The organism is Myxosarcina sp. GI1, assembly GCF_000756305.1.
In the GTDB taxonomy this organism is placed as follows: domain Bacteria; phylum Cyanobacteriota; class Cyanobacteriia; order Cyanobacteriales; family Xenococcaceae; genus Myxosarcina.
Genome location: NZ_JRFE01000016.1, coordinates 230686 through 281131, shown reverse-complemented (window position 1 = coordinate 281131; position 50446 = coordinate 230686). Strand labels below are relative to the sequence as shown.

The following is a 50446-nucleotide window of genomic DNA, read 5'->3' as shown; positions in this document are numbered from 1 at the left end:
AGCGATGAAAAGAATCAAATAGACACTCTTGTTCTTCTGCTGGAATACCAATCCCCGTATCTCGAATGCAGAATACGGTTCGTTTGGTTTCGCAGGTGACATCTAAATACACTTTGTCACTATCAGGTGAATACTTAATGGCATTAGAAAGCAAATTAGTAAGAATATGACGTAGTAATTTTTCATCCATACAAACAAACGCTGAAGTTTCAGCAGCAGGTACTGAAACTTCATTATCAACAGCCAACTGCTTTTCATTACTTAAACAACCATCCTGACTAAAGATAATTTGATGAGTTGGGGAAATTAATGCTATTTCTTCTATCAATTCTTGACAAAATTGATGTAAATCGAACTTGGCAGGATTTAGCACTAATTTACCCGCATCAGCTTTACCAAGTAGCAAGACATCGTTTAATAAACCAGTCATGTGTTTGACTGAGGTTTGAATGCGATGTAAATGGTTTAATTTCTTGTTATCAGTCCACTTATGACCGTAGTGTTCGAGTAACTCAGAAGAAGACAAAATTGAAGCTAGGGGAGTGCGAAACTCATGAGAGGTGGTAGTCACAAAACGTGTTTTGAGTTCGTTGAGTTTCTTTTCTCGCTCTAGTGAGGTAAGAATATTTTTTTCTACCTGTTTGCGTTGGGTAATATCACGCACGATTGCCATCACTTCCTGGCAACCGCTAACAGCAATGCGAGCTTCATAATCTTTAATTTTAGTTTTTCTTTTTAATTGATATTCACAAACTTGAACTTTGTTGCTACCCAATGCTGTTTTAATTCCATTCATCAATACTGTGGCTACTTCTTTAGGCAATACTTCATCCAATTTCTTGCCCGTAATTTTTTTATAAAATGAGGGAATACGAGTATTTCTAGGAGCTTGAAAATTAATTAATGTACCTGCGTTGTTCAAGCGAAACATCCAATCGGGAATGGCATTTAATAAAGCTCGATTGGTTGCCATGCTAGAACGTAAAGCATCTTCAGTCTTTTGACGCTCGACAATTTCTAATTTAAGGGACTGATTGGCAGTTTCTAGTTCGCTAGTCCGTTGTTTGACTCTAGCTTCTAGCTCTTCGTTAAGTTGCACAATTTCTGTTTCAGCTTGTACGCGTTCGGTAATATCCTGCATTTGACCGACGAAATATTTAGGTCTATTTATCTCGTCTCTTACTAAAGAAACACCAAGAGAAACCCAAACTATACGACCAGATTTATGAACATAACGTTTTTCGATTTGATAGGAATCGAGCTTATTTGCTAATAACTCTTGGTTGTAATTTGAATTAATACTAAAATCTTCAAGGTAAGTAATATCCTGAATTGATAGTTGTAATAATTCGGATTCGTTATAACCAAGTAATTTGCAAAAAGCGGGATTGACTTTAATAAATCTTCCATCTATTGATGCTAATGCTTTGCCAATTACGGCGCGATCGAAAGCCAAACGCAATTGCTGTTCGTTTTCTTTGAGTTCTCGATCTAACTTATGTCTCTGGCGATCGATTTGATTTAATTTATTAGCAGTCCAAAGAACTATGCCATCTAGAATTATAATTTCTACTATAGTTCTCAGGGCAATTCTGGTTTCAAAGGCAATGTTATTTTCGATAAATTTCGACCAAAAAAACCAGCCAAAAAATAGTGGCACGGCAGTCACCAATGGAAGCAACCATCGCGCCATCAGACCCCCTGCTTCATCAATAGTAATAACTCTCATTAATTTCTTGTCTGCATGAGTTGCCAACAAAGCAACACCAAGTAGCATAAAACTAATGGCGGTATGAATAGCCATTCCCGTTCCAGAGTTCAACCCATAAAACCAGGAAAGATCGTAAACATGACCGACTATCGATGTTAGTGCGATCGCTATAACAGTAACTGCTAATAACTGTAGAGCAAGATAATATCTGTTTATTAAGAGCAAAATCGCGCCATTAATCCAGAAAAAACACAAAGCCGTATTAGGAGACATTCTGCCACGAACGACTGCATCTACGGCATTAGAATTCTCGGGAAAAGAAAGCCAATCAGTATTTAAATCTACCTGAAAACCATATTCAAATAAGGTTAAAAGCGTAAATACAATTAATAAACATGGCAACAAATACAGGTAAACAGAAACTGAAGAATTTTTATTGTTTTTAGTCTGGTGCGAGGGATTAGTTTGTTGCCAATGCCAAAGCAAAATAGAAATGCTACTTATAATAAAGCCTAGCGCGGTGCTAACTTTCATAGTTACCCGACCTGACAAAACACTTTTTAGATTAGGCAGATCGAAGCTCCAACCGACAATAACAATTAAGCCTATAAAAATTACTAAAATAGGTAGAGTTACTGAGGCAAAACGGAGTTTATTAGCTAAATTTGGCGTTGACTTTTTATTTTGCAATAAACTGATGAGATTCATCATAATATTTTTTTTGAGAGCAGCATGTTTTTCGACTGAAGTATTTTAAAGCAGTATGCACTAGTCTCACTTTTATTAATATATACAGTTAAATTGCTATTCATAAAAAATGTATTTAAATCTTCGACCGCCACAATTTCGTTGGAGTAAATGTATTATTTCGTTATTTATTTAAGTCTTTTAATAAGAGCAAAAGTTTGTATTGTAATAGAGTGTTGCCATTCGATCTAATGAGATACTAATGTCTGACTTTGTGTAAAGACATTTGATGCCAGCTTTAAGTGTTAATTTAGTAACTTGGTATTTTAGAGGACACTTGAGAAGTTATTTTTTTTGACATTCTAATACTTGGCTTGCTCCCATAACCTTCCAATTCGCGCGTTCCTTCGCTGACGAAAAATCAGCAGGGTCGCTTGTCTTGTGGAGGCATGGGAGACGAACCTGCGTCGCCTCATTAAGTGCCGTGGATTTAGGGGACATTAATGTAATCGATCGAACTTTTCAGAAAACCTCTCAGACAACCAAGTAAACTACTTATAATTCATAAAAATTAGTTAATGATATTATGCCGCTTTATTTTATTTGTAGAGTCTTTAATTTACAATGTTTGAGATCACACAATGTTAGGTGTGAATAAACTTTGTTAAACATCAGAGAATATACTTATTCAACGGCAAACACCAAAATCGAAAATTGAAGCTGAATTAAAATATCTTTGTATTATATTTTGTAAAGCAGATCGACTAAAAACATCAATTTTTGATTTAGAGTTGATACTTTTTTACTTGATTTCTAATAAAAACTATTGTTTATTTATAATTTTAATTATTATTTTCAACTTCACTTTTGGCAGATGTTTTTTTCAAAATCTTCAAACCCGCCTGCTGCATTTCTTTGGCTCGCTGGCGATCTCCTTCAATTTGATAGATTTGGCTTAAATCTAAATAAGCATTTGCATACAGTGGCTCTAAATAAATGACTTTCTTTAATAGCATTTTAGCTGCTACTATATTTCCTTTTTCTTCTTCAATTTGAGCGAGCAGATAATGAGGAAAAACTGCTAAAGGCTCTATTTGTAAAATTTTCTGACAATATTCTATGGCTTTAGTATGCTCGCGAAGCTCGACGCTAATTTTTGCTATTTGGTTATAGGCTTCTATATTGTTTGGCTCTAGAGCAATAACTTTTTCTAATTCAGTAAGAGCCAGCTCGTATTTTTTTTGTTGGATCGAACAATTGGTTTTTTGAAGTATAGCTTTAATATCGGTCGTTTTAGAAGCGAGATTAGTTGTCGAACAATTATGATTTCCGCTATTTATTTTAGGTTTTGAATTTAGAGATTGTCTCGTAAACAAATTATTGTTTCGATCGCTATTTATTTTTGTTAGTTCAAAGTTGGCTTTTTTTGTAGATTCGGCACTATTAGAATGCACGCTTGCTTTGGTTTCAGTTTGAGGACGTTGATAGACAATTGATTCTTTAAATACTCGAATATGAAATTTACTAACGTTTTGAATAGCAATTTCTGTATGTCCAGTAACTAAATATCCCAGAGGTTCTAGACTATCATAAAATTTGTTTATTACCTTGGCGATTGCATCGTTATTAAAGTAAATAAATACGTTACGACAGATTAATAGATCGATGTTTCTTAAATTAAGCCTGGGTTGACTAAAATTGTCTTCCACCAGATTTACTTGAGAAAAATCAACCATATTTTTAAACTCGGAATTGAGGTAATAACTCTGATTATTTTTATGAAAATATTTTTGCTTTATCTCTCTTTCTACCCCTCTAAAAGACCATTCAGGATATATGCCCGATCTAGCTTTTTGCAATGCTAGTTCGTCAATATCTATACCTAAAATTTTACAATTCCATTGCTTATGGTTAGGTAGCAATTCTTTTAAAACAATTGCTAAGGTATAAGGTTCTTCACCAGTAGAGCATCCTGCGCTACAAATTCGCAGCTTTTTATCTTTTTGATTGCGGCTGATTATTTCTGGTAAAACAATAGTTTTTAAAAGCTCTATTTGAGAACGATCGCGAAAAAAATAGCTTTCGTTATTAGTTATAAAACTAATTATTTGATGCCATTCAAAATTATTTTTAAAAGACTTGGGGACTAAATACTGATAGTATGCTTCTGGAGTTTTGAAGTTTAACATTACGACCCTTTGTAAAAGACCTCTAGCTACCTTATGGCGATCTTCGGGTTTTACAACCAATCCCGTATATTGACATATCGAAGTCACAAAGAGATCGAACAAATTAGTTAACGCAAATTCTGTACTAGAAATCATTGGTAAGCTAGAGTGTAAAAGAGATATTTATTAACTATTTTTTAAAACCTTGTCTAATAAAAAAGGCGCAATTTTTGGGAGAGGCAAAACATATTGTGCCGCATTTAAAGCGATCGCTTCTTTGGGCATGCCAAAAACAATACAGGTTTTTTCATCTTGGGCGATAGTTGTACCTCCTGCCTGACTTATTGCCTGCATTCCTGCTGCACCATCTCGACCCATGCCAGTTAGTAAAATGCCTACCGCATGTTTGCCATAATATTGGGCTACAGATTTAAAATTAGCGGTAACAGAAGGGCAGTGACCGTCAACTTTGCTTCGATCGGAACAAACAAATTTACCACCAGAATTTAGCTCTAAATGATTGCCTTCTGGTGCGAAGTAGACAGTTCCAGGGTTGGGATATTGCCCCGCTACAGCAATTTTTAGCGGTAGCTGACATTTGACTGCCAACCAGTCAACAAGTCCTTTTAAGAAACCAGGACTAATGTGCTGGGTACAAAACACTGGAACAAATAGATTTTTAGGTAGTAAAGCCAAGATTTTTTGTAAAGCTTGAGGTCCACCAGTAGAAGCACCAATGGCGATCGCTTTAATTCGTGTAGTGCTTTGATATTCAGTTTTAGCAGAAGTTGTTTCTCTAACGAGTATAGATGGCAGCGTTGGCGCACTAATAAGCATCGATCGCTTGGTAAAAACTTTGACCCCGGCAATGAGCTTCAGTTTATTAACTAGCTTAGTTCCAATTTTTTCGTAGTCAGAAATTAAACCTGTAGTTGGCTTGGGAAACACATCGATCGCGCCTGCCTGTAAAAGTTGGAAAACGTTATCGCTATCTTGTTCCGCTACAGCATTGCTAATTACTAAAATTGGACGGGGATGTTTTGACATTACCTGCTTGGTAAATTCCAAACCATCCATTTTTTTCATATACAGGTCGGTACAAATGACTCTAGGCTGAAGTTGGGGAATCAATTCCAATGCTTTCTCGCCATTAGTTGCAGTACCGACAACCTCTATATCTGAAGAAGATTTAAGTATTTTTTGCAATATACTTAGAGCTACTGGAGAATCTTCAACCAATAAAACTTTAATTGGTAATTCGATCATTAATTATTTGTATCTAACTACAGGAAATGACAACTTAATTAGTTTGTAGCTGCCATCATCCATTTTTTCTGGCTGGCAAACTTAGCGATCGTTGCAATTAATTATGAAAGCGGTTTGGCAGATACTTTTTTAGTAGCTAGTACTCTAATTTTGGTAATCAACTCTTTTTGAACAGCTTCGGAGTCATTATTACCTGCGGGTTTAGCCATTATATCTACTGCCCCTGCCTTCATAGCTGCATAAATATTATCAACATCAGTTTTTTGGACGGCGTTGCTTAAAACTAGAATAGGTACGGGATATGCTGCCATTACCTGTTTGATAAATTCATAACCATCCATTTGGGGCATTTGTAAGTCAGTACAAATTACATCGGGCTTAACTTGAGGAATTAAAGCCATTCCTTCTTTACCATTTGCTGCTTTGCCTACCACCTCAATATGGGGAGAAGAAGCGAGCATGTTTTCGTAAATGCTCATGGCAACAGCAGAATCTTCAACTAATAAAACTTTAATTTGAGACATAGTTAATCCTTTTTAGTAAATTAAGATAGCGAATAAGTGAAACGAGTAATAAGCTTAGTTGTTATAGCTTAGGGGTTTGCCACCAGCCGAGGTTAGAATTAAGTCGTAATACATAGCGTTAAAAAATAGTAATTGTTATTTATGCGAGTCTTTGAAGAGTTTCGAGCAACAGCTTTTGGTCAAAATCACCTTTAGTTAAATAAGCATTTGCCCCTGCTTCAGCACCACGTCGCTTGTCTTCTGCCGATGCTAGAGTAGTCACCAAAATAATTGGCAGTTCGTTATATGCTTCTAATTGGCGAATTCGAGTCGTAAGTTCAAAACCATTCATGTTAGGCATTTCAACGTCAGAAACCACAGCATCAAAATTTCCCTGTTGCAGTTTTTGGAACCCTTCTGCTCCATCTACAGCAATAGCTACTTCATAATTAGCACCTTGTAACAGACGTTTCATTTGAGTGCGAATAATAATCGAATCTTCGACGAGCAAAAGCTGTTTTTTGCTCTTTTGTTCGATACGTTTGGGAGCGACAGACGTATTTTTTAGCCCTTCGATCAAACCTGGAGGAGAAAGAACCATACAAACGTTGCCATTGTCCAAAATAGTTGCCCCTAAAATACCTCTAATGTTGCGGACTAGTTTACTTTGAGGCTTGAGAACAATATCTAGACGTTCGACAACAAGATCGACAACCAAAGCTAAGTAGTTGCTTCCTACCTGCACGATGACACAAGCAAAATCATCACTAGATATACCAGTCGTTGGAATTTCTTCGACAGTGGATAGCTGCAAAATGTCGGCTAACCAAAAAATAGATATCGGTTGACCTTCAAAAGAAACCGCTTGACTACCTTCGATGGTGAAAATATCTTGTCGCGATACCATTCGCATGGTACGGACATATTCTATCGGTATGGCGTATGCCGTTTGGGCAACTTCGACGATGATGACGCTGGTAGTAGCAAGGCTATTGTTGAGACTAATGCGAAACTGACAGCCGCGATCGCGTGTAGAATTAACTTCAATCGCCCCTTTGAGCTTTTCGATATTGGCACGGACTACATCTAAGCCAACACCCCGTCCAGAAAGTTCGCTAACTTTAGTGCGCGTAGAAAACCCAGAGGCAAAAATTAGCGATCGCACCCGTTCCTCGCTCATGGCTGCTAACTCGGCTTCGGTATGTATACCTTTACGCAGAGCGGTTTTTTTGATGCTGTCGAGATCTAACCCCCGCCCGTCATCGCTAACTTCGATAACAATACTGTTACCAGTACGCTTGCCCTGAAGACGTAAAGTTGCAGTGGGTGCTTTTCCTTTTCGCTCTCTTTCTTGAGGAGTTTCAATACCGTGATCGATCGCGTTACGGATTAAATGCAGCAAAGGATCTTTGATGGCTTCTAAAATTTGTTTGTCAGCTTTAGTGTCGGCACCTTCGACGATAAAATCAATTTGTTTTTGTTGCTGTTTGGCTAAATCTCTAACCATGCGGTTAAAGATATTAAATACAGTCGATAATGGTAACAGACGTAAATTTTGAATCCCCGCTTCTAGCTGTTCGGCAATGATACTCAAACTAGCGACATCTTCGTCGGCTCTAAGTTTCAGGCTTTCAATCAGGTTACCGAAATACTCAAAACGTTCTTGAGTCTTTTGAAAAAGATGCTGTATCGGTAACAACTGCTCTCTAGTTAAGGATTTCTCGATACGAGCCAACTTCTGGCGATCTCTACGAGCATTTTGTTCCCATTCTTCCCAAAGAGTGAAAATTTTTTCAATTTCAAAGGTTTGGCGAGATACACGCAGTTTGGCAACAGCTAATTCGCTTGCCTGAGTCATTAAGATATCCAGCTTGCGAGGTTCGACTCGAATAGAATCAATTTGTAATTCTCGATCGGCTACTGCTGCAATAGTAGGTTCGGCAGTTGATGTCGAGACGAGTGAAGTTTTTTCAACAGAACTTAGCTCTAAAATGGGGCTGTCATCGGACGATTCTAAGCCACAATCAGCTTCGTTAAATAACTCCTCATCATCTGCAAACAAGTTGCTATCGTCGAACAAAGCATCCTTGGTATTACTGTCACCGCCAAAGTCTGGTTCGCTACTTACTAACTCGTCCGAATTAGCAGCATAGGATTCTGCTTCAATTAGGGCAGCTAAAACCTCAAAAGTATTGACATTAGCCGCTTTTCCAGTAACCGCTTCGGTAGCCAGTTTATCGATCGCATCTAGCCCCTGATACAGGCGATCGCATAATTGACTATCGATCGCTCTTGCACCCTGCTTGACTTGAGTTAGGCAATCTTCTAATTGATGAACGAGCATTTCAATGTCATTCAAGCCCAACATTCGCGAATCGCCCTTTAAAGTATGCGCTTCCCGCAAGAATTCTTCTAAAGCCGCAGTATCTTGAGGATTTTTTTCTAACTGCATTAGTTCTGCTTCTAGCTTTTGCAAATGTTCGCTGCTGGAAGTTTTGTATAAATCTCTAAGTTCGTCGTCTTCAATAATCATGGCTAAAAAGAATTGATTTGCTGTTAAAGGAGCCTATTTGGTCAGTAGGAGTAGTTATACTAATGTTTTTAAGTAATTTGCTGAGTTTTGTAGACGGTCTGCCGAAGCTTTAACCTGTTGAATTCCTACTTCCGAATCTTGCGCACCTAGATTGAGAGCATTAATTGCTGCCAGAATTTCTTGAACTCCTACCGCCTGCTGTTTGACATTCAGTGAGATTTGTTGGCTGTTGATAAAAACGTTTTCGATGGCATTTTTAACATTGATAAATGTCTGTGCCGTATCTTGTGCGAGTTGAATACTAGCTTCAGTGGTTTTACTCCCTTCATCTGTTACCATTACTGCGCTATTCATTGCCGTTTGAATATCCCCTACCAAGCCGTTAATTTTGTCAGCCGATTTACGACTTTCATCAGCTAACTTACGAATTTCAGTAGCTACTACTCCAAAACCTTTACCATGTTCACCTGCCCGTGCTGCTTCTACCGCAGCGTTTAACGCCAGTAAATTAGTTTGGTCGGCAAGTTCGGCGACTAAATCAGAAATGCTAGCAATTTGCTTGGTCTGTTGACTGAGATGAATAATCTGCTCGGCAATTGCACCCACTCTTTCTCTAAGATTTTCCATTCCTGCCATAGTTTGTCGTACGATTTGCGCTCCTTCTTCAGCTAGTGAAAGAGCTTCATTAGCACCAGCACTAGAGGCTTCGGCTTGTTCGGCAGATTGTCTGGAAGAGGCTCCCAACTCATCTACAGTTGCGGTAGTTTGATTGACAGAACTTGCCTGACTGGCAATGTTGCGTTCTTGTTGGTCTAAAGTTGTGGCAATTTCGGTAGAAGTTTGAGCGATCGTGGTTCCCACATCCTCAATTGCTAAAATATAGCGGTTCATCATACGCAAAACTATCAGCCAAGAAAACAGCAAGACAACTAAAGCAATCGCTATTGCTATAATTGTCGAACGGACTCCTTGAGATTTTAGAGCGATATTCGTTTCCACATAGTTTTTAAGAGCCGCAGTAGTTTCTGCCAAACCTTCGGCGTAAATTGCTTTTTGCTTTTCGTATTCTGGACTGAGAAGCAAAGCTTCTGCTGCTTGGGCATTTCCCTGTCCGATTAACTCAAAGGCTCTGTCTTCCATAGCAATCAGCTTATTATTGGCTTCATTGGTTTTAGACATCCCTTCAGTTTCAAACACATTAGGCAATAATTCTTGTGCCTCAGCCAGTGCTGCATCGAGATTTGGAACTTGCTCTAAATAACGTTTTTCCCAGCGTTCGTTGCCTGTGGTAGCTGCCAGACGCGCGCTAGAAGTCAAAACCTCATCTAAATAAACAATTCGGTTGCTGAGATTAATGATGTTTAGGTCTTGTGTTTGGAGTTTGGCAAAAGCTTTGTATAAATCTAAGATGTACCAACCCATACCCCCACATAAAGATACAGTTAAAAAGATCGGAATAATTAAAATTTTGAGATGGCGATAATTTTTAAGGGATATTTTGTTATTCATAGTATTTAGTTGAAGATATATTCGGAAACAAAAGTACTATAGGCAGAGTAAAAATAACTCTAAAAACTGCTCAGACAATTTCTTGAAGATCTTTAGCAGAATCTCTTAAGTTAGCAGTAGAAACTTTGACTTGATTAATGCCAGCAGCAGTGTCCTGTGCACCTAGGTTGAGAGCATTTATTGCCGAGAGAATTTCTTGAATTCCCACCGCCTGTTGTTTGGTGTTAAGAGAAATTTGCTGCGTATTGATAAATACATCGTCGATCGCATTTTTGACGCTGACAAAAGTTTCTGCCGTTCCCCTGGCTAACTGAATGCTAGATTCGGCAGTTTTGTTGCCTTCATCTGTTACCATTACTGCGCTGTTCATCGCTGCTTGAAGGTCTACGACCAAGTTATTGATTTTTTCGGCAGATTTGCGGCTTTCGTCAGCCAGCTTGCGAATTTCGTCGGCGACAACGCCAAATCCTTTGCCATGTTCTCCAGCGCGAGATGCCTCAACTGCGGCGTTGAGTGCCAGCATGTTGGTTTGATTGGCGACATTGGCTACCAGATCGGAGACGATGGCAATTTGACCTGTTTGTTGGCTGAGGTTAATAATTTGCTCTGCAATTTCTCCGACTCGGACTTTAAGATTTTCAATACCTGCCATCGTTTGCTCTACGGTTCTCGCTCCTTCCTGGGCTAGAGAGAGAGCTTGACTTGCTCCTGCTGTAGAAGCTTCAGCTTGTTCGGCAGATTGTCTCGAAGAAGCACCCAACTCGTCTACGGTAGCGGTAGTTTGGTTGACAGAACTGGCTTGGCTGGCAACTGTTCGTTCTTGTTGGTCTATGGTGGCAGCAATTTCTGTAGAAGAAGAAGCGATCGCACTAGTTAGGCTTTTTAAAGTAGCCGTAATCCTGCGAGTTAAAGTAATAATAATGCCAATAATAATTAAGTTAATCCCAAAGATAACCAACTGTATTATTCTCAATCTTCTAAGTTTTGCTGCTGCGGCATCCTCGGCAGCAAATACGCCATTGTTAATCAATTCAAAAAATTCTTCGCTGTTCTCGTAGAGAATAGCTTCGCTGGCTTCATTGGTTCTAGCAGCTACAATATTCTCTTTCAACTGATTCCAAGCAGATTCTACTTCCAGCATGATGCTGAAATATTCTGGATCGGTTGCTCTTGGCAGATTTAATTCTTCGTCTCCATTTATCAAACCGTTGACAATTTGGTCTAATTTAGCAATCAGTTTGTCGTTAGACTGTCCTGTTAGTTCTTGTTTGACCAATCTTTGAGTTGCTCCGCGCACAATACCGCTATAGTTAACTACGCGGCTATCACCAGATGATGCTCCCAAAAATACCGAGCCAATACTACCTACAGCAACCACGACAATCCCTGCTGCTGTAAGAGATAGTTGAGTACTAATTTTCATAATATTTTTTCCGCATAAATTTATTTAAATACTTACCGCCAACGCTTATTGGGACAGCATCTTTGATATGTCAATAATGCCGATTGGTTTGCCTGAATAGTTTGTCGTACCTTTAAAGTACTTAGAGCTATTAGAATCTAAAGCCAGAGGAAGAGCTATAGTTTCAGCAGGGCAATTAGTTACGTCCACAACGCGATCGACTAGAATGCCAGCGATCTCGTCATCTACATTGACCGCCACTGCTTTAGCTGCCTGATTGTGGCGATTGGCAAAGCCAGCTTGCAGAGCGCGATCGCTCTGTAAATTTAAAACCTGCCGTAAATCGATTAAAGTTAGAATTTCGCCCCTTAAGTTCATATTGCCAACAATATGACTCGGACATTGCGGAATTGAGGTTATCTTGCCAATTTTGGTAAATTCTCTAACGATGTCTAAATCTATACCAAAATATTCGCCATCAATATCCACCACTGCTAGAGACGTTAGTTCGGAATCTTCCGTCTGTTCTGCAACTATGCGCAAATTTTCGGCTCTTTGCCTCATAATTGCGCTTTCTTTAGCAGTAGCCTGGGGAAAATAGAGATCGTAAAAGTTTCCTGCTGGCTTTGGTTCGATAGATTCTGCCGCTTCAGTCTCACTAGCATCTTCGATTAGAGCTACTACTCGATCGCGATGGCGAACTAAATTATCTACGTCAAGCAAGAAAACTACTTCATCTGCTATTTCCGCCACGCCAGCTACAAAAGCAGCATTAATATCGCGATCGCGTCCGTAAGATAAATCTGTTTTAATTAATTGAGGCTCGATGTATTTAGCTTCTCTTACGTCATGAATGACAATACCAATTTGTAATCCTTGAGACTCTACTACAATGACGCAATCATTAGAATGGCAGCCTTCAAAACGATGTCCAAAGCGCAAATCCAGGTGCATTATCGGCGTAATCTGAGAGCGCAGATTGAGCAGACCAATAATGTCATTAGGAGCTTCAATGGCAGGTATTAGCTCTGGTAACAAAAATATCTCTCTAACGCAATTAGCATCAATGGCATAAGGCAAACCATGCAGGCTAAAAATCAGATATGGTCTACTTTCCATGTAAGAATAAAAATTTAATTTAACTTCATCGAAGATTTACAATTAAGTATTCCCAAGTCGAGAGTTTTTATTTAAAGAACATTGGCATTGACATATTTATTTACAACTTGTCTTAACTGTTCTGGCTCAAATGGTTTTGTGATGTATTTATCCGTTCCTGCCAAATGACCTTTCATTTTGTCTAACAACCCATCTCTGGCTGTAACCATAACAATAGGTAAATCGTGAAATTTGGGAATTTTTTTAATCGTTTTGCAAAACTGTAGACCATCTACATCTGGCATGGTCAGATCGAGTAATACTAGTCGAATTGGTTCTCGATTGAGAATTGCCAAGGCATCTTTAGCATTACCTGCCAAAACTACTCGATAAACTTCTTTTAAAGCTCGTTCGATACTTTTTTGCACGATGGGACTATCATCTACAGAAAGAATCATTGGCAAGTCCGAATTTTCTGGTGTCTGCTGAGTACGATCGCTACTACCAGAAGTCGAACCATCTCTGGTTGTATTTTGTTCAAAATCTATCCAGTTGAGCTTTACCCACTTATAGTAAGTTTGAGCCACTGCTAGAGGATCTCGATCTATTTTTTCGGCAATAGCTAACAGACTGCGTCTGCCATTGACATATTTTTGTAAATGTTCTTTTACTGTTGAATTATTAATCCTGTCGAGATTTTCTACTTTATAGGGAATTGCATTCATTGAAGGAACCAAATCTTCTATTGCCTTCCATTTTTGTTGCCGTTTATTTAATTCTTGTTGCAGAGTCTTCCACTTCAAACCATGTCGATCTTCCCCATAACTAAGATCGAACTCTGTTGTAGTTTGCCACTTAGCAACTCCTGGAAACTGCCACAAGCGGTCTAGATGTTGCACGATTTTTTTGAATACACAGTTTTCAACTTGTTCCCAGGTCAAAATCTTAATTTTGACAAATAACTCTAAAATTTCGCGAAAAGATGTAGAGTCATCGACTCTCTCTTTAGCAGTTTGTATAGCAACATTAATAAAATCTGGTTTAAACTTTTTAACCAGCATCTCGGCAAATTTTAAATTACTAGGAATTGTTAATCCTCCAAATACGAGTTCGCCATTGCGCCAGATTAAAACGCAAGTATTGCAAGTGTTTACAAAATTGCCCTGAGTTTCTATATGAAAAGTGCCTGAAAAATTCTGGCTACTTAAAATTTCTAGTACAGAACTTAATTCTTGCGACTTATATTGTTTTGATTGCATGGTTTGTCAACCCAACAAGAAGAGTAACTAAAATAACATCGAGCAATTACAAAGGGTAATTATTATTTATAGTTCCCTCAAAACCGTTCAAACTAACATGGCAAAAAATGACAAAAATGTGTATTCGTTACTAGCTATAGCTTTCCTACTCGATTTTCGATCCACAAAGGAACGCACCAAGACGGGAACAGGTAATAAGCAATAGATATTCTCTGATTTTGTTTGAGATTGCTGTATTACTTTGAATTATTAAAATTTATCTACAAAAGTTTGAAAACCGCTATAAATTAAAAACACGTCTCAAGAATGCTGAATTTTCGTGCCAACATCTATAAAATTAAGATAAATTGAGAAACAGATATTAAGACCAATATGCTAGGAAATTTTCAGCAAAGTCATTTGCGAATTGAGATCGAGGCACAGGCAGAAGCTATTCGCGATAGTCTGCTAGAAGGCGAACAGCTCAAACAGTGGATGTGGCCCCAGCGTTTTACCTCATTACCATCGCGACTCAAAACAGGAGCGAGTTTTAGTAGTTTCTTAGGAATAATCGAAATTAAACATCAGGTAGACTTAGTAGAAGATAATTGTCTGCGTCTGTTGCTCGGTAAAGGTATTGATGGCTATCATGAATGGTATTGGGGTGAAGGCTGGCTACAATCGCGGCTTGAAGGAATATCAATCTTACCGCTAAGTTTAGGTCAAAGCCTTAGTCTGCTTCGCTTGCGTCAGCATTTAGCTACTCGCTGAGTTGTTCGAGTGAAGGCAACTGCCAAAACTAAAATTTAGATTTGGAACAACAATATTTCTAGAGCTAGATAGCAAAACATCGTACTAATTATTAAAATTGCGGTAGTCGAAAAAGCCGATTGAGCTTCTGAAAGATTCAAAATTTGAGCGCAGCCTGCATAGAGAATAAAAATGGTGTAACAACATCCAGAAATCGATAGTAGTACGATTAAAGGAGCGATAAAAGAATAAATCAGGCTAATAAAAACCGAGGCAAAAGCTATTGGCATTAAAGCCGTACCCGCTATGAAAAAGTCGCTGGAAATGCTACCAGAATTGCGATAAAAAGAACGAATAATGCTATTTGACAATAGGAGACTAAAAAAAGGAATTAGCCCGAGAAAAAACCTTAGCCAAATAGATATTTCGGATTCTTGCCAAATAGAATAGCTAATAACAAAACAGACAGAGGATAACACGCCATAAATTACTCCGACTTGAATTGCCTGTTTCCTTCTCATGCGAGAATAAGCAGGTAGCAATCCACCTACAGGATTGACCAGATATACGGGCAACGCTAGCAAAGCATTGGCGATCGCATTATTAGAGCTATTTGACATTCGGTCGATCTTTCTTTTTTTCACGGTTAGGTCGCGAATCACTTTTTGACTTCGATAGTAAGCGCGGTTATCATTTTGCTTTCTGAACAGTCTAGCTGCCTGTCGCAAATCTTCAACTGCTGCTAAATTTTGATTACTCTCCTGATAGGCGAGACCGCGATAGTAATATGCTTGAGCGTAGTTTTTCTCACGGGCAATAGCAGTGGTATAAGACTCGATCGCCGATTGAACATATCCCAGGCTAAAACGCGCTCTTCCTTGATAATAGTAGGCTTTGGCAACTTGCGGATCGATTTCTAAGACTTGATAACAATCGTCTAAAACCCCACGATAGTCGCTTAATTTATAATGCATTTCGCATCTTTTGAGATAGGCATCGATCAAGGTTGGCTCTAGGGTTATGGCTTGTGTATAGTCCTCAATTGCCTGTCTGTATTCTTTGGCTTGCGATCGCTGCATACCTCGAAAATAAAAATCTCTAGCTGTTTCTAGCTGAATTTTTGGTTGTGTTTTATGAAAAGGGAAGTCACGATCGTAACGACGACGTTTGGTAGCATCGGAAAGAACGTCGTATGCTTGAGAAATTTGTTTGAATTTTTCGGCTGCCTCATCATTGTTAGGATTTAGATCGGGATGATACTGACGAGCTAAACGGCGAAAAGCCGCTTTAATTTCTTTTAATTTGGCATCTGGACTTACTTCCAGAATTAAATAATAATTTTCAACCCTTGCCATTTACTTATATATTTTTAGAGATACCGCTCGATCTTGTTATATAGACTGCCCCATCGCCGTGACCAACACGGGAAAAAAATTCTTTAGCATCAGCATAATAAAATAATAATAATTAGTTATTAAAAAGCAATTAGTTTATAGTTTACGTCTCATTTGCTAACAAGCGCTATTTTCGATTTATATAGATAGAATAGTTTATATTGAATAGGGCATAAAAATTGACCATAATAGCTATGATATTGGCAATTTATGCGTAAAACACGTCTATAATGTAAATTTTTGCCAATTTTACTGAATTTTATTTTTTTTCTCTTGCGCGAACTAAAGATAGAGGTGTAAATTTATCTAGTCTCATAACATAACTCGTTCGGGTTTAATTGTCGATTGAGCGATTGCCATCAAGATGTACTAATATTTTTTCGTGCTTTATGCGCACTTTTTTAATTATTTGGATCGGACAAGTTGTTTCTTTGTTAGGTTCCAAACTAACCGAATTTGCTCTAGGCTTTTGGATTTTGGAACAAACTTATCACGGTACGGGAACTATAAGTCAATTTGCTCTGACGATACTGCTGATATATTTACCAAAGGTGATTATTTCTCCTCTGGCAGGAGTGTTAATAGATCGCTGGAATCGCCGCAACGCAATGATGCTCAGCGATTTAGGTACGGGCGTAATTACCACTATCGTCTTGCTGTTAGTAACGTCCAACCACTTACAGGTTTGGCATATCTATATAGCCGTTACCGTTACCTCAAGCTTTAATAGTTTTCAACAGCCAGCATACATTGCTGCTATTGCCCAACTCGTTGCCCCACAAAATTTAAGTCGCGCTAACGGCATGGTTCAGGCTTCTTCTGCCATTGCCAAAATTGCCGCTCCTGTCATTGCGGGGATGTTAATGAAATTTACTGGTTTAGAAACAATTTTAACGATCGATTTAATTACTTTTGCGATCGCTATTATGACTCTCGTCTTTGTCAAATTTCCCAATCTTCGTAGAACTCGTAAAACCAAACAGCAAGTTATCGAACGATTACTAAAAGATACGGTTTCTGGCTGGAACTATATTGCTTTAAGACCTGGATTATTGCGTCTGATTGGGTTTATTGCGGTCAGTTACTTTACGATGGGAATGCTGGAAATAGTTTTGTGGCCCTTGCTATACGAACCCAATTCTACAGAACAGTTGGGAATAGTTTTGTCTATTGGTGGTTGTGGAATGCTTTTAGGTAGTATTCTCATGAGTTTTTGGTCTGGTCCACAAAATCGCGTCCTGGCAATTATTGGCTTTGTTGGTTTTCAAGGCGCGATCGTCTTATTTGGCGGTACGAGAATATCAGTTTTCGCTTTGGCAGTCGGTATTTTTGGCTATTTATTTTCCCAGCCAATTATTGTCAGCCTCAATCAAGCTATTTGGCAGAGCAAAGTTCCCACTCATTTGCAAGGACGTGTATTTGCTTTACAGCAGACTTTAGAAAGATCTTTGGCAATTTGCGCCTATATGCTAGCAGGACCTCTGGTAGATAATTTTTTAAATCCTTTAATGGCTCGTAATGGATTTGTTGCCGAGTTGGTCGGTAGATTTATAAATACGGGCATGGGACAAGGTGTTTCTTTACTATTGGTGCTGCTAGGAATAGTTAACTTAATAACTGTAGCGATCGCTTTCCGAGAACCGCGCTTGCGAAATTTAGAGACAGAACTACCAGACAAAAATCAGTTTTTGGGCAAAAAAGAACATCATCAGTTGACTTAACCATCTATTAGGCGATGAATATATAGTTATTCTAAAAAGAAACTATAGGTATGAGTAATCGAGATTGAATTAGCTCTAACTCTACTAATGACTTACTAGCAACCACCAACAAAAAGCTAGTTGATTTATTCATGAGAAAATTGATTGAAATGACTACATCTAAAAAAGTGGTTGAATTAATTGTGCAAATAAAAACTCCGTCACCTATTTGGAACGGAGAAAAATCAAGAAAAACAAAATTATCTAGTTTTAAACTGAAATCTAAAACCCAATCTATTGAGCCTGAATAGTTTCTAGTTTTGCTTCTACTTTTTGCACCACATTATCGGGTAAAGGTACATAACCCAACTCTTCAGAATAATCTTGCCCTTCTTCTAACGACCAAGTAAGAACATCTTTTAAAGCTTGCAGCTTTTCAGGATCGTTATAGTTTTCGTATGCTAAAACCCAAGTATAAGTAACAATAGGATAAGATTCATCGCCTTCAGGATCGGTAATAAAGGCGCGTAGGTTATCTGGCAAGGTAACAGCTTCGAGAGTTTTGCTAGCAGACTCTACTGAAGGAGCGATATAGTTCCCTGCTTGATTTTCTAAGCTAGCTGTAGGAATGTCTTGCTGTTTGGCGTAGCCGTACTCTATATAGCCAATCGAACCTTCGGTTTGTAAAATTTGAGCGGTAACACCTTCATTTCCTTTAGCACCAATACCCACAGGCCATTCTACTGTTTTACCGCTACCTACTTGTTGTTCCCATTCAGGACTAATTGCGCTGAGGTGTTGGGTAAAAACTCCAGTAGTACCACTACCGTCAGAACGATGCACTACGTTAATTTTAGTATCGGGTAAGTTGGCATCGGGATTAATTTCAGCAATAGCTGGATCGTTCCAGTTAGTAATGTTACCTAACAAAATATTTGTATATACATCTCGCGATAGCTGGAGATTTTCAACATCAGGAAGGTTGTATCCCAAGACGATACTGCCAGCCGTCATCGGTAACAGGGCTACTCCACGTTCGACCTGTTGCATTTCTTCATCCGTCATTGCTACATCGCTAGCACCAAAGTCTACAGTATTTTGAATAAACTGTTCTACTCCCGCACCACTACCAACAGATTGATAGGTTACTTGTACATTGGGATTTACTTTGTTGTATTCAGAAAACCAGCGTTGATATAAAGGTGCGGGAAAACTAGCACCAGCACCTGTTAGAGATGCAGAAACATCACTTCCTCCCGAAGAAGTTCCACCTTCTGATGAAGGCTCAGTAGGAGATTGACCGCCGCCACAGGAAGTAAGACTGACAGTAACGGCAATTAGAGGGGCAAACCATAGCTGTCGTTTGGAAAAAATTGCGGAAACCATATATTTTTGTCTTTCGTTCGTTATGTTTGTAATTTGAATTAAATTTTCGCGATTGACTAAAAAATGCTAATTCCTTCGCTGGGATAACCTTTTTGGTCGGTAGTCTTACTAATTTTTGAAGATCTTTACCAAAATAACTTTCGCTAGTTATCCACAAGTAAAAATTAGGTAAACAAAAGATTAACAACCTGCTAAAAAACTGTTTAGGGTGGACATTGTCCACCCTAATTTTTGTCTGTATGATATTTAGCTGAAATAAACCAGTAACGGCACTACTTTTAGAAGGAGAAAGTAGTACGAATTACGCCTACGTAAACTTCGTCAGCATCTTCATCGTGGTTGGGATTGAAGACTACATAAGCACCAGGAGTGATTAAGATATTGTCGTTAAGAGGGAATTTATAAAGTGCCTCAACGATGTAGGAAGTATCTATGTCTTCTGCAATGCCTGCTTCATCGGTAGTGAATTTGGGAGGTTGACCGCCAGCAAATGCTAACACGGCACCTTCTCTACCAAAGTCAAGAATAGAAACGTTAGCACCCCAAGTCCAGATATCTCCACTTGCGTCACCGCCTTCTAACTGTTCGGCATCGGCATAGCCACCAAAACCAGCAATGACAAAACGTTCGCCCAAACTATAGGTAACAGAACCACCAAACTTGTTAGCAGCAGTAGCTACCTCGCCAAATGGTTCGGCGGCAGCTCCGTTAACTGTACCTCCAGAGAGATCCACGCTATCACCAGTTTCGTAACTACGAATATAGGTCAAAGCTAAATCTAGATTCTCGATGGGAGAAAATTCAACTTGTCCACCTGCACTGAAAGAACCATTGTATAGACCTTCACCATCTGCAGGATCGTTGCCATTATCAGTTAGATACAAACCAGTTACGGTAATTCTATCGTCTAACAAACTAGCGCTAACGCCAGCACCAGCACCTTCAGTACCTCTAAGTACGAGAGGATTGCGGCGGTTAAAGCGAGACAAAGCACCAGTACCGCTACTTTCTAGAATGGGGTTGCCGACAGCAAGAATGTCATATAGATCGAGACTGTTAGCTCCAACCCAAACGTTCAGCCTTTCGCCTACCGGGAAGCGATAGTACAAATCGTCGAGGGCAATATTGTTACCACCACCAGCATCAAAACCAAGACGAGTTGAATCGGTACCAGTAACGTCGCTACGCAAAATATCGTCGAAGTTACCTGCTTCTAATCTAGTCCGCAAACGGTCTTCACCAAAGAAACTGGTATCGAAGTTCAAGCGGACGCGATCGCCGAAGGTAGTCTGCGAGTCAACCTCTTCACCAAAGGCTTGCTGAACAGAGAAAATTGCTTCTCCACTCAGTTTAGTAGTAGTAGAAAACTGATTGTCTTCTAAGAAAGCGGTACGGCTTTCGATATTATCAATACGACCGCCAAGAGTAGCTAGTTCTGCTTCAAACTCCTGAGCGAGACGATTCATCGTGTCTAAATCTTCTCTGGTAACGGCTTCAGAAGAAGCAATCAAACGCTCGATTTGATTTAAGCAGGAGTTTAAACCAGCAGCAAATTCATAACGGGTTAGAGCCTGACTGCCGCGATAGGTTTGATTGGGATAACCAGCAATACAGCCATAGCGGTCTACTAAGCTACGGAGAGCTTCATAAGCCCAGTCGGTAGGTGATACGTCGCGAAGCTGGTTGACGTTAGTTACCTGAGACTGGGAAGAAGTAGAGTTATTTTGGTAGCGATCGATCCGTTCTAAAGTTTCGTTTACCGAACTGTCGTTACCATTTTCGGGCAGTGCTTGAGCATTTGCCCCATTAGCAGTCAAAAGAGAAGCGGCAAATATTGCAGGAGCAACTTTCAAAGTTTGCCAAAATAATTTACTCATCTGTAATCCTCACACCTAAATTGGATTTCTATTTACAAAACAGTAGTTTTAGTTACCACGTAAATATATTGTCTATGCTTGACAATATATTCAATAATTTGCCTACTAAAATCGACCGATGGTCAGATTATTTTTTGGCATAAGTGGCTTGAAAAACAACTTTGTTTCGATCTCTAACCATAAGCGGTTAAATTACTATTTTCTGTGATTTAGATCGTCTTGACGTAAATTATCACAGAAGTTAAACCAGATAAATTGCCTTGCAGTTATCTGTATTCATCATCGATTTTAATTTAAAAAGCTAAACTGGCGGTAATGTCAAGTTTAAGCAAAGCTTAAACGTTGGTTAAACAGTTGCGATCGGCTTTGCCGCTGGCTGCGCTAACCGCGTTCTGTCGGTCAGATACCGCTCAATTTCTCTGGCCCGTAACTATATATGAAACTCGTTGACCGATATTGGTAGCATGGTCTGCCATTCGTTCCAAATGGCGTGCGATTAACGCTAAAAGTAAGAACGGCTCTACTACTCCTTGAATATCTTTTTGATATGCCAGAACTTCGTACAGGTTTTCATAGGCATCATCTACCGTATCGTCCAAATCTTTGACTCTTTTGCCTGCTGTAGCGTCGAGATCGGCAAGAGCCACCAAGCTAGTAGCTAGCATAAACTGAACGTGTTCGGACATTAGTTCGATTTCTTTTAAAGAATCGTGAGGCGGATACTTGACTAATTTTAAAGTCATTTCGCTGATGTCTTGAGCATAATCGCCAATTCTTTCTAGATCGCGCACCAACTGCATAAAGGCACTTAACAACCGCAGATCTTGAGCGACGGGTGCTTGTAGAGTCATTAAAGCAGCACAATCTAGCTCGATTTGACGATAGTAAGCATCTATGCGCTTTTCTAAATAAGTAATCTTTTTAGCAGCTTCTAAATGACGCTGAAACAGGCATTGGTGACTCAAGCGCAAGGACTCTTCTACTAAAGCTCCCATACGTAAAACGTCTTGCTGAACTCTTTTAAGAGAACGCTCTAGTTGATTGGAATCCGAACGATTAGCTTGAGGTAATGACACGGGTTGTTAAAATCCTACTATATAACATGATAGTTCTCCTCTGTTGATAACAAAAAAAGTTTAAGATTTTATTAGAAATAGTATTGTAAATTACTAAACCAACTAAATTTTTGCGGGTTTTTCAGTAGGCAGAGTAACTTGTAGCCAGGCACCTCCAATTTTAGGGTCATTTTTAGCACAGATTGAGCCGCCATGAGAACGAATAATTTGTTGAGCGATCGCTAGCCCCAAACCACTACCGTCTCCATTTGACTGAGTTTCGGGCAATCTGATTCTCAAGCGAGATTTGTCTCCTCGATAGAGTCGCTCAAAAATATAAGGTAGATCGGATTCTGAAAAACCTCTGCCAGAGTCAATTACGTCAATAGTTATTTGCTCTATGTCAGTTTTGGTAGCTGGTTGCAGAGTAACTCTAACAATAATTTCTGTTTGAGGAGGGGTGTGTTTGATAGCGTTATCTAATAGATTTAGCAAAACCTGAATCAGGCGCGAGCGATCGGCGGCAAGAGATATATTGGTAGTACCAAAATAAGTTAGAGCTACCTGTTTTTTGTTGGCAATCGGTTCTAAAATCTGCCAAACTGACAAAATTAGCTGATGTAAATCGAGGGTTTCGTATTTAAGAATGCGATGGGGTGCTGCTTCTAATTGAGTTAAGTCGAGCCATTGGCGAACTAGTTCGCTCAGACGATTAGTTTCGCGCAGCATTTGTTCTACCCAGCGTCGTTCGGGATTTTGTAATCTAGTCAGTAGATTTTCTGCTACTAGAGAAATTGAGGTTAGAGGCGTTCTAAGTTCGTGAGTCAGATCGGAAAAAGTGCGATCGCGCGACTGAGACAATTCTACTAACGGCTGGCGGTCGAGGAGAAAAACGCCTACCTGTTCGTTAGGTAAGGGAAAGCCAAAGCCCTGAAGGGCAATTGATTCGACAATTTTAGTTGAGGCAGCAGAGTCAGATGTTGCTTGAGTTTCTTCGTCGTTAGCACAACGGGTAAAGTAATAAGTCCATTTTTTTTCTTGAACTTGCTGTAGTTGACGAGTCTGTTCGATCAGGCGATCGAGATCGTACGAACGTACTAGCTCTAGCAACAGACGGATTCGGTCGGCTCGCCGATAGTCTATTTTTAGCAATTGTCGTGCCTGTAGATTGCAGCCTAAAAGTTGATTCTCGGCATCTACCTGGAGATAACCAACAGGTGCCCGTTCGATTAACTGCTGCCAGACTTCTCGTTCGCTTTCTAACTCTCTGCGTCGTAAATCCAGTTCGTTCAACCTGCGCCGCACCTGAGAAATTATCGGTAGGGCAACTGTAGGCTCATCATTTAAGGCAAAAGTAGCTAACAGCTTGCGCAGCTTCTGTTTGAATTTGTATTGCTGCCAAGTACAAAATGCAACTCCTAGTAATAGTCCCAAGCAAAACTCTACGGCAGCCATTAGTTTTTTTTAGTCCTTGTGTAACTTCGATTTGCTCTACGTTACTAATCATATTGACAACTAGACTAAAATTCTACTGAATAGCTTTTTATGATTGCCGCCTATACTAAATATTTATTTTAATTAAATATTAGATATTAACCAAAACGATATCCAAAACCGCGTACGGTTATAAGATATTCTGGCTGGCTCGGTTCTAATTCCAGCTTTTCGCGCAGCCAGCGAATATGAACGTCTACTGTTTTAGTATCTCCCAAAAAATCAGGTCCCCAAACCTGCTCGATTAACTGCTCTCGCGACCATACTCGGCGCGGATAACTCATAAATAGCTCCAATAGCCGAAATTCTTTAGGTGATAAATTGACTTCGGTGCCTCGAACTAATACCCGACACTCCTGGGGAAAGAGACTGATATCTCGATATTTTTGGACTGGAGTTGAGGATAAATTGCTGTATCTCTGGCGACGCAATAGCGCGCGACAACGAGCAACTAGTTCGCGCATACTAAAAGGTTTAGTTAAATAGTCATCTGCTCCTACTTCTAAACCTAAAACGCGGTCTGTTTCACTGCTTTTGGCACTGATTACCAAAATCGGGGTAATATCTCCTTGATAACGCAATAAACGGCAGATATCCAATCCGTTAACCTCGGGCAACATTAAATCGAGAATAATTAAATCGGTAGCTAGCTTAGTTTCAGAAGAGTCGGGATTTTGCAGCAAATTCAAAGCAGCACGTCCATCCCTAACCTTTTTAACTTCATAACCTTCTGCCTGTAGCGCGACCTCGATCATTTCTCCGATTAATTCTTCATCTTCTACTAATAAGATGCGGTTTTTCTGAGCTAATTCGGATTCAGAAGCAGCGCGTTCGAGTTCTAGAGATAGCATAAATAGATATTTTTAATTGTCCCTATGATTACATATACACTAAGATTGTCGATTGTAGATTAACTAAGCTGAAAAATTACTTATAATATACATACTCGACTCACCTCAATTATTTACTCGAACTTCGTCTTAGCAGACAAAAGAACATTCTAAAATTAGTAAAAGTTACAGTAGCTTGATATTTTGAATATAAATTTTTTGTACAGCTACTTTCTTGGTATTTATTTACTTTGTCAGACAACAAAGTTAGAACGATCGAATCGCGATCGCTTTTTAGATCGCGAGTTAATTTACTTCTCAATGTTTACAAATCGCTGAATTGATGCAAATTTATCTCGATCGCAGCGCGACTACCAAACCCCGTCCAGAGGCGATCGCGCTAGCGCAACAAGTTATGAGCCAACAATGGGGCAATCCTTCGAGTTTGCATGGGTGGGGGCAACAGGCAGCAACACGATTAGAAGCTGCTAGAATTCAGGTAGCTAGCTCGATCCACGCTGCACCCGAATCAATTGTTTTTACTTCTGGCGGAACCGAAGCAGACAATCTAGCCATTTTGGGGATAGTACGAAAATATCAAACACCCCAACACATTATTATTTCTAGCGTCGAACATTCGGCGATCGCCAAACCAGTAGAAATCTTAGAGCGGCAAGGTTGGCAGATAACCAGACTGCCCGTCAATTGTCAAGGTAGAGTAGAACCGTTAGATTTACAAGCCGCCATCCGTTCTAATACAGTTCTGGTTTCCATAATTTACGGACAGAGTGAAGTGGGAACGCTACAGCCAATCGATCGTTTAGCTCGAATTGCTCGCGCCAGGGGAATTCCTTTTCATACCGATGCGGTACAGGTAGCAGGCTGTTTGCCCATAAATGTAGAGCAGTTGGGAGTCGATTTGTTGTCTCTGTCGGGACATAAAATATATGGCATTAAAGGTGCGGGTGCGCTGTACGTTCGTTCTGGGATCGAGCTAGTACCGCTTTTAAGTGGAGGCGGTCAAGAATTAGAACTGCGGTCGGGAACTCAGGCAGTACCCGCGATCGCCGCTCTGGGCATCGCTGCCGAACTGGCTGCTGCGGAAATGAGTGCAGAAGTACCCAGATTGATGGCGTTACGCGATCGCCTATTCGATCGCCTAGCCGATTGTACTTGTTTGATACCTACGGGAGATCGCCTGTATCGTCTTCCCCATCACGTCAGTTTTGTTTTGAGCGATCGCTTGGCAGCTAGTGATGTAACTGGTAAAACTATAGTGCGACAGCTAAATCTGGCAGGAATTGGCATCAGTGCTGGTGCTGCCTGTCATAGCGGAAAATTAAATCCCAGTCCCATTTTGTTGGCAATGGGCTATAGCGAAGCAACCGCCAAACGAGGAATTCGTTTGACAATCGATCGCGAAACTACTACAGCCGATATTGACTGGACAGCAATGGTACTCAAGCAGATCTTGAGTCGTTTAATGCCATTAGTATGTTGTTAAACTCACACTTAAAAGGAGTTTTTCTTTTCATCTCTGACCTACTCTCTACTAGAATAAAGAAAAGTAAAGAGATATCATACAAATCGAACACCATCGGCTAAGGAGTAAGAGATAAAAATTGTTTGTTCTCAATGGTTATGAATATTTTTTAGTTTTTTTGCTGCTGTGTAGTGCGGTGCCAGCTTTGGCTCTAACTGCGTCGGCAGTTCTAAGACCAAAAGGCGGTGGTCCCGAAAGACGCACTACCTATGAATCTGGTATGGAACCTGTAGGGGGTGCCTGGATACAGTTTAATATCCGCTACTATATGTTTGCCTTAGTTTTTGTAGTTTTTGATGTAGAAACAGTATTTTTATACCCTTGGGCAGTGGCTTTTAGCCGTTTGGGATTATTAGCATTTGTCGAAGCCTTAATTTTTATTGCTATTTTAGTTGTGGCTTTGGTGTATGCGTGGAGAAAAGGAGCTTTGGAGTGGTCATGACTTCCAATTTATTCGAGCAAGAACAAAAAGAAAAAATTATTAATCCCGTTAGTCCGACTAAAGTTACGCAAGACTTATCGGAAAACATTATTCTCACTACAGTAGATGACCTATATAACTGGGCAAAACTTTCGAGTTTGTGGCCCATGATGTATGGTACTGCTTGCTGCTTTATCGAATTTGCGGCTCTTATCGGTTCGAGATTTGATTTTGATCGCTTTGGTTTGATACCTCGTGCTAGTCCCCGTCAAGCCGATTTAATTATTACTGCGGGTACGATTACCATGAAAATGGCACCTGCGGTAGTACGACTTTATGAAGAAATGGCAGATCCCAAGTACGTTATTGCTATGGGTGCCTGCACTATTACTGGAGGTATGTTTAGTAGCGACTCTACTACAGCAGTAAGAGGAGTAGACAAACTAATTCCCGTTGACGTTTACATTCCTGGTTGTCCACCTCGCCCCGAAGCTATATTTGATGCCATTATTAAGCTACGAAGAAAAGTTTCTAATGAGTCTCTTCAAGAGAGGGCAGCCGCTCTAGAGCAAACTCATCGCTATTACAGTACCGCTCACAACATGAAATTGGTTAGATCGGATTACGACGGTAAGTATTTGCAATCACAAACGCGCCAAGCACCGCCTAAAGAGCTGGCAGAAGCAATGGGAATGCCATTACCAGATACCTTAGAAGAAGCTAAAGAGGAGATAGAGCGTGGCTGAAGAAGAAAAAAACAATAACTCTGAAGAAAATAATTCTGAAGAAAATGCCGAAGCTACTGACATAGTTGAAGCTGGTGAAACTTCTAAGTGGTTGAGCGAAAACGGTTTTGATAACAAACCATTACCTGTAGATGTTAGCGGTGTAGAGTTAATCGAAGTAGAAGCTGAGTTTTTACTTCCCATTGCTACCGCACTATATGCCTACGGCTTTAACTATCTTCAGTGTCAGGGAGCATACGATCTCGGTCCAGGGAAAGAACTGGTTAGCTTTTATCATTTGATTGAAGTTAGCGATGATGCCGAACGCCCGAAAGAAGTAAGACTTAAAGTACTTTTGCCTAGAGATAATCCTAAAGTTCCTTCGGTATATTGGATTTGGAAAGCGGCTGACTGGCAGGAGCGAGAAAGCTACGATATGTATGGGATTGTTTACGAAGGGCATCCCAATCTCAAGCGTATATTAATGAATGAAGATTGGGAAGGTTGGCCCTTACGGAAAGACTATATCTCTCCTGATTTTTACGAATTACAAGACGCTTATTAAAGTCGAATTTTGTTCTTTAACGATTAAATCCTCCCAAATTCGGGAGGATTTTTATTTTAGGCAGCTTTAGAGCAAATAGCCTATATTAATTCTTACTGTTGCCTTTTTATTTAGTAACTTTTTCTTCCTGAAATATTTCTCTCACAGACTGCCATAGTTCTTTTAATAGCTGCTTGAGCTGCCGTTCTTTGCGCGCCGCTGCACCGCCTGTTTCTCCTAATTTTTGCTCGAACTTATCTCTGCGCTGCTTGACTTTGTCGGTAAATAATTCGGGATCTTCTTTAGCTTTTTCGTACCAGGTTTTTGCTTCTTCCAGGTATTTATTGACTTCTTCATAACGCTCCCCATAACGGCTCGATAGGTTAGCCTGTAAAACTGCTAATTGAGCTTTTAGTTGAGCATAGCGTTTTTGTAGTAAAGAAAATTCTTCGCTATCTCTAACGGTGACAACGGCTTCAGCGATCGCCTGAGTAACTTTATCGGATGTAGTATCGTTTTGAGTTTCGACTTCTGTTAGCGCGCCATCAATTTCCTGTTGCAGTTCGTCTTCTTCAGTTGTGACTTGCGCCTGTAAAGTTTGAATTTCTTCTTGAGTTTCAACAATTGCCTTGCGTCTGGCTTCGCTGGCACCGTCAATGGCACCTTCAATTGATGCGGCTAATTCTTCTTTAATTTCGCCAGCTTTTTCCTGGAAAGTTTCCGTAACCGCCGCGATCGCTTCACGAATTAAAGTGGCAATTTCCACTCTACCTTCTTTTACTTCGGTTACGGCTTCAGAAACTGCTTCTCTGACAATTTCGCGAATTCTTTCTGTTTTTAATTCTCCTGTTTGACGAGCCTGTTTGAGCTTGGTAACGATCTGTTCTTTTTTTGATTCAGACATAATTGTTAAATTTGATTGTTAGGGTTAGTTTGAAGACTTCACATGATTGAATGTTGCCTGAAAAAATATTTGGAAGTAAGTAAAAACTAAAAACTAAGTTGAAAAACATACCCAACTATAAAACTCATTCTTAACAGGGCAACATCGTTATATATCTAAACTATCTTTACTGGTTTTAAATTGACATCGCTCTGGAGGTTGAATATTACTTTTATAAGTTTCAATCGCCTATTATCTAATTAAAAAATATCTAATTCTCAACTTCAAACTCATTAGGTTTAATAGAATAAATATGTTTGTAAAAATATTTTATTGATAATGCCAGAAGGTCCAGAAGTAAAGCTAGAGGCAGATAAAATTAGCGACGCGATCGCCTCAGTTCCTGTAGAAACGATTTTTTTTGCATTTGAACATCTCAAACCTTATGAAGCTAAGTTTGCAGGCTGTTTGGTAATAAAAGTAGCAGCTAAAGGCAAAGCTTTGTTAATTCACTTCGACAATCAACTAGCAATTTACAGTCACAATCAGCTTTATGGTAAATGGATGATTCGTCAGGCACATGATTATCCCCAAACCAATCGTCAATTGCGTTTGGCAATTCACAATTTGAAAAAATCGGCTCTACTTTACAGCGCGTCGGATATTGAAGTATTAGATAAAAAAGCGATCGCCACCCATCCGTTTCTCAGTCGCCTCGGATTAGATGTATTAAATGACAGGACAACTTCAGCAGCAGTTGTAGCCAGATTACAAGATAAACGCTTTCTAAAACGTCGTCTTACCGCTTTACTTCTCGACCAGCATTTTTTAGCAGGTGTGGGAAATTATCTCCGCAGCGAAATTTTGTTTGTGGCGCGCGTCCATCCTACTCTGCGACCAATTGACTGTAGCGAACGGCAACTACAGCAGTTGAGCCTAGCGGCGATCGCTATTCCCCAGCAGTCTTATCAAACTAAAGGAATTACCAATGATATCGAACTAGCTGCCAAACTAAAAGCTAAGGGTTATAAACGCCAAGCATACCGCCATTGGGTATTTAATCGCGAAGAAGAACCCTGTTTTGTCTGCGGCACCGCTATTGTCAAAGAAACTTCTGGCGGACGTAGATACTATTATTGTCCGCAATGCCAAGCTAAATCGCAGCCAGTTTGAAACTATATTACTCGATTCAAAAACTATAGTTTTCTAAGTTGACGAGGTTTAAATAAATTGACTCAAGCACGATAAAATTTGAAAGGCGATCGCATTAATTGAATTATTTAAATAAATTTTATGGCTAAATATCAGGCTCGCGTTTATGTTACCTTGCGTCCTTCGGTTCTCGATCCTGCGGGAGCGGCGGTGGAGAATGGAATCAAACAGCTTGGTTATGAAACAGTTGAGAACGTTAGAATTGGAAAATACATCGAACTCAGTTTGTCTGCGACGGATGAAGCAGAAGCCAGACAGCACTTAGATCGAATGTGCGATCGCCTGTTGGCAAATACCGTCATCGAAAATTACTGTTTTGAAGTGACCGAACTCGCTACAGTTTAAAAGTTTAGTAGAAAGAATAAGATCGATGAAATTTGGCATTATCGTTTTTCCTGGCTCCAATTGCGATCGCGACGTAGCTACTGTAACTCAAGGATTGTTAGATCTTCCTACTCGTATGGTGTGGCATCAAGAGCGAGATATTGAAGATTTAGATGTGGTAGTCGTTCCAGGGGGATTTAGCTATGGTGACTATTTACGGTGTGGAGCGATCGCGCAATTTTCTCCCGTAATGTCTAGCGTTGTCGAACACGCCAAACAGAATAAATATGTAATTGGTATCTGTAATGGCTTTCAGGTATTAACCGAAGTCGGATTACTGCCTGGAGCTTTAATTCGCAATCGCGATCTGCATTTTATTTGCGATCGCGTACCAATTAGAGTCGAGCGGCAAAATACTCCCTGGACTCGAAACTACGAACCCCATCAGGTTATTACCCTACCAATCGCTCATGGTGAAGGTCGCTATTACGCCGATAAAAATACAATTCAAGAATTAGAAGACAGCGAACGGGTTTTATTTCGCTACTGTAGTCCATCGGGAGAAATTGACGCAGAGGGCAATTGCAACGGTTCGCTTAATAACATTGCAGGCATTATCAACGAACGGGGTAATGTCTTAGGCATGATGCCCCATCCAGAACGAGCGTCCGATATTGCCCTGGGGGATACTGATGGTCTATCTATTTTCAAAAGCTTGTTGGGTCAGTTAGTGCGATGAAGCTAATTATTCAAATTCCCTGCTATAACGAAGAAGCTACTTTAGGATTGACTCTCTCAGAACTACCCCGCAGCTTACCAGGCGTTGACGAGATAGAATTTCTCATAATCAACGATGGAAGTCGCGATCGCACTTTGGAAGTAGCTAAAGCTTGTGGAGTCCACCATATCATCAACCTCGAACACAATCAGGGGTTGGCAAAAGGCTTTATGGCGGGGATTGAAGCTTCACTTAAAGCGGGTGCAGACATTATTGTCAATACCGATGCCGACAACCAGTATTGTGCTGCCGACATACCCAAACTAATCGCACCCATCTTGGAAAATAGAGCCGAAATCGTCATTGGTGCCAGACCAATTCAGGAGATCGCGCATTTTTCGCCAGTTAAAAAGTTTCTGCAAAAACTAGGCAGTACGGTAGTGCGCCTTGCCAGTAAAACCAATATTCGCGATGCTCCTAGCGGTTTTCGCGCCATTAGCCGCGAAGCAGCTTTAAAACTAAATGTTTTTAATGAGTATACCTATACTCTAGAAACTATTATTCAGGCAGGACAAAAAGGCATGGCGATAACTTCGGTGCCGATAAGAACCAATAGTTATTTACGTCCCTCTAGATTAGTCAAAAGCATACCTGCATATATTCAGCGGTCTATTTTGACTATCGTTCGCATCTTTATGACTTATCGACCGCTGCAATTTTTTACTATCTTAGGCAGCATACCTTTTAGTTTGGGATTTTTGTTGTGCCTACGCTGGTTATTGCTGTTTTGGGGAATTTTTGGCAGTAACACTGACAAACCTCGCGTTCCCAGCTTGATTCTCGCAGCTATTTTGATTTTGATTGGTTTTCAACTATGGATTTTTGGTTCTATTGCCGACCTTATGGCGGTTAATCGGACTTTACTAGAAGACATTCAGCTAAGATTGCGGCGTAACGAATTGAATAAAACATCAAAAGGATAAAATTAGATAGATTAAATATTTTGAAGCGATCGCTCTTGTCTAAAATTGATAAAAAAAAATACTTTTTTTTGCTGTTATTAATTGCAGGATTAACTATGTGGTTTGGTATGGAGAAATTTAAAGTCTCGCCAATCCAAGCGCAAAATTCAGTGCCAATTTGTGGTTATCGAGTTGTTAACACTTATCCTCACGACCCTAATGCCTTTACTCAGGGTTTAGTTTACAGTCACGACACACTATACGAAAGCACTGGATTGAGAGGAAGATCGTCCTTGCGGCAAGTCGAATTAGAAACTGGAAAAGTTTTGCAAATTCAGCGTTTAGATAATCGTTATTTTGCTGAAGGTTTGACTTTGTGGCAAGAGCGACTAATTCAGCTTACCTGGGTATCCCATACTGGTTTTATCTACGATCGCCAGAGCTTTAAGAAATTAAATACTTTTACCTATCCAACTGAAGGTTGGGGTTTGACACATAACGATAGCCAACTAATTATGAGCGACGGTTCGGACACGCTTTACTTCCTAGATCCCGACACATTTCAAGAAATTAGGCACATTCGGGTAAAAGATGGGCAAAAACCAATAGCAAATTTAAATGAACTTGAATATATTAATGGTGAAATTTTAGCCAATGTCTGGTTGACCAATCGCATTGCCCGTATTTCTCCTCAGACTGGTCGAGTTATAGGCTGGCTCGATTTGACGGGAATTATCGATCCTCCGCCCGCTTTAGAAACTGGGGCGGTATTAAATGGAATTGCTTACGATGCTTTAGAAGACAGACTGTTTGTGACTGGCAAACTCTGGAATAAGCTCTTTGAGATTGAGATATCGTGTCAATAAACCTTCCCAAACGGCAAAATTATTAGGTAAGGTAACAGTCGCTAATTAAGTGTAGATATTAAATAGTTAATAGAGCTTTTAAACATATCCATTGACAACTCATTTAGGTTATAACTGCATTCAAAAGCAGATTCTCTATCGTAGCTTTTTAAGCTAATTACTCTTATATCTATTTTGGCAATTCTAGGATTGGCAAATACTGTTACTTCTAGTTTAAATTTGTTGCCTTTATAGAAATAGCTTGGTACTTCTGAAGATCTTAAATAGGTTTTATCGAATTTGCTGTCTAAAAAACTAACTACTGAAGCAAAGTTGCGATCGATAGCTTGCCGATCGTATTTGTCTAATAATGTCATAAGTTTAAATTGAGCAATTAACAAAGAATACACTTAAATAATATTAAAAGGTAAAGTCAAACTTTAGTAAGATGTTCACCTGCCAGAAAATAAAGATATTTGATTTCTCTACTTGAAAGATAAGTTTTAAAAAATAGGCGTAAATCTAAGGAAATTTTCATTGACTGCTAACCAATTCAAAAAGCATTGTTATAAAAGCTTTTAACTTCGGCTTCTTAGCCAACTGCCGCTTCTCGAACAATGAGTTCGATTAGAATTTTTTACTTTCAATAACATTAATGCTTTTTGAGAAAGAATGCGAGTTTTAGCCATTGAGTGCGATCTCTCTTATAAAGTTGGCACTACCTGCGTTTCTTCCCTAGTTTTACGCCTTATTATTTATTATTTGTCGCGGTCGAAAAATTCTTTGGTAGACTCAGGCACGGGTTCACCTAAATTGAGCTTTTCAGACGCGCTTTTGGAGCTATCGTCTTCTTCGGCTTGCTGCGACATTTGAGCTTGCATTGCTCTCCGTTTGGCTTTAGCCGATTCATATTCTGCATCGTTTATAGTATCTTCTCCAGCCATATCTACTGCATCTCGCTTTAATGGTTCGGCAGCAAAAGCTGTATTGTAGTTTCCACTACTGAAAACCAAACTCGAAAATAAAGCGATCGCTACTAGACTGGCGATCGCTAAGCGACGTAAGTTACTTTTCAAAAATGTAAACATTTTTACTGTTAATTATTTGCTAATACTTCAAATTATCTATTCTTCTAGCCTCTCATATTTTTTGCCATCTTACCTAAGATTGACCTTTAATAAATTTATTTAAGGCTGAAGCATTATACTTCACTAAGAAATAGCTTTAGTTGCAGTTGGTGGGGTTAAAATTTTAATTAGGTATAGGAGTGACCCAGCTCGATTGATGACTTATACAACTCAAGAATTGATTAGAATACTCGATCGCGAACTACAGGAAAATTGGAAAGGGCGGCGGATTGTCTTGTCATCAAATAAACGCATCAACGATCCTGTAGTAGCCAAAGCCTTAAATATGGAGCGAGTTAGTAAAGTTTTTGCCTATCAGGATTTTCGCCATCAAATACACGAGTATCAGCAACAGCATCAAGTATCTGCTATTTTGTGGCGTAGCTGTAGCTTTAAGCAACAAACGATTCGCTATCCAGAAACTCACAATCAGCTACTGCCCATTTCAGGAGATAAAAAAATTTTAATGCAAGCCAAAGATTCTATTCTCAATTTTTGGCACGAAGTCACTGTAGGAATGAATTTTTGGCTGGTCAACGCACCAGGAAGCAATCATAAAAATCGCCATCAAAAAATTACTTCTGACTATGTAGGTAAGCTGGTTCAACAAACAGAGTGGGCTGAAATTGATGCTACTCGTACAGAAGTTTACTTGGGTTTGTGCTGGGGCGATCCTGCCGAATATCGCTATCAGTGGGCTAAACCCAAATCGGGATGCGATCGCATCGTAGCCTCTGTCGATCGTCCCAGCCAAATTAAAATTTAATATAGTTTTTCACCGAAACTCAAGCGATCGAGATATATTATTTTTAAAGCTCGAAGAAAATTTATGTCTCAACAACAAGCAGTAGGCGTAATCCAAACTCTAGGTTTTCCTGCGGTTTTGGCTGCGGCAGATGCTACTTTGAAAAATGGTCGTGTAACTCTGGTTTATTTTGACAAAGGTGAAAGCGGTACCTTTGTAATCGCTATTCGTGGACCTGTTGCAGAAGTCAAACCCGCTATGAAAGCAGGATTTGAAGCGGCAGACAATACCTTTGGTGGCAAGGTAGCTACTCACTATATAGTTCCCAATCCACCAGATAACGTGGTTGCTGTTTTGCCCATCGACTATAGCGAAAAAGTAGAGCCTTATAGAGTTTAGAGCGATCGCATAGGTTAAACAGCCTATATTCAAAAGCTCTAAAACCAGCTAAAATTGGAACTCGTAGATATATACAATATATATTTATTTACTTTTATTATTAACTAATTAGGTAAGGAGAAAGTGTATGCCCGCTCAATCTGCGGTAGGTTCGATTGAAACCAAAGGCTTTCCAGGTATTTTGGCAGCAGCCGATGCTATGGTGAAAGCAGGAAGAGTTACTCTCGTTGGTTATATTAGAGTTGGTAGTGCGCGATTTAATATTAATATTCGCGGTGATGTTTCCGAAGTTAAAACTGCTATGGAAGCTGGTATAGAAGCTGTCAAAAAAGCAGAAGGGGCAACCTTAGAATCCTGGGTAATTATTCCTCGTCCTCATGAAAATGTCTGTGCTGTACTTCCTATTGACTACACTGAAGAAGTGCTGCCGTACCGCGATCGAGTTGAAGGTAGAGTTTTACCAATAGGACGTGGTTAAATTCAATTTCTTAGAGGGCGGTCGATAAGCTGCCCCTATAGTTTTTTTAATAGCGAGTAAATTAACCCAAACTTCTGGCGAGCAACCTTCTCTTTATAGCTCCGACATAGAGAAAAATTGGAAACTGATAGTACTCTATTAACAGCCAAACCAGACAGAGTAAATGGGTCAAAAAAGTTAGCACCGTCCAGAATACGGGCAGCCAAGATAAAGGACTACCTGGTAGGGGAGGAAACAAATAAGTTCCCAAACCAACGATTGAAGTGGGAAAAATCACGAAACTCAGCCCAAATAATAGATAACCCCAGCCAATTTCGGTACCTTCTCGATGTATACCCTTCCAATTTTTACCATTCCAATACCAGGTTAATGGTAGTTGACTATCAGCCATTTTCAAAAGCTGTTTATCAAAATTTGCCGTAAAAATGTGCTGGCAGAAGTTACAGGCAAAGGTTTCCATTAGTGGCATCGCCGCAATTTTTCCGTGACGACACACAGGACAGGAGTATTCTCCCAAAGCATAAAAGCGATTGGATTCTACCCACAATCCTTTTGAGAGATCGCTATTATTTTGCGGTTTATACATACACCTTATAATTAGAATAATTAGAGCGACATTAATATTAACGATCGGAATTTGAGCTTGCTTAATAATCGAGGAAAGCAAGGCAAAAACTCATGCGGGACCTCGACTTAAAACTACTAAAGCAAAGCTTTTTTCAGCATTTTTAAAGCACGAAAATTTCATTATAGTAATAATAATTTGTTGAGGGAGCGATTAATTTCAATTTGATATAAATATCAATATTTAAACTGCTAAGTTCGATTGTCAAACCTCCAGTCAGAAACAATACTTAATTAGAGCAATCGCTCGTACTCAGGCAATATCGGGGGGAACTTGAGTAATTTGCTGGAGTTGCTGTTGAATTAGTTGAAACAAGCGATCGCGCCGTACCTCGATCCCTGTATTAAGATTGTGAGAATCATTAAGAAAAAAAATGCTGTCTACCTGTTCTAAGGAAAACAAACGAAACAATAGGTGAGTCACGGGAATAGCAGCAGCAATGATACTAGGATCGGCATTGGCTTGAAAAGTTGCAGCATCTCTAACACTAGTGAAAGCATAAATAACTTTTTTTTGCTGGCGATCTGAGTTGGCGATAGTTGTTAAAACCCAGTTTTCCTCTAAATTTTGGAGAATGTAATATTCTGAATGCTGCAATTGTTCGGCAAATAATTGCAGCACTGGAGCGATCGCTTTTTGAATTATTATGGGTGAGATTCCATATTGTGGTGCCTCATCTATCAAAATTTTTAGTTGATTTTCTAAGTCCATTATTTTAGATCGATTGCGCTAGATAGTTATACCAATTCTCGAAGATAATGAGAGAATTGGGAGGAAACAGGCAATAGGCAATAGGCACTAGGCTAAAAGAAGGGTTTAAGTTCTTATAACAATTAAAGTTACATTTCTATCTCTCCAGTTACTTTTGAGCAGCGACCCCGCGTCTTTTCAAGACGCTAGGGAACGCGCTGCTTTGAGAAGCGGTATTACCATTACCTATTACCTTCGTTTTTTTTAGGCTTAATGTTTTTAACAAAACCCACTACACTTTGGATTTTTTTTGTTTTTTCTTTGCAGCTTGCTTGGCTCTTTTTTCTGCTTGTTTAGCAGCTTTTTTTTCTGCTTCTAGTTTTTGTCTGGCTCGTTCTTTTTCTTCAGCAATTTTATCTAAATAGTAGTGATAATCTCCTAGATAAACAACTAATTCTCCGTCACGAATTTCGACAATTTTATTAGCAGCTTGAGAAATAAAATAGCGATCGTGAGAAACAATAATTGCTGTTCCATCATATTGTTGTAAAGCTTCTTCCAGCATTTCCTTGGCAGGAATATCCAGATGATTGGTCGGCTCGTCTAAAATTAAGAAATTGGCGGGAGAAAGTAACATTTTTGCTAGAGCCAGACGTGCTTTTTCGCCACCGCTCAAAGCTTTGACTGGTTTAAATACCGTATCGCCACTAAACAAAAATTGTCCTAATAAAGTACGAACTTCCTCGTTTTTCCAGTCTGGTACTTCATCATGAATAGTATTCATTACCGTTTTTTCGAGGTCTAAAGCTTCGGCTTGATTTTGCTCGAAATAACTGGGAATTACATTGTGCTTACCCAAAGCTACCGTTCCCTCATCATGGGGTTCCATTCCCATAATCATGCGGAGCAAAGTCGATTTACCCGCACCGTTTGGACCTAAAATTGCAATGCGATCGCCCCGTTCGATGGTCAGATCCGCGCCTAAAAACAAAATGTTGTTGTCATAGGTGTGAACTAAATCTTCGATTTTAACTACTTCTCTACCGCTACGAGGAGAAGGAGGAAAACGAAACTTCAAACCGCGTAGATTTGCTGTAGGAGCTTCAACCAAGTCTACTTTTGCCAACTGCTTTTCACGGCTTTTAGCCTGAGTACTTCTAGTGGCACTGGCGCGAAATTTTTCGATAAATTCTTGCTGTTTGGCAAGTTCTTTTTGTTGGCGATCGAAAGTAGCCTCTTGAGCGGTTCGATTTTCAGCTTTTTGCTGTAAGTATGCCGAGTAATTACCAAGATAAGTAGTCGAAAAACCCCGTTCGGTTTCAACTATTTTAGTACAGAGACGGTCGAGAAATTCTCGATCGTGAGAGACGACTACCATAGGTGTGTTGATACCTTTAAGATAGTTCTCTAGCCATTCAATAGTTTCTAAATCCAGATGATTGGTCGGTTCGTCTAACAGTAAGACATCTGGTTCTTGCAACAAGATTTTCCCCAAACTCATTCGCATTTGCCAACCACCGCTAAAGGAACTTACCAGGCGATCGCCATCTTCAATACTAAACCCCATTTCAGGTAGAATTTTTTCAATTTGGGCATCCAAAACATAACCGTCTAAAGCTTCAAATTTTCGCTGTAGCTTATCTAACCGTTCGATTAATTTATCGAGTTCTTGCGGAGTGGCAGTCTCCATTAACTGTTGCACTTTATACATTGACTGCTGAATTTTATTGGCTTCGGAAAAAACAGTCCAAAATTCTTCTTTTACAGTCCGTGTTGGTTCGACTTCAAACTCTTGAGTTAAATAAGCAATACGCAAACTGGTAGGACGAATGACTTCTCCCGCAGTTGGTTCGACTTCGCCAGTAATAATTTTTAGCTGGGTAGATTTTCCCGCACCATTAACTCCTACCAAACCTACTTTTTCGCCTACTTTTACTTCCCAGGTGACATCTTTGAGAACTTCTCCAGTAGGATAAATTTTACTTACACGTTCGAGTCTCAGCATTAACAGTCTCCTGAAGCAATAAAATATCTTATCGAGCAATTTTTAGTCGAGATTTGCTCTTTACTACACTATAGTAATAATTTTTTGTTTGCCCTGTTGGATCTATTTCTCAGGTGTTCCTCTATAATCTTGATATATATTACATTTTATTAAAATTAAATATCTATCTAGAAAAATTTTGGCTTTATCCTTGCAACAGGAAAAAACTCAAATGAGATGTTTCAGAAAATCTCATCAGAAATTTGTACTATGCTGTTTTAGATCGAGCGACCAAATAAATGATTAAACTTGCTATAGTTGACGACCAAAGCACTATCAGAGAATTTCTAAAAATTCATTTAGATAGCATACCAGACATCTCGGTTGTAGGAGCGGCTAGTAACGGTAAAGAGGCAATCGATACTATAGAAAAATGTCAGCCCGATATCGTACTTATGGATATTGAAATGCCTATTATGAATGGCATAGAAGCCACAAAAATTATATCCGAAACTTTCACTAATGTAATGGTTGTATTGTTTACTACCAGAGACGATAAACAGCAGTTAAATTTGGCTTTAAGAGCGGGAGCGAGAGGTTACGTTTTAAAAACTACCAGTCCCAAAGATTTGGTTGAGATTATTCATTTGACGGTAAAGGGATTTTTTAATCTCGGACCGATTATTGGTAACTGGAATGAAGAAACTACTTCTAGTGCCATTGAAACCGAAGAACCAAAAATTTCTCTGTCGCGGTCTAATGCGTCCGTTCTTCTTTCAGACCTTACCGACCGAATCTTAGAACTAAGACGGGCAGTCGAATCTCAAGAAACTAAAATTGTCAATTTAACTAACAAAATTGCTTACGGACAAAACGAATTTAGCTCTCGCTCAGATCGAAGAAAATTGCTAAATGGCAGATATTCAGGTCGTACTTCGGTCAAATATTATTTAGATAAAAAACGACAAAACACATTGTTTATTAGTGGTTTTTTACTTGGGGCATTTATGGTGGTAACAATTTTAGTTTTATTTGTAGCTATTAAAACCTTTGTCTTATAGACAGAGGTTTTTTATAACTGGCAAGCAAAGTGTCAGAACGCGATAATAATTGAGATAGACTAAGTGGCAAATTTTATTTAGCTCAAACCCTAGCGTTAGAAATTTTTTAAAAAATAACTGTGGACAAAAGCCATTCTGCTCGACATCGTTACCAAACATTCTCGATCTTTATCTTGACTTCGGTAGCAATTCATCTAGCTGGATTGCTAATTTGGCTGTGGTTGGAGCGATCGCCATCGACTACCACACAAAACACACCCACTCCGATTGAGTTTATCGAAGTTCCTGCCGAAACAGCTACTAAAGAACCCCCGCCAGAAACTAAGCGACAAGCGACTCGTAACTCCATCTCACGGGGCGAGGTAAAACCAGAATTGCCTCCTGCAAATGACAACACTGGTGAGTCGGCAAAGGAACTCGATTCGCCACCAAAACCACAAACACCAACTACAACTGCGCCAACGGCAGTAGCTCCCCAGACAGTTCCTACGCCACCAGCACCCAAACCGCTAGAACCTCCTGCTAAACCTTCAAAGACACAAAAACCGTCAGCTACAGCTAAAGCTCCAACTCAAAGTGCGAAAGTAGCTCAGCCCAACTCAGATGTTTTGACTACTCCAACATCTCCAACCACTACTAAACCTGCTGCCCCAAAAAAAGAATCAGTTGCTGCAAATTCTCCCGATACGGGTGCGTCTAGTTTGTTAGGTGGTAGTTATCAGCGATCTTTTGCCGACGATGCTGGAAGTACATTTTTTAACCTTCAGGCAAATGCTAGCCAAGAAGCCCAAAATTTTAGTGGCTTGGATGCTCGGCAAAATTTGGAAATGAGTTCGTATTTTGACGAGATTAGACGACGGGTAAAACGTAACTGGAATCCTCAAGTTGCCAGTGACGAACGACATACCGTACTTACTTTTGTCATTCAACCAGACGGCAATATTACCCAACTAACTATAGCCAGCTCCTCTGGTTCGGAGCTAGCCGATCGCGAAGCTCTAGCAGCGGTAAGACAATCGGCACCTTTTGAGGCATTGCCTGCAAGCTATCCCCGAAATTCTTTGAATATTGAATTTAACTTTAATATCTATTACCGCTAGAATGCAATCTAATCAATCTTTGGCAGTATTGTTCTAGCTATATGAATGCAATTCAACTTTTTAAAACAGGTGGAGTGGTGATGTTGCCGCTCTTAATCCTTTCAGTTATTTCTCTAGCAATGATTCTGGAGCGATCGCTCTTTTGGTGGCGTTTATCACGTCGGCAAACCAAGTTACTCGAACGCATTCTCAATCTTTACCGAGATGATGTGGAAATGACCAAGACTTTGCTCAAACGCAATCGACAGCTACCGATCGCGCGAATTTTTTTGGTTGCTATTTCTCTCAAGCGTTCGACACCGCAAAAGTTTGAGTTGGCTTTAGAAAGTGCCGTACAAGCGGAAATTCCAGTTTTGAAACGATTTAATAATGCTTTTGGGACGATTATCAGTATGGCTCCACTTTTAGGCTTACTGGGAACGGTTTTAGGCTTGATTACTTCTTTAGGTTCTTTGAAAATTGGCGATTTTCAACAGTCTCAAGCTACAGGAGTAACCTCTGGCATTGGAGAAGCTTTAGTTTCTACCGCTGCAGGTTTGGTAGTGGCACTAGTTACCCTATTTTTTGCTAGTACCTTTAAAGGTTTGTATTCACGACAATTGGCTACGATCCAGGAGTATGGAGGACAGCTAGAATTGTTACACTTAGAAAAATACGAACGACAACAAAGTGAGTTTGGAGTTTATAGTTCGTAGTTGGTAGTATTGGCGATCGCTACTACCCATAGCAACGCTTAATTTTCGTGAATAAATGCAGCAAAATTAGCAACCAAACTAGGATTGCGCCAACCTTTTTGAGTTTCTTCTGTAATTATTGCCAGAGCTTCATTGGGAGTATAAGCCTGTTTGTGCGGACGTTCGCTAGTTAGAGCATCATAAATATCAATAATTTGAAATACTTGAGCTAAATAGGGAATGCTGTCCCCTGCCAACCCATCGGGATAACCCGTTCCATCCCAGCGTTCGTGATGATGTCGAATAATGGGCAGTACACCACTGCGATTGCGTAAAGGCTGACAAATTTTTTCGCCAATCAAGACATGCTGACTAATGAGTTCTTTTTCCTTAGCGGTTAACTTGCCTTTTTTTAACATGACAGCATCGGGAATGGCGATCGTACCAATATCGTGAAGATGGGCAGCAAATAGTAAATTATCGATCTCTTCGGGTGTAAGCTGTAAGTATGTGCCAAAATCCCTCGCTAAAACTGTGGTTCTGGCGGAACTTCCCCCATCAGAGGAACGGCTTTCTACAGCTTTGGCAATAGAAAACAAAACCTGTTCTGTTTGATACAAACCATCGTCGAGACGTTTGCGTTCGATTAGAGATTTAACTCGCGTTAATAGTTCGATACGATCTATAGGCTTAATTAGAAAGTCATCTCCGCCAGCCCTTATTCCTTTAAGACGCTCCTCGCGAGAGTCGGTAACAGACATCAGCATAATCGGAATATTGCCAGTATCAGAATTTTGCTTTAAGCGTCGACAAATTTCAAAGCCATCTATTTCTTTCGTCATCACATCTAAAAGAATGATATCTGGCTGTTGTTCGATTATATGCTCGAATATTGTCGAATTGTTGTTTACTTCTGATATTTCATAGCCATCAAACGATAGTAAGTCTGCTATGGTCATGCGACTGAGACGGCAATTGTCGATAATCAAAATTTTAGGAACAGTAATAATGCCAATATTATTGAACCTTGGTGAATTAACCTTAGCCGATGAGAAAAATCCAGACATTTTTTCAGACTACAATTTCTTAGTAACTAGTATATTAGCTGTTTATTTGTCTAAAAAATAAAGCTAAAATTATTAATCTTCAAAGAGAGTACGATAAGGCTTTAACAGAAATAATGTTTTCTTTATAACTCAAAAATAACTGGCAAGCCGCACTTAATTGTATACAATATCCACGACACAGTAACTTGATAATTATTCTCGATTTTTTATTTTGTTGTTCGATCCTACTTATTATGCTGGCAATCGAAGAATTTGAGATCGGTTTTATTACGGATATTTTTCGGGCAAATTTTACTTCGTAGTTATTAGTTAGATATATTTACTTAATTTGGCAGTCGCTCGCGCGACATTAGCCACCTTTTTTTCCACTTGGACGATGGCTCTAACTGACTATTATTTTGTTCTTGTTGACGGCGAACCTCGATTTCGGCAGCAGAAGCATTCAACCAGCGATCGCGATAGGGAACAGCCGCACGAGTAACGAGATGTTCGCGTTCTTGCAGTGTCAGTGGCGGTAAATTAGCTGCTGCCAAACTAGCAATTGTACCTGGAGATCTATTAGCAAGGTAAATCGAACCAAATTGCAGTCCAGCAAGAGATAAAGCCGAACGCACTGCCGCCGCACAAGAATATGTTGCCAATCTGCCCGACGGCTTGAGACATTTAGCTACTATGGCGATAAACTCTACCGTCCAAAGCTGAGGACACTTAGGTGGCGAAAAAGGATCGAGAAAAATCGCATCAGCCTGCCATCCCAAGCGAAAAATTTGCTGGATAGTCTGTCTGGCATCACCAAACAACAATTTTGCCTTTAAATATCGCTCTGTTATCTGAGAATTAAAAGCTAGACCATCTAAGAGTTGGGGAATTGGTTGTCGCCAGGAAGATAACAACCGCTTCAAGCTAGCCTGACGGGGAACGGACGGTTCGAGTTCCAAGCCAAATAACTCAATGTGACATCGAGGATTTACCGACCAAATTGCTTCTATAGCTGCTGCACTGTTATAACCCAAACCATAGCAAACATCGAGTAGATAAATTTTTGTACTTTGTCTGGCTTTTGCTTTAATTAAAGTAGGTTCGACATATTTTGTTTCTGCCTCCTGTTTGGCACCATGATAAGAATGAAAAGCTTCGTTAAATTTCTTCGAGAAGAAAGTTTGAGAGCCATCATTGGTGAATTGAGGAACGAACTGTTCATTCATAGTTTGCCTGTTTTTCCTTGGCGATGCGCCAATCTTTGGGCGTATTGCAATTGAATAAAATTTGTCTATCTTTAACTGGTAACTCTCTAACCTGATAACGTGCGAGCCACCCTTGAAAAGACTTACCACCCTCGGCAATATAGGTTTCGAGTAACGGCAAACAACTACAGCGATAAAAACCACATAAAGGTTCCCAGCCTTTGGGGTGACGCGGTAGCAGAGCGATTTCTGTGGATAATACTGTTGCCAAATAGGGAATCCACTGTTTAATTTGAGACGAAGATAGCAGAGGTAAATCGCAAGGAAGTAGTAATACCCATTTAGATGTTACCTGTCGTAATCCCTGAGTAAAACCAATTAATGGTGAATTAGAGTTGCGTTCGGGTAAAACTAATTTTTCTTCTATTAACTTACATCCTGGTGGTAGGATATCTCGATATTTATAAATCCAAGGTGTTACTACGTAAACCGAGGTCGAACACTCAGCAGCAATTTGGCACATTTGAAACAGCAGAGTTTTGTTTTCCCAAGTTAGCAAAGCTTTATCTGTTCCCATACGAGAACTTTGACCTCCAGCCAAAATTAAAGCCGTAATCGATCTTTCGATCTTGTCTGTGTCTGTCATTAAACTAGCGATCGCAGTATAGGTAGATGAATAATCGACATTCAGTTTCAGAAGCCCAAGAACAGTATTGGCAGCTATGGATTTATTTGTTGCCAATAGCAGGCATAATCCCCGCTATTTGGACTTTAAGCCGAAAAAAGGGTAATACTCGACAGCAAAAAGTCAGTCGTGTTGCTATTAATTTACTGCTAACTTGGTCGTCAGCATATATTTTACTGTTACTGAGTGCCGATCGAACTTCAGATCTATTGGCTTTTCGAGTGCTGTATGCTAATGCTTTATTGACTACAGGTTATTTTTTAACTTGCTTATGGTTAATGACTCGGCTCAAAGCAGGAAAAATTCCTCATTTATTCGTCAGTGATAAATCGAGTAAAGTCTCAGATTGCTAGCTAATATCCTACTCACCCAGTAGTGTCATTCAGTAGACGTTGTATCGGCTAACTTTAAAATCGAACTTTTTGGGTTTTTTCAAAAGTTGACCAGAACAAATACGCGCTCGAAATGACAAATAGCTTAACCAGGTCGCCAAAAAATAAAGTGTAAATACTTATGGCACAATTTAGCGATCGATGCTGTCATTATTTAAATTGAAAAGCTAAGATCGATATGTATTTTTAATGTATTAAATATGTACGTAAATTTAGGCAAGTATGAAACAATCGTTAAGCTCAATTAGTCCATAATCTATACTTACGTGTACCCAATAGTTAAGAAAAATTACTTTTTATAGCATAGTGTGAGGATATTCAGTGCCACTCAAAAAAGTCCATCGAGTCTCTCCTTCAGGAAAAAAATCTAGGTCAAATAACGAGCGCAGTCACCGTCGTAAAACTCGTACTACAAACAAACGCCGAGGAAAAACTATTGTTATTGGCTTGGGATTGGGTGCAGTTTCTCTGGTTTCAGCAGCAGTAGGCGCGTTTTTGGCAGTTAATTTTTCAGTTTCATCTCCCTTACAACAGGCAAAGTTATCACCAGAAGAAGCAGAAGTTTTTAGTCAGGAAGAAACCGTAGACGCTAAAACTTTAAAGATTCCAGAATTATCTCGTCCTGTAAATATCTTAGTTTCGGGGATCAAAGTTCTTACTTCTGACTTAAAAGATAATCCTAGTTCCTCACCACCAGAAGCTGGCTATTTAGAATTAGTCAATTCTTTTGAAGGTCTGAGCGACACCATGTTGCTGTTGCGATTCGATCCCCAGGCGGGAAAACTGGCAGTTTTGTCTATTCCTAGAGACACCCGTGTAGACTTAGATGGGCATGGCATCGAAAAAATCAATCGTGCTAATGAATATGGCGGACCCGCTTTAACTGCTGCTACAGTCAGCGAACTATTAGGTGGAGTTAGCGTCGATCGCTATGTGAGAGTCAACATTCAAGGAATTGAAAAATTAATTGATGCTTTAGGCGGCGTTACGGTCAACGTTCCTAAAGATATGAAATACAATGACTTTAGCCAGCATCTATATATCGATCTTAAAAAAGGCAGACAGCATTTAGATGGAGATAAAGCAGTACAGTTTTTGCGTTTTCGCTACGATGCTTTTGGCGATATCTCCAGGGTACAACGACAGCAAATGCTGATGCGCTCTTTAGTAGAGCAGAGTCTAAAACCTGCAACTATAGTAAAAATTCCTAAAATCCTATCTGTCATTCAATCTCACATTGATACTAACTTAACTGTAAAAGAATTAATGGCTCTGGCTAATTTTGCTGCCAATACCGAAAGGTCTGATGTCAATATGATGATGCTACCAGGAGGCTTTAGCGGCGATGGCAGGTCGGGGATTAGCTATTGGCTGCCAGATAGCGATCGCATCGATACCATGATGACCCAGCATTTTGCACTGCCATCCCACCAACTAGAAACCGACGAGCCTTATGTTTCCTGGGAAGAACAAGCTCACGCTCGCGCTGCCAAGTTAAACATCTACCTGCAAAATAGCACCGATAATTCGCAAGCAGCGAATTTAGCAAGGGAAACTCTAGCCGAAGCTGGCTATAGAAGAATTTCTTTCGGTTATGACCAGCCAGACACGCTAGCAGAAACTAAAATTATCGCACAGTCGGGAGATGCTGAAGCTGCCAAGCAAGTTCGTGCCGTATTAGGGTTGGGAGAAGTAGTGGTAGAAAGCACTGGAGTTTTAGGTTCCGATATAACTATCCAAATTGGTGAAGATTGGCTACAAAAAACCACCGTAGATTCTACTTCTACTATTGATACTCTTAGAGAAGATACTGCTTATTAGATGAAAATAAGACAAACTTCGATATCTTAAGATAGATGTCTTCCATTGCCTTTAATGAGCGATAAATCTTCAGCCGCCGCCAGCCAACACCATACCAATAAGCGTTTACCCAATCAAAGATGGCAAATTGCCCCGGCGCAGCCAGCTAAAGCCGCGCAACTAAGTATTGCTATCGAACTACTTTCTTTAGTCGCTCAGGTAATTATTAATCGCGGCATAGAAACTTTAGAGACAGCTCATATCTATATCCAACCAGAATCTCAACAGTTACCTTCTCCTCTGTCAGAATTTTCCGATTTGGCGAATAGTGTCAAACTATTGCAACGAGCGATCGCCGATGGTGAAAAAATCGCGATCTGCGGTGATTACGATGCAGACGGCATGACTAGTACGGCTTTACTGCTAAGAGCTTTAAACCATTTAGGCGCAGATGTCGATTATGCTATTCCCAGCCGCATGAAGGATGGCTACGGCATCAACAAGCGCATTGTTGAAGAATTTGCTGATTCTGGAGTAGGTTTGATTTTAACCGTCGATAACGGCATTTCTGCTTACGAACCAGTCGCGCTAGCAGTAGAGTTGGGTCTGAGCGTAATTATTACCGACCACCACGATTTACCGCCAAAATTACCTCCTGCTGATGCGATTCTAAATCCCAAGCTGCTTGCCGATACTTCTCCCTACAAAGGACTGGCAGGTGTGGGAGTGGCGTACATTTTAGCAGTAGCTACCGCTCAAAGTTTGGGTAAATTAAAAGGTTTGACCGAACGTCTTTTAGAATTGTTTACATTAGGCACAATTGCCGATCTCGCCCCATTAGTAGGGGTAAATCGCCGTTGGTTAAAACGTGGTTTGCGTGCCTTACCAAATTCCCAATTGTTAGGAATACAGGCATTAATGCAGGTAGCGGGAGTCAAAGAAGAACAGAAACAGCTGCAACCAGACGATATTGGTTTTAAATTGGGTCCGAGAATTAATGCCGTAGGACGAATTGGCGATCCCCAGCTAGTAATCGAACTTTTGACTACCGACGAACCAGGTTTGGCATTAGAAAGAGCCATGCAGTGCGAACAGATTAACCTCAAGCGGCGGCAGCTATGCGAACAGATCGAACGTGAGGCGATCGCATTAGTAAGAGAAACTCCCATTCCCTGGAAGCAATCGCGAGTATTAGTTGTAGTATCGGCAAACTGGCATCACGGAGTAATTGGTATTGTTGCTTCTCGACTAGTTGAACGGTATGGGGTTCCCGTGTTTATCGGAACTTACGAAGACGCTGAAAAAAACACGATTCGCGGTTCGGCGCGGGGTATTGAAGAATTTAATATCTTTGAAGCTTTAAATTATTGTCGAGATTTACTAGGTAAGTTTGGCGGACATAAAGCCGCAGGTGGTTTTAGTTTTCCAGCCAGTAATTTAGATAAACTCGAACAAAAACTTAGTGATTTCGCACATAAATCGCTAAAAATAGAGCATCTCAAGCCATTAGTAAAAATAGATGCTCTTGCTAGTCTAGAAGAAATTAACTTGCAACTTTACCAACAAATCGAAAGTCTACAACCTTGGGGTATTGGCAATCCTCCCCCCGTTTTCTGGACTCCAAAAGTAATTATCAAAGAGCAAAAAACTATTGGTAAAAATCATCTAAAGCTAGTCTTGCAAGAACAGGGTTCTAAATCCGAAATAAAAGCGATCGCCTGGCGTTGGAAAGAATATTTTCCCCTACCGAGTCCTTTGGATATTGCCTACAAACTAAAAGAAAACCATTGGCAAGGCGCTACCAATATCGAACTAGAGTTAGTAGGCGTTAGAGTTCCCCAAGCCCCAACTAGCGATCGCCAAAACGAGCAAGGAGTTTTTACCCATAATGGCAGGATTTACACCTGTAGTCTGCTCGATGATGCCAAAAAATTAAGCATTAGAAACGATCGCGGTAAAGTCTTGGTAGTCGCCAGGGGCGATCGCTTTGGTTTGTTAAAAACCACCAAAGAAACCCAAAAAGTCAAAGTTACTAAGCCGCCTTATTTTCAGTTAATTAAGGCGGCATTAGCGGTGTTAAACGAGAAATAAAACTAGAGCTTGTGCTTGTCTCTTCCTACTTTTTCGGAGACAGCATCATCATCATGTTACGTCCCTCTCGTTTGGGAGATTGCTGAATCTCTGCCACGTCTTCAAGATCGGATGCCATTCGCTGCAGCAGCTTTTCTGCCAGGTTAGAATGCTGAATTTCGCGACCTCTAAAACTTACGGTAGCTTTGACCTTATCTCCTGACTTAAGAAAGCGTTGAGCGCTCTTGACGCGCACGTTGTAATCGTGTTCTTCGATCTTATAGCGCATCTTTACTTCCTTGATATCAGCATTATGCTGTTTTTTCTTCGCTTCCTTTTGCTTTTTATCTTGTTCGTATTTGTACTTACCATAGTCCATAATTTTGCAGACGGGAGGATCTGCCGTCTCGCTGACCAGGACTAGGTCTAAATTTTTTTCTCTAGCTACGGTCAAAGCTTCTTTAGGCGTAATGATGCCCAATTGCTCACCTTCAGAATCGATAACACGGATTTTGGGAAAACGAATTCTTTCGTTAGTTTTGGTTAGATCGCGATTATTGCGTCTTTTATCTATCACAGGCGTATCTAATTATTCCTTAGTAATCTGAGTATAGTTAAAGCAAGTATCTTATTTACTTGCTATTTTACCGAGCGAGATTTAAAAGGAGCATTATGTTAACTTTTATTTTTTAATTTAGCAAATTAACCTTTTAACCGTCGCTTCAGCATTTAAAAGTGTTTGAGACTTAAAATTAACGTACTGTAAATAATTTTTAAGCACATTAATTAATTGTGACCGAAAATCTTTCTTGGCAACAGCGTATTGGCAATCAACGCGATTGGGTTTGGCGAGGCTGGCAAGTTCGCTATAGCTTTATTCGCAGCAATCACAGTATAGGCAAAGTATCTCTGCCACCGCTAATTTTTATTCACGGTTTTGGCGCTAGTATCGAGCATTGGCGCAACAATTTATCCGTAATAAGTCAATACTATACGGTATACGCTTTAGACTTATTAGGATTTGGTGCCTCTAGAAAAGCTAGCGTTGACTATAGTGCAGATTTATGGCGCGAACAGATTAGAGATTTTTGGCAGACTTTTATCGCTCGACCGACAGTTTTAGTCGGCAACTCTATTGGTTCTTTGGTTTGTCTCAGCGTTGCCGATACTTATCCCGATATGGTTGCTGGTTTGGTTATGTTGAGCCTGCCCGATGTTTCGGTACGACAGGAGATGCTGCCGCGTCTCCTTCGTCCTGTGGTTACTAAACTAGAAGACTTAGTAGCATCCCCTTTGTTAATCGAGAATTTATTGAAATTTCTTAGAAAGCCTGGAATAATACGTCGCTGGGCGAGAATAGCCTATCACGATAAAACCGCAGTTACTGACGAATTAGTAGAAATTTTAGCCAATCCTGCCTACGATCGCGGCTCGGAAAAAACTTTATATTCTCTATCCAAAAGCGTCAGAAAAGCAGGATTTGCTGCCCCAGTCAAAGAAACCATACCGCGTCTCAATCTGCCTATGTTGTTGATTTGGGGGCTACGCGATCGCATGGTTCCTCCCCAGCAAGCCAGGGAGATCGCG

At 39.9% G+C, this 50446-nt stretch carries 46 protein-coding genes (1 of these 46 cut by a window edge); 21 read left to right on the top strand and 25 right to left on the bottom strand.

The genetic code is table 11. The annotated features are described in order from the left end of the window. From KV40_RS32145 to KV40_RS33350, 9 genes are all read right to left on the bottom strand, one after another. On the bottom strand, positions 1-2422 hold a 2422-nt coding region (locus KV40_RS32145; protein ID WP_156114025.1), incomplete at its 3' end, for a PAS domain-containing sensor histidine kinase. A gap of 818 nt (positions 2423-3240) precedes the next feature. Continuing rightward, positions 3241-4722 carry a protein-glutamate O-methyltransferase CheR gene (locus tag KV40_RS32140; RefSeq protein WP_052055606.1) on the bottom strand — a complete coding sequence of 494 codons (1482 nt, stop codon included), beginning with the start codon at positions 4720-4722 and terminating at the stop codon, positions 3241-3243. Positions 4723-4752: 30 nt separating this feature from the next. Beyond that, the gene (cheB, locus tag KV40_RS12865) at positions 4753-5832 is read right to left on the bottom strand and encodes a chemotaxis-specific protein-glutamate methyltransferase CheB (RefSeq protein WP_036481861.1); all 1080 of its coding nucleotides are present in this window, start codon (positions 5830-5832) and stop codon (positions 4753-4755) included. Between the two features lie 101 nt (positions 5833-5933). Further along, positions 5934-6356: a response regulator gene (locus KV40_RS12860; protein WP_036481858.1), complete on the bottom strand. Its 423-nt coding sequence runs from the start codon at positions 6354-6356 to the stop codon at positions 5934-5936. A 139-nt stretch (positions 6357-6495) separates the two neighbouring features. Then, positions 6496-8868, bottom strand: coding sequence for a hybrid sensor histidine kinase/response regulator (locus KV40_RS12855; protein ID WP_036481856.1), 2373 nt, complete (start codon positions 8866-8868; stop codon positions 6496-6498). A gap of 54 nt (positions 8869-8922) precedes the next feature. Next, positions 8923-10377 (bottom strand): methyl-accepting chemotaxis protein, encoded by a 1455-nt coding sequence (locus KV40_RS12850; protein ID WP_036481854.1) that lies wholly within the window; start codon positions 10375-10377, stop codon positions 8923-8925. A gap of 70 nt (positions 10378-10447) precedes the next feature. After that, a complete protein-coding gene (locus KV40_RS12845; RefSeq protein WP_036481852.1) occupies positions 10448-11800 on the bottom strand; it encodes a methyl-accepting chemotaxis protein in 1353 nt (450 codons plus the stop codon). 45 nt (positions 11801-11845) lie between these two features. Next, complete coding sequence (locus tag KV40_RS12840) at positions 11846-12898, bottom strand: chemotaxis protein CheW (RefSeq protein ID WP_036481849.1); 1053 nt, start codon at positions 12896-12898, stop codon at positions 11846-11848. 71 nt (positions 12899-12969) lie between these two features. Further along, positions 12970-14136, bottom strand: coding sequence for a PleD family two-component system response regulator (locus KV40_RS33350; protein ID WP_036481846.1), 1167 nt, complete (start codon positions 14134-14136; stop codon positions 12970-12972). A gap of 372 nt (positions 14137-14508) precedes the next feature. On the opposite strand from KV40_RS33350, the gene KV40_RS12830 reads away from it, so the two are divergent. Further along, the gene (locus tag KV40_RS12830; RefSeq protein ID WP_036481843.1) at positions 14509-14886 is read left to right on the top strand and encodes a hypothetical protein; all 378 of its coding nucleotides are present in this window, start codon (positions 14509-14511) and stop codon (positions 14884-14886) included. Positions 14887-14921: 35 nt separating this feature from the next. On the opposite strand, the gene KV40_RS12825 is transcribed toward KV40_RS12830, so the two are convergent. Then, positions 14922-16220 carry a DnaJ domain-containing protein gene (locus KV40_RS12825; protein ID WP_052055605.1) on the bottom strand — a complete coding sequence of 433 codons (1299 nt, stop codon included), beginning with the start codon at positions 16218-16220 and terminating at the stop codon, positions 14922-14924. A gap of 428 nt (positions 16221-16648) precedes the next feature. On the opposite strand from KV40_RS12825, the gene KV40_RS12820 reads away from it, so the two are divergent. Then, entirely contained in the window at positions 16649-17980 is a 1332-nt protein-coding gene (locus KV40_RS12820; protein ID WP_036481841.1) for an MFS transporter, read from the top strand. 273 nt (positions 17981-18253) lie between these two features. Here the strand turns inward: KV40_RS12820 and pstS are convergent, their stop codons facing one another. The 5 genes from pstS to KV40_RS12795 all read right to left on the bottom strand — a co-directional run bounded on the left by pstS (position 18254) and on the right by KV40_RS12795 (position 24622). Then, positions 18254-19345: a phosphate ABC transporter substrate-binding protein PstS gene (gene pstS / locus KV40_RS12815; RefSeq protein ID WP_036481839.1), complete on the bottom strand. Its 1092-nt coding sequence runs from the start codon at positions 19343-19345 to the stop codon at positions 18254-18256. A 278-nt stretch (positions 19346-19623) separates the two neighbouring features. After that, positions 19624-21222 carry an iron uptake porin gene (locus KV40_RS12810; protein ID WP_036481837.1) on the bottom strand — a complete coding sequence of 533 codons (1599 nt, stop codon included), beginning with the start codon at positions 21220-21222 and terminating at the stop codon, positions 19624-19626. 410 nt (positions 21223-21632) lie between these two features. Beyond that, positions 21633-22298: a phosphate signaling complex protein PhoU gene (gene phoU / locus KV40_RS12805; RefSeq protein WP_036481835.1), complete on the bottom strand. Its 666-nt coding sequence runs from the start codon at positions 22296-22298 to the stop codon at positions 21633-21635. 102 nt (positions 22299-22400) lie between these two features. Continuing rightward, a complete protein-coding gene (locus KV40_RS12800; protein WP_036481833.1) occupies positions 22401-23732 on the bottom strand; it encodes a cell wall metabolism sensor histidine kinase WalK in 1332 nt (443 codons plus the stop codon). A gap of 137 nt (positions 23733-23869) precedes the next feature. Further along, a complete protein-coding gene (locus KV40_RS12795) occupies positions 23870-24622 on the bottom strand; it encodes a response regulator transcription factor (RefSeq protein ID WP_036481830.1) in 753 nt (250 codons plus the stop codon). A 322-nt stretch (positions 24623-24944) separates the two neighbouring features. Here KV40_RS12795 and KV40_RS12785 point away from each other — a divergent pair, with 322 nt between their 5' ends. From KV40_RS12785 to KV40_RS12770, 4 genes are all read left to right on the top strand, one after another. Next, positions 24945-26105, top strand: a complete 1161-nt coding sequence (locus tag KV40_RS12785) for a cysteine desulfurase family protein (protein WP_036481825.1) — start codon at positions 24945-24947, stop codon at positions 26103-26105. Between the two features lie 118 nt (positions 26106-26223). Continuing rightward, positions 26224-26586 carry a photosynthetic/respiratory NAD(P)H-quinone oxidoreductase subunit C gene (gene ndhC / locus KV40_RS12780; protein ID WP_036481822.1) on the top strand — a complete coding sequence of 121 codons (363 nt, stop codon included), beginning with the start codon at positions 26224-26226 and terminating at the stop codon, positions 26584-26586. After that, complete coding sequence (gene nuoB, locus KV40_RS12775; protein WP_036481819.1) at positions 26583-27311, top strand: NADH-quinone oxidoreductase subunit NuoB; 729 nt, start codon at positions 26583-26585, stop codon at positions 27309-27311. The genes ndhC and nuoB overlap by 4 nt, the downstream gene beginning before the upstream one ends. Next, positions 27304-27855 (top strand): NAD(P)H-quinone oxidoreductase subunit J, encoded by a 552-nt coding sequence (locus tag KV40_RS12770; RefSeq protein ID WP_052055604.1) that lies wholly within the window; start codon positions 27304-27306, stop codon positions 27853-27855. The genes nuoB and KV40_RS12770 overlap by 8 nt, the downstream gene beginning before the upstream one ends. A 106-nt stretch (positions 27856-27961) precedes the next feature. Here KV40_RS12770 and KV40_RS12765 read toward each other — a convergent pair whose 3' ends face one another. Then, the gene (locus tag KV40_RS12765) at positions 27962-28738 is read right to left on the bottom strand and encodes a hypothetical protein (RefSeq protein ID WP_036481817.1); all 777 of its coding nucleotides are present in this window, start codon (positions 28736-28738) and stop codon (positions 27962-27964) included. A gap of 318 nt (positions 28739-29056) precedes the next feature. Here KV40_RS12765 and nei point away from each other — a divergent pair, with 318 nt between their 5' ends. The 5 genes from nei (at position 29057) to KV40_RS12740 (ending at position 32799) form a co-directional block, all read left to right on the top strand. After that, on the top strand, positions 29057-29890 hold the full coding sequence (gene nei / locus KV40_RS12760; RefSeq protein ID WP_036481814.1) for an endonuclease VIII: 834 nt from the start codon (positions 29057-29059) through the stop codon (positions 29888-29890). 120 nt (positions 29891-30010) lie between these two features. Next, the gene (gene purS, locus KV40_RS12755) at positions 30011-30274 is read left to right on the top strand and encodes a phosphoribosylformylglycinamidine synthase subunit PurS (protein WP_036481812.1); all 264 of its coding nucleotides are present in this window, start codon (positions 30011-30013) and stop codon (positions 30272-30274) included. 25 nt (positions 30275-30299) lie between these two features. Next, positions 30300-30992 (top strand): phosphoribosylformylglycinamidine synthase subunit PurQ, encoded by a 693-nt coding sequence (purQ, locus tag KV40_RS12750; RefSeq protein WP_036481809.1) that lies wholly within the window; start codon positions 30300-30302, stop codon positions 30990-30992. After that, entirely contained in the window at positions 30989-31954 is a 966-nt protein-coding gene (locus KV40_RS12745) for a glycosyltransferase family 2 protein (protein WP_036481806.1), read from the top strand. Before purQ ends, KV40_RS12745 begins: the two co-directional genes overlap by 4 nt. A gap of 35 nt (positions 31955-31989) precedes the next feature. Beyond that, positions 31990-32799, top strand: coding sequence for a glutaminyl-peptide cyclotransferase (locus KV40_RS12740; protein ID WP_036481803.1), 810 nt, complete (start codon positions 31990-31992; stop codon positions 32797-32799). 41 nt (positions 32800-32840) lie between these two features. On the opposite strand, the gene KV40_RS12735 is transcribed toward KV40_RS12740, so the two are convergent. Both KV40_RS12735 and KV40_RS32130 read right to left on the bottom strand, forming a co-directional pair. Beyond that, the gene (locus KV40_RS12735; protein WP_253274245.1) at positions 32841-33155 is read right to left on the bottom strand and encodes a hypothetical protein; all 315 of its coding nucleotides are present in this window, start codon (positions 33153-33155) and stop codon (positions 32841-32843) included. 381 nt (positions 33156-33536) lie between these two features. After that, entirely contained in the window at positions 33537-33866 is a 330-nt protein-coding gene (locus KV40_RS32130) for a hypothetical protein (protein WP_052055603.1), read from the bottom strand. A gap of 196 nt (positions 33867-34062) precedes the next feature. Here KV40_RS32130 and KV40_RS12725 point away from each other — a divergent pair, with 196 nt between their 5' ends. The 3 genes from KV40_RS12725 (at position 34063) to KV40_RS12715 (ending at position 35527) form a co-directional block, all read left to right on the top strand. Further along, positions 34063-34671, top strand: a complete 609-nt coding sequence (locus KV40_RS12725; RefSeq protein WP_036481800.1) for a hypothetical protein — start codon at positions 34063-34065, stop codon at positions 34669-34671. 63 nt (positions 34672-34734) lie between these two features. Beyond that, positions 34735-35049, top strand: coding sequence for a carbon dioxide-concentrating mechanism protein CcmK (locus KV40_RS12720; protein WP_036481797.1), 315 nt, complete (start codon positions 34735-34737; stop codon positions 35047-35049). Between the two features lie 127 nt (positions 35050-35176). Continuing rightward, positions 35177-35527 (top strand): carbon dioxide-concentrating mechanism protein CcmK, encoded by a 351-nt coding sequence (locus KV40_RS12715; RefSeq protein ID WP_036481794.1) that lies wholly within the window; start codon positions 35177-35179, stop codon positions 35525-35527. Between the two features lie 61 nt (positions 35528-35588). Here the strand turns inward: KV40_RS12715 and KV40_RS12710 are convergent, their stop codons facing one another. The 3 genes from KV40_RS12710 to KV40_RS12700 form a co-directional block, all read right to left on the bottom strand. Continuing rightward, a complete protein-coding gene (locus tag KV40_RS12710) occupies positions 35589-36113 on the bottom strand; it encodes a hypothetical protein (RefSeq protein WP_253274244.1) in 525 nt (174 codons plus the stop codon). Positions 36114-36404: 291 nt separating this feature from the next. Next, positions 36405-36863, bottom strand: a complete 459-nt coding sequence (locus KV40_RS12705) for a hypothetical protein (RefSeq protein ID WP_036481791.1) — start codon at positions 36861-36863, stop codon at positions 36405-36407. A 271-nt stretch (positions 36864-37134) separates the two neighbouring features. Beyond that, complete coding sequence (locus tag KV40_RS12700; RefSeq protein ID WP_036481788.1) at positions 37135-38847, bottom strand: ABC-F family ATP-binding cassette domain-containing protein; 1713 nt, start codon at positions 38845-38847, stop codon at positions 37135-37137. Positions 38848-39125: 278 nt separating this feature from the next. Between KV40_RS12700 and KV40_RS32125 the strand changes: the two genes are divergently transcribed. The 3 genes from KV40_RS32125 (at position 39126) to KV40_RS12685 (ending at position 41682) form a co-directional block, all read left to right on the top strand. Continuing rightward, complete coding sequence (locus KV40_RS32125; protein ID WP_052055602.1) at positions 39126-39887, top strand: response regulator transcription factor; 762 nt, start codon at positions 39126-39128, stop codon at positions 39885-39887. Positions 39888-40060: 173 nt separating this feature from the next. Further along, positions 40061-40987, top strand: a complete 927-nt coding sequence (locus KV40_RS12690; protein WP_036481785.1) for a TonB family protein — start codon at positions 40061-40063, stop codon at positions 40985-40987. A 41-nt stretch (positions 40988-41028) separates the two neighbouring features. Beyond that, positions 41029-41682 carry a MotA/TolQ/ExbB proton channel family protein gene (locus KV40_RS12685; RefSeq protein WP_036481783.1) on the top strand — a complete coding sequence of 218 codons (654 nt, stop codon included), beginning with the start codon at positions 41029-41031 and terminating at the stop codon, positions 41680-41682. 38 nt (positions 41683-41720) lie between these two features. Here KV40_RS12685 and KV40_RS12680 read toward each other — a convergent pair whose 3' ends face one another. From KV40_RS12680 to KV40_RS12670, 3 genes are all read right to left on the bottom strand, one after another. Then, positions 41721-42728: an HD domain-containing phosphohydrolase gene (locus KV40_RS12680; protein ID WP_036481781.1), complete on the bottom strand. Its 1008-nt coding sequence runs from the start codon at positions 42726-42728 to the stop codon at positions 41721-41723. A gap of 323 nt (positions 42729-43051) precedes the next feature. Further along, entirely contained in the window at positions 43052-43933 is an 882-nt protein-coding gene (locus KV40_RS12675) for a tRNA (5-methylaminomethyl-2-thiouridine)(34)-methyltransferase MnmD (protein ID WP_036481778.1), read from the bottom strand. Next, on the bottom strand, positions 43926-44558 hold the full coding sequence (locus tag KV40_RS12670) for a molybdenum cofactor guanylyltransferase (RefSeq protein WP_036481775.1): 633 nt from the start codon (positions 44556-44558) through the stop codon (positions 43926-43928). Before KV40_RS12670 ends, KV40_RS12675 begins: the two co-directional genes overlap by 8 nt. Before the next feature lie 26 nt (positions 44559-44584). On the opposite strand from KV40_RS12670, the gene KV40_RS12665 reads away from it, so the two are divergent. From KV40_RS12665 to recJ, 3 genes are all read left to right on the top strand, one after another. After that, complete coding sequence (locus KV40_RS12665) at positions 44585-44950, top strand: hypothetical protein (protein ID WP_052055601.1); 366 nt, start codon at positions 44585-44587, stop codon at positions 44948-44950. 360 nt (positions 44951-45310) lie between these two features. Continuing rightward, a complete protein-coding gene (locus KV40_RS12660; protein ID WP_052055600.1) occupies positions 45311-46810 on the top strand; it encodes an LCP family protein in 1500 nt (499 codons plus the stop codon). 54 nt (positions 46811-46864) lie between these two features. Further along, complete coding sequence (gene recJ, locus KV40_RS12655; protein WP_052055599.1) at positions 46865-48880, top strand: single-stranded-DNA-specific exonuclease RecJ; 2016 nt, start codon at positions 46865-46867, stop codon at positions 48878-48880. A 25-nt stretch (positions 48881-48905) separates the two neighbouring features. On the opposite strand, the gene infC is transcribed toward recJ, so the two are convergent. Next, complete coding sequence (gene infC / locus KV40_RS12650) at positions 48906-49436, bottom strand: translation initiation factor IF-3 (RefSeq protein ID WP_036481772.1); 531 nt, start codon at positions 49434-49436, stop codon at positions 48906-48908. A 215-nt stretch (positions 49437-49651) separates the two neighbouring features. On the opposite strand from infC, the gene KV40_RS12645 reads away from it, so the two are divergent. Next, a protein-coding gene (locus tag KV40_RS12645; RefSeq protein ID WP_036481769.1) for an alpha/beta fold hydrolase crosses the window boundary here: on the top strand, positions 49652-50446 show its 5' portion. Its footprint extends 114 nt past the window's final position; the window shows 795 of its 909 coding nt (coding positions 1-795); the start codon lies at positions 49652-49654; its stop codon lies off the right edge, out of view.

Bases quoted from the DNA above. Each gene is read 5' to 3' on its own strand.
- KV40_RS12820 (WP_036481841.1), top strand. From the start codon at position 16,649: ATGCGCACTTTTTTAATTATTTGGATCGGACAAGTTGTTTCTTTGTTA.
- KV40_RS12720 (WP_036481797.1), top strand. From the start codon at position 34,735: ATGTCTCAACAACAAGCAGTAGGCGTAATCCAAACTCTAGGTTTTCCT.
- recJ (WP_052055599.1), top strand. From the start codon at position 46,865: ATGAGCGATAAATCTTCAGCCGCCGCCAGCCAACACCATACCAATAAG.
- KV40_RS12725 (WP_036481800.1), top strand. From the start codon at position 34,063: ATGACTTATACAACTCAAGAATTGATTAGAATACTCGATCGCGAACTA.
- KV40_RS12785 (WP_036481825.1), top strand. From the start codon at position 24,945: ATGCAAATTTATCTCGATCGCAGCGCGACTACCAAACCCCGTCCAGAG.
- KV40_RS12710 (WP_253274244.1), bottom strand. From the start codon at position 36,113: ATGTATAAACCGCAAAATAATAGCGATCTCTCAAAAGGATTGTGGGTA.
- KV40_RS12680 (WP_036481781.1), bottom strand. From the start codon at position 42,728: ATGTCTGGATTTTTCTCATCGGCTAAGGTTAATTCACCAAGGTTCAAT.
- KV40_RS32130 (WP_052055603.1), bottom strand. From the start codon at position 33,866: ATGTTTACATTTTTGAAAAGTAACTTACGTCGCTTAGCGATCGCCAGT.
- KV40_RS12850 (WP_036481854.1), bottom strand. From the start codon at position 10,377: ATGAATAACAAAATATCCCTTAAAAATTATCGCCATCTCAAAATTTTA.
- KV40_RS12685 (WP_036481783.1), top strand. From the start codon at position 41,029: ATGAATGCAATTCAACTTTTTAAAACAGGTGGAGTGGTGATGTTGCCG.
- KV40_RS12675 (WP_036481778.1), bottom strand. From the start codon at position 43,933: ATGAATGAACAGTTCGTTCCTCAATTCACCAATGATGGCTCTCAAACT.
- KV40_RS12700 (WP_036481788.1), bottom strand. From the start codon at position 38,847: ATGCTGAGACTCGAACGTGTAAGTAAAATTTATCCTACTGGAGAAGTT.
- nei (WP_036481814.1), top strand. From the start codon at position 29,057: ATGCCAGAAGGTCCAGAAGTAAAGCTAGAGGCAGATAAAATTAGCGAC.
- KV40_RS32140 (WP_052055606.1), bottom strand. From the start codon at position 4,722: ATGATTTCTAGTACAGAATTTGCGTTAACTAATTTGTTCGATCTCTTT.
- KV40_RS33350 (WP_036481846.1), bottom strand. From the start codon at position 14,136: ATGCAATCAAAACAATATAAGTCGCAAGAATTAAGTTCTGTACTAGAA.
- KV40_RS12810 (WP_036481837.1), bottom strand. From the start codon at position 21,222: ATGAGTAAATTATTTTGGCAAACTTTGAAAGTTGCTCCTGCAATATTT.
- KV40_RS12800 (WP_036481833.1), bottom strand. From the start codon at position 23,732: ATGGCTGCCGTAGAGTTTTGCTTGGGACTATTACTAGGAGTTGCATTT.
- purQ (WP_036481809.1), top strand. From the start codon at position 30,300: ATGAAATTTGGCATTATCGTTTTTCCTGGCTCCAATTGCGATCGCGAC.
- KV40_RS12845 (WP_036481852.1), bottom strand. From the start codon at position 11,800: ATGAAAATTAGTACTCAACTATCTCTTACAGCAGCAGGGATTGTCGTG.
- nuoB (WP_036481819.1), top strand. From the start codon at position 26,583: ATGACTTCCAATTTATTCGAGCAAGAACAAAAAGAAAAAATTATTAAT.
- KV40_RS12705 (WP_036481791.1), bottom strand. From the start codon at position 36,863: ATGGACTTAGAAAATCAACTAAAAATTTTGATAGATGAGGCACCACAA.
- KV40_RS32125 (WP_052055602.1), top strand. From the start codon at position 39,126: ATGATTAAACTTGCTATAGTTGACGACCAAAGCACTATCAGAGAATTT.
- cheB (WP_036481861.1), bottom strand. From the start codon at position 5,832: ATGATCGAATTACCAATTAAAGTTTTATTGGTTGAAGATTCTCCAGTA.
- KV40_RS12830 (WP_036481843.1), top strand. From the start codon at position 14,509: ATGCTAGGAAATTTTCAGCAAAGTCATTTGCGAATTGAGATCGAGGCA.
- KV40_RS12825 (WP_052055605.1), bottom strand. From the start codon at position 16,220: ATGGCAAGGGTTGAAAATTATTATTTAATTCTGGAAGTAAGTCCAGAT.
- KV40_RS12735 (WP_253274245.1), bottom strand. From the start codon at position 33,155: ATGACATTATTAGACAAATACGATCGGCAAGCTATCGATCGCAACTTT.
- pstS (WP_036481839.1), bottom strand. From the start codon at position 19,345: ATGGTTTCCGCAATTTTTTCCAAACGACAGCTATGGTTTGCCCCTCTA.
- KV40_RS12745 (WP_036481806.1), top strand. From the start codon at position 30,989: ATGAAGCTAATTATTCAAATTCCCTGCTATAACGAAGAAGCTACTTTA.
- KV40_RS12765 (WP_036481817.1), bottom strand. From the start codon at position 28,738: ATGTCTGAATCAAAAAAAGAACAGATCGTTACCAAGCTCAAACAGGCT.
- KV40_RS12715 (WP_036481794.1), top strand. From the start codon at position 35,177: ATGCCCGCTCAATCTGCGGTAGGTTCGATTGAAACCAAAGGCTTTCCA.
- KV40_RS12670 (WP_036481775.1), bottom strand. From the start codon at position 44,558: ATGACAGACACAGACAAGATCGAAAGATCGATTACGGCTTTAATTTTG.
- KV40_RS12860 (WP_036481858.1), bottom strand. From the start codon at position 6,356: ATGTCTCAAATTAAAGTTTTATTAGTTGAAGATTCTGCTGTTGCCATG.
- purS (WP_036481812.1), top strand. From the start codon at position 30,011: ATGGCTAAATATCAGGCTCGCGTTTATGTTACCTTGCGTCCTTCGGTT.
- KV40_RS12840 (WP_036481849.1), bottom strand. From the start codon at position 12,898: ATGGAAAGTAGACCATATCTGATTTTTAGCCTGCATGGTTTGCCTTAT.
- KV40_RS12855 (WP_036481856.1), bottom strand. From the start codon at position 8,868: ATGATTATTGAAGACGACGAACTTAGAGATTTATACAAAACTTCCAGC.
- KV40_RS12795 (WP_036481830.1), bottom strand. From the start codon at position 24,622: ATGCTATCTCTAGAACTCGAACGCGCTGCTTCTGAATCCGAATTAGCT.
- KV40_RS12665 (WP_052055601.1), top strand. From the start codon at position 44,585: ATGAATAATCGACATTCAGTTTCAGAAGCCCAAGAACAGTATTGGCAG.